Raw genomic sequence first — 50,478 nt, forward strand, 5'->3', positions numbered from 1 at the left:
GGCTGCCCCAGTAGCGGTTGCGGCTGATCGACCAGTCGCGGGCGCCCTCGAGCCACTTGCCGAACTGCCCGTGCTTGACGTTCTCGGGGACCCAGGTGATCTCCTCGTTGACCTCCAGCATGCGCTGCTTGATGTCGGTCACGCGCACGAACCAGCTGGAGACCGCCTTGTAGATCAGCGGGTTCCGGCAGCGCCAGCAGTGCGGGTAGGAGTGCTCGTAGCTCGCCTCGCGCAGCAGGCGGCCCTCTTGCTTGAGCAGGCGGATCAGCGGGCGGTTGGCGTCCATCCAGAGCTCGCCGGCCACGTCGGTGACCGCCTTGATGAAGCGGCCCCCGTCGTCGACGGAGACGATGACGGGCATGCCGGCTTCGGCGGTGATGCGGTGGTCGTCCTCGCCGTACGCGGGCGCCTGGTGCACGATGCCGGTGCCGTCGCTGGTCGAGACGTAGTCGTCGACGAGCACGCGCCAGTAACGCTCGGTGCCCCACACCTCGGCGTCGGCGAAGTAGTCGAAGAGCCGCGCGTATTCGACCTCGGCAAGCTCCGCGCCGAGCACGGTGCGCTCGACGGCCGCGTTCACGGCCTCGGCGGATTCGTAGCCGAGATCCTTCGCGTGGTTGCCGACGAGGTCGACCGCCAGCAGGTAGCGGGCCTCGCCCGCCGCTCCGCCGTCGGCGCCGCCCGCCGGGCCCGCGGGCACGACGGCGTAGGAGATCTCGGGTCCGACCGCGAGGGCCGCGTTGGTGGGCAGGGTCCAGGGCGTCGTCGTCCATGCGAGCGCGCGCACGCCGTCGAGACCGAGCTCGGCCGCGCGGTCTCCCGTGAAGGGGAAGGTCACGGTCACCGAGGGGTCCTGGCGCATCTGGTAGACGTCGTCGTCCATGCGCAGCTCGTGGTTCGAGAGCGGGGTCTCGTCGCGCCAGCAGTAGGGCAGGATCCGGGATCCCTCGTAGGCGAGGCCCTTCTCGTGCAGCTGCTTGAACGCCCAGAGCACGCTCTCCATGTAGCCGAGGTCGAGGGTCTTGTACCCGTGCTCGAAGTCGACCCAGCGCGCCTGGCGGGTGACGTAGTCCTCCCACTCGCGGGTGTACTGCAGCACGGCGTCGCGGGCCTTCGCGTTGAACGCGGCGATGCCCATCTCCTCGATCTCGCGCTTCTCCGTGATGCCGAGCTGCTTCATCGCCTCGAGCTCGGCGGGCAGGCCGTGGGTGTCCCAGCCGAAGCGGCGCTCCACCTTCTTGCCGCGCATCGTCTGGAAGCGCGGGAAGACGTCCTTGGCGTAGCCGGTGAGCAGGTGGCCGTAGTGCGGCAGACCGTTGGCGAAGGGCGGGCCGTCGTTGAAGACCCACTCGGCCTCGCCCTCGCGGCGCCGGATCGACTCGCGGAAGGTGTCGTCGGCCTTCCAGAAGGCGAGCACGCGCTGCTCGACCTCGGGAAGTCGCGGGGACGGCGATACTTCGGCTGCTGCACCGTTCGGCTGCTGCGCGGCGTCGCCGGTCGACTGCTTCGGATACGTCATGTTCGGGGCCCTCGTGCGTGTCCGTGCGCGTACGGCTGCTGTCGCCTACGTGCACTGTTCCGACGCCGGGACGAGCGCTGCGCTTCGCAGCTCCCGCGGTACCACCCCGCTTGCCGACCCGCGCTGCGAGCAGCGAGGTTCGGCCTCTTCGTTCGGCTGTGACGGGCCGTTCCCGTTCGGTTCTAGTGGACCGCGCGCGCCGAAGCACTCACGAGCGTTCTTCCGAAGGCTCCCCGGTGATGGCCGGATCGACGCCTGTGCGTTCGATTCTACCGGATCGCGATGAGCCGGGATAGCATCGCAGCATCCAGGTCGATGCCGATTCCCAGGAGGCCGCCAGTGTCCGCACCCGCCGATCAGCCCAACGTCGTCGAACAGCCCGAGCAGCACCTCGCGGTCGTCCGGGATCGCGTCGCGTTCGCGGACGTCCCCGCGCTCTACGATCGCGCGTATCCGGCGATCTTCGGCGCGCTCGGCGCGGCGGGCATCGCCCCGAGCGCACCCCCGATGGGGGTCGTGCACGGCTCCCCCGACGGCACCCTCGATCTCTCGGTCGCGGTGCCGGTCGCGGAGCCCTTCACCGGCGACGGCGAGGTCACCGCCGAGACCATCTCGGCCGGGCGGGTCGCGACGCTGCTGGTGCGCGGCGATTACTCGCAGATCGGTCCGGCGTATCAGCGCCTGTTCGAGTGGACCGCAGCCCAGGGCCTCGAAGCGACCGGCCTCGCGTGGGAGCAGTACCTGACGGAGCCGCAACCGGGCGGGGACCCGGCCGAGAACGAGACCCTCGTCGCGATCCAGCTCGCCGACTGAGGCAGGCGAGGACGGCTACCGCGCGGGATCCGAGCAACGGGATTCGAGCGTAATCCAGACCTGCCCATCGATCGTCGAGCGGTCGTTGACCGACACTCGGTCCAGCAGCGGCTGTCCGGGATTCTGCAGGAAGCGCTCGGACCGGATCCCATCGACGACGGAGTACCCGATTCCCCGGAACTGGCGCAGCACCCGCTCGGCCCCCCAGCCGTCCTCGTCACCGGCGACCGAGAACCGGACGGACTCCCGCGCACCCTCGGGCGCGGTCCCGACTGCCTCGCAGGTCGCGGTCTCGATCGGGTCCTCGCCGGACTTCGCTCCGACCGCCATGATCATCCGCTCCATCTCCGTGCGCGCCTCGCCGACCCCGGGCACCGGCGCTTCGACAGGTGCCGGACTCGACTCGCCAGACGCCACCGACTCTCGTTCAGGTGACGAGGCATCCAGGTTCGCGAGGGCTGTGCCCACGGCTTGCTGCGAGGTCGCCACCTGCATCGTTCCCAGGAATACCAACGTGCCGAGCAGTGCCGCGCCGCCGAGCACCGTCGTACTGAGCCAGATCCGGGACCGGCGCCAGGCCGCGATCACGCACAGCACGCTCGAGACCGCGACAAGGACGGCGGCCAGGATCGCTAGATCGACGGCGCTGCTGGCGTTCGCGGCGACGTACTCGACCCACTGTCGGGCGTCGGCACGACGCAGCCCGGAATTCGGCCCCTGGGAGGCAGCCAGCCCGCGGAAGATCTCCGACCACCAGATCGTCGTGCAGATCCACGCCACAGCGAGCAGATAGAGGGTGATCAGCAGACCGCGGACGAAGAAGCGCAATCGCCGCGCGAAAGCGTCCGCCTCGGGCTTGTCCACGAGCTCCGCGTCCGAAGCTGTATCGGCGTCCATGCGGTTCACCCCCAACTCGATCCCCTGAAACGATACGCGAATACGCTTGAAGGGGCATCAAATCCGCTCGACGCGGGATACTGGTGGGATGAACGCCTCCCCCAGCACCCCCGCTCGCGGTCGGCCGCGAGCCTCCAGCCGCGCCGTCCTCGAAGAGGCGGCGTCCGAGCTGTTCCTCGAGCAGGAATACGCTCGCACGAGCGTCGATCAGATCGCGCGCCGCGCCGGTGTGAGCCGAGGCACCTTCTTCAACTACTTCGCGAGCAAGGCCGACGTGTTCTGGGGCGACGTCGACGCGCAGCTCGATCGGCTGCCCGATCTGCTCGGCGCCTCCGATTCCGAGCCCGCCGTTGCCATCGAGGCCGCGCTCACCGAGATGGCCCGGAACTTCGGCCCCGACCGGGTGCCCTGGATCCTCAACCACTTCGAGGCGATCGGCTCGCCCGACGAGGTCCTCGCCGCGGCGACGCGCCGCGTCACCAGAGCCGCGGAGTCGCTGCGCGCCTTCGTCGCCGAACGCACGAACGCCCACCCGCAGGATCTCGGCGTCGCCCTGACCGTCAACACCGCGCTCGCCCTCGTGCTCTCCGCGGTGCAATCCTGGATCGCGGCGGGACCGAGCCGCGGGGGCCTCGACGGGCACCTCGCGCTCGTGGCGGCGATGCGGCGGGGCGGCGATGCCGATGCGACCGGATCGGTCCGCTAGAACCCTCCCTGGATCCAGGCGGTTCCGGCGGCCTGCGGGCGAGCCGGCCCGTTCATCGTGACCGCCGAATACCCGGCCTCCCACCCGGCCGGGGGCTCCGCGAGCAGCTCCCGCACGTCGCTCGCGGAGCGCTCCGGATCCCCGCTCCACGGGACGGACACGAACACCTGGTACTGGCGGTCCCCCGACTCGACGAGCCGCAGGCACACCCCGTAGCGCTCAGGCCGATCCCACGGCGGCCCGGAGAACTCGATCCGCATGCCGGACGCGGCGAGCCGCTCGTGATCGACCAGTTCCAGCACCCGACGCGCGGCAGTGTCCTCCCGACGTTCCCAGGAGCGATCCGTGCCGATGCGGGCGACCTCCGCGTCGTACTGCGCCGCGTCGAACACGAGCGGGCGGTCTATCGGGGCCTCGTGCTCCCAGTCCCAGCGCACCGCGTCGCCGTCGCGGACGATGACCGCGTCGGTCATGGCGCAGCCGTAGGTCCCGCAGATGCACCTCGCGACGGGCACGGAGCGCGCCTCGCGCGTCGCCACCAGACGGATCTCCGGGAGAAGCAGGTCGAACGGCCCCATTCCGAGCCCGGCTCCGCGCGCCGTGAGCTCGACCTCATCGACGCTGCCGGCGAGCACGCAGAAGATCCGGACCTGCAGCTCGCCCGCCACGGGGTCGAAGTCGTCATCCGCGCCGTCGCCCCGGCTCGCGTCGGCCACCTCGAACCGGACCCTGTCACGCATCATGCCGCAATGGTAGGCGGCGCGGCGGTTCCACCGCACCCCGATCATCGCGCTTCGATAGACTGGGGGCACACACCTTCAGGCACCAGCGCGGTCGCGTCGATCGCGCGCAGACACGGTGCCGCCCACATCGACCCCGACCTCGCGTCGAGACACGGAGCCACCGCATGAGCGCGATCCCCGACAAGCCGGCACTCGAAGGCCTCGAAGCCAAGTGGGGCACGAGCTGGGAAGCCGAGGGCACCTACCGCTTCCCGCGCGAGGGGGCCGAGCGCAGCGAGGTCTACAGCATCGACACGCCTCCGCCCACCGCGTCGGGGTCCCTGCACGTCGGGCACGTGTTCTCCTACACGCACACCGACACGGTGGCGCGCTTCCAGCGCATGCGCGGCAAGCGCGTCTTCTACCCGATGGGCTGGGACGACAACGGTCTGCCGACCGAGCGCCGCGTGCAGAACTACTACGGCGTGCGCTGCGATCCCTCGCTCCCCTACGTCGAGGACTTCGTCCCGCCGCACGAGGGCGGCGACGGCAAGAGCGTGAAGGCCGCCGACCAGCAGCCGATCTCGCGCCGCAACTTCATCGAGCTGTGCGAGCGCCTCACGGTCGAGGACGAGAAGCAGTTCGAGGATCTCTGGCGCACGCTCGGCCTCTCGGTCGACTGGACGCAGACCTACCGCACCATCGGCGCCGACTCGATCCGCGCATCGCAGCTCGCCTTCCTCGGCAACATCGAGCGCGGCGAGGCCTACCAGGCCCAGGCTCCCACGCTGTGGGACGTCACCTTCCGCACCGCGGTCGCGCAGGCCGAGCTCGAGGATCGCGAGCAGCCCAGCGCCTACCACACGCTCGCGTTCCACCGGACGGACGGCGCGGGCGACATCCTCATCGACACCACGCGCCCCGAGCTGCTCGCCGCCTGCGTCGCGCTCGTCGCGCACCCCGACGACGAGCGCTTCAAGCCGCTCTTCGGCACCACCGTGCGCACCCCGATCTTCGGCGTCGAGGTGCCGATCGTCGCGCACCACCTCGCCCAGCAGGACAAGGGCACCGGAATCGCCATGATCTGCACCTTCGGGGACGTGACCGACGTCGTCTGGTGGCGCGAGCTCAACCTGCCGAACCGCGCGATCCTCGGCTTCGACGGCCGCGTGCTCGCCGAGGCCCCCGAGGCGATCACCAGCGAGGCCGGGCTCGACGCCTACGCCCAGATCGCGGGTAAGACCGTGTTCAGCGCCAAGCAGACCATGGTCGAGCTGCTGCAGGCCTCCGGCGAGCTGCAGGGCGAGATCCGAAAGATCTCCCACCCCGTCAAGTTCTTCGAGAAGGGCGACAAGCCGCTCGAGATCGTCTCGACCCGCCAGTGGTACATCACGAACGGCGCGCGCGACGAGGACCTGCGCGAGCGCCTGCTCGCCCACGGTCGCGAGCTCGAGTGGCACCCCGACTTCATGCGGGTGCGCTACGAGAACTGGGTCGAGGGGCTGTCGGGCGACTGGCTGATCTCGCGCCAGCGCTTCTTCGGCGTGCCGATCCCGGTCTGGTACCCGCTCGACGCCGAGGGCAACCCGGTCTTCGACCAGCCGATCGTCGCGACGAAGGAGCAGCTGCCCGTCGACCCGTCGAGCGATGTGCCCCCGGGCTACGACGCCGCGCAGCGCGGCCAGGCCGGCGGATTCGTCGGCGAGGTCGACGTCATGGACACCTGGGCGACCTCCTCGCTCACCCCGCAGCTCGCCGGCGGCTGGGAGCGCGATCCCGAGCTCTTCGAACTCGTCTTCCCGTTCAGCCTGCGCCCGCAGGGCCAGGACATCATCCGCACCTGGCTCTTCTCGACGCTGCTGCGCTCCGAGCTCGAGTCGGGGCGGCTCCCCTGGCAGCACGCCGGCATCTCGGGCTGGATCCTGGATCCCGACCGCAAGAAGATGTCGAAGTCGAAGGGCAACGTCGTCACCCCGCTCGGCATGCTCGAGCAGCACGGTGCCGATGCGGTCCGCTACTGGGCGTCGTCCGCCAAGCTCGGCACCGACGCGGCCTTCGACCCGCAGAACCCGACCCAGATCAAGATCGGGCGCCGACTCGCGATCAAGCTGCTCAACGCCGCGAAGTTCACGCTCTCGTTCGACGCCTCCGGCGCCGGCACCGTGACCGAGGCCCTCGACCGCTCGATGCTCGCGTCGCTCGCGACCGTGATCGAGGACGCGACCCGCGCATTCGAGGCGTACGATCACGCTCGCGCGCTCGAGATCACCGAGTCGTTCTTCTGGACCTTCTGCGACGACTACCTCGAGCTCGTCAAGGAGCGCGCGCACGCCGGCAGCGGCCAGCCGCAGGCCTCCGCGGTCACCGCGCTGCGCCTGGCGCTCTCGGCGTTCATCCGCCTGCTGGCGCCGTTCCTCCCCTACGCGACCGAAGAGACCTGGTCCTGGTTCAACGAGGGATCGGTGCACGTCGCCGCGTGGCCGCAGGCCGCCGAAGCGTCGGAGCCCGCGGGCCCCGACGCCGATCCCGGCCTGCTCGGACTCGTCGGCTCGGCGCTCGTCGGTATCCGCGGTGCCAAGACGGCCGCGAAGGCCTCGCAGAAGACGCCGGTCGAGCTCGCGGTCGTGCAGACGCCCGCGGCCGACCGCGACCGCCTGCAGCTCGCCGCCGACGACCTCAGCAAGGTCGGGCGCATCGCCGAGCTCCGCATCGAAGCGGCCGAGGTCGACGCTCCGACCGTCGCCGAGATCCGCCTCGAGGCTCCGGCCGAGGCCTGAGCCGGGGCTTCCGGCAGAGGAGAAGACAGCATGCAGCTCGGGACGCGTTGGCGGGTGGGTCAGCCCCCGCACGCCAGCGTCCCGGGCGCCCTGCTGCCCCTGATCGCCGCGGCTGAGCGGCAGCACCCCGAAGCGTCCGCGTGGACGCTGACCTGGCTCGAGGGACGCCCCCGGTGCGCCCTCGACGACCTGCTGCTCGTCACCCTCGACGGCACCGAGTCGCTGCGCGCCTCCGCGGACGCGCCCGACGAGGACGATGACGATTGGTTGAGCTGAGCATCCCATGAAGCATTCGACTGTTCCCGCAACGCGCCGTCCGGTCGGCCCCCGCCGCGTGACCGCGGCGGTCGCGATAGCGCTGTGCCTGTCGGTCCCGCTCGCACTCACCGCGTGCGCACCCGAGCCCGGTGCGGGCGGGGGGGTCTCGCAGGACAAGCCCGGGAACAGCAGCACCAAGGGCGGTGGCGGGGACGCTTCGGGGTCGAGCTGGTCGAAGCCGAAGCACGAACCCGACATCGCCAAGCAGAAGACCCTGCCGAAGGGGTTCCCGACGGATGCGTTCGCCGTGCCGAAGAGCGCGACGATCGACGATGCGGGCGAGCGCGGCCCCGGTGTCTGGTTCGTCGTGCTGTCTGCGAAGGACCGCGCTGCGGCGGATGCGCTGTGGGCCGAGGTGATCTCGACGAATGGCTTCGCCGAGCAGGATGCGGCCGAGACGCCGGAGGGCGGCCGTTCAGCGACCCTGTCGAATACGCGGCTGACCGTGCAGGCTCTCACCCTGCCGGGCGACGGCGGGGCCGTGCTGCTCAGCTACGACCTCTCGACTCCGCCGCCGTCCGAATAGGAACCCGACCGCGGCAGCGGCTCAGGCCGTGCGCTCACCACTCGTCGCGGCGCGCAGCACTCGAGGTGCGGCTTCGCCCGTGACGGATTCCCGGGTGACGACGACCTTCGCGATCGACTCGTCCGAGGGTGCGTCGAACATGACCGGCCCGAGGACGCCCTCGAGGATCGCGCGCAGGCCGCGCGCGCCCGTCTTGCGCTCGACCGCGAGTTCGGAGATCGCCTCAAGCGCGGCGTCCTCGAATTCGAGGCCGACCCCGTCGAGCTCGAACATGCGCTGGTACTGCTTGACCAGGGCGTTCTTCGGCTCCGTCAGGATGCGCGTGAGCGCGGACACGTCGAGCGGATCGACGGTGGCGACGACCGGCAGTCGACCGATGAACTCGGGGATGAGGCCGAACTTGTGCAGGTCTTCGGGGAGCAGCTCGGCGAACAGCTCGGAGTCGTCGCGCTTGCTGGACAGCGGTGCGCCGAAGCCGATGCCGCCCTTGCCGACGCGGGACGCCACGATCTCTTCGAGGCCGGCGAAGGCGCCCGCCACGATGAACAGCACGTTCGTCGTGTCGATCTGGATGAATTCTTGATTCGGGTGCTTGCGGCCACCCTGCGGCGGCACCGATGCCACCGTGCCCTCGAGGATCTTGAGCAGCGCCTGCTGCACGCCCTCGCCCGAAACATCGCGCGTGATCGAGGGGTTCTCGGCCTTGCGCGCGATCTTGTCGATCTCGTCGATGTAGATGATGCCCGTCTCAGCGCGCTGCACGTCGAAGTCCGCCGCCTGGAGCAGCTTGAGGAGGATGTTCTCGACGTCCTCACCGACGTAGCCCGCCTCGGTCAGCGCGGTGGCATCGGCCACCGCGAACGGCACGCCGAGCTGGCGCGCGAGCGACTGCGCGAGATAGGTCTTGCCGCAGCCGGTGGGACCGACCATGAGGATATTGGACTTGGCGATCTCGACCTGCTCGGCGGCGGCCTCGGCGCTCGTGAGCTTCTGCGCCGCGCGCACCCGCTTGTAGTGGTTGTAGACCGCCACCGCGAGCGACTGCTTGGCGCGATCCTGACCGATCACGTACTGGTCGAGGAAGTCGGAGATCTCGCGCGGCTTGTGCAGCGTGAACTCGGGCGACTCGGGCGCGGCCGACTCGGCCATGCGTTCCTCGATGATCTCGTTGCAGAGACCGACGCACTCGTCGCAGATGTAGATCTGCGGACCCGCGATCAGCTGTTGGACCTGCTTCTGCGACTTCCCGCAGAAAGAGCACTTCAGCAGGTCGCTGCTCTCGCCGATCTTCGCCATGCGACGTCCCCTTTCGGATCGGTGTGGTTCGATGTTCTCGAGCCTAACCCGCACCACCGACATTGCCGCCGGCGGCACGCCGCGGCCCGACGCCGGTGGCGTCGGGCCGCGGGGACGGTCAGGATCCGAGCACTGCCTGCGGGTTCTTCCGGCTGGTGAGCACCTGGTCGACCAGACCGTACTCGAGCGCCTCGTCGGCGCTCAGGATCTTGTCGCGATCGATGTCCTGGTGCACCTGCTCGGGAGTGCGGTTCGAGTGCTTCGACAGCGTCTCCTCCAGCCACTCACGCATGCGCATGATCTCGCGCGCCTGGATCTCGATGTCCGAAGCCTGGCCGTGACCGCCCTGGCCCGACGAGGGCTGGTGGATCAGCACACGGGCGTTCGGCAGCGCGAGGCGCTTGCCGGGCGTGCCGCCCGCGAGCAGGACCGCCGCTGCCGAGGCCGCCTGGCCGAGGCACACCGTCTGCACGTGGGGGCGGATGTACTGCATCGTGTCGTAGATCGCCGTCATCGCGGTGAACGAGCCACCGGGAGAGTTGATGTACATGGTGATGTCGCGCTCGGTGTCCTGGCTCTCGAGGACGAGGAGCTGCGCCATCACGTCGTCGGCCGACGCGTCGTCGACCTGCACGCCGAGGAAGATGATGCGATCCTCGAACAGCTTGGCGTAGGGGTCCTGGCGCTTGTAGCCGTAGGCCGTGCGCTCCTCGAAGGAGGGCAGCACGTAGCGGGACTCGGGCATGAGCAGACCGGAACCGCCGGCCTGCGGCAGAGAAGGCATCTGCGGGGTGTTCATTGAAGTTCTCTCCTGGTTCCGCTGGCTACTTGCTGGTTCCGCCGCCGCCGACCACGTCGGAGGCCGAATCGCGGATGAAGTCGACGAAGCCGTACTCGAGCGCCTCGTCGGCGGTGAACCAGCGGTCACGGTCGCCGTCGGCGTTGATCTGCTCGACCGTCTTGCCGGTCTGGGAGGCGGTGATCTCGGCCAGGCGGTTCTTCATCGAGGTGATGAGCTGCGCCTGGGTCTGGATGTCGCTCGCCGTGCCGCCGAAGCCGCCGTGCGGCTGGTGCAGGAGCACGCGGGCGTTCGGCGTGATGTAGCGCTTGCCCTTGGTACCGGCGGTCAGCAGGAACTGGCCCATCGACGCCGCCATGCCGATGCCGACGGTGACGATGTCGTTCGGCACGAAGCTCATCGTGTCGTAGATCGCCATGCCCGCGGTGATCGAACCGCCGGGCGAGTTGATGTAGAGGTAGATGTCGGCCTCGGGGTCCTCGGCCGCGAGCAGCAGGATCTTCGCGCAGATCTCGTTCGCGTTGTCGTCGCGGACCTCGGATCCCAGCCAGATGATCCGATCCTTGAGCAGGCGCTCGAACACGCTGTTCGGCGTCGTCTGTTCTGCCATGCGTGGCTCCATTCGATCTCGGTGTGATTCGAGGCTACCGACTCACGGGCCCCTCGACGCCCATGTTCGCCCTGGGCACACAGGCGGAAACGCAGAGGATCCCCGGTCCGCAGACCGGGGATCCTCTGAGCGTGCAGTGCGTCGCCTTACTCGGCGGCGGCCTCCGCAGCGGCCTTCTTCGCGGCGCGGGTCGCAGCGGCCTTCTTGGCGGCTGCCGAACGAGCGGCCTTCTTGGCCTCCTCGTCGTCATCGCCCGCAGCCTCGGCGGCCTTCTTGGCCGGAGCCTTCTTGGCCGGAGCCTTCTTGGCGGCCGGCTTCTTCTCCTCGGCGGGGGCCTCGGCCTCGTCGGCCGACTCCTCGCCGTTGTCGACCGCGGTGAACTCGGCCAGATCGACGGCCTTGCCGTCCTGGTCGACGACCTCGGCCTTGGCGAGGGCGATCGCGAGCGCCTTGTTGCGGGTCACCTCGGCGACGATGATGCCCATCTGGCCGCCCTGGCTGAGCGCCTGGATGAACTGGCCGGGCTCCATGCCGTACTGCTGAGCCGACTGGAAGATGTACTGCGAGAGCTCGGCCTCGGTCGGGGTGACCTCCTCCGCCTCGACGATCGCGTCGAGCAGGAGCTGCAGCTGGAGCTGCTTCTCCGAGGACTCGCGGACCTCTGCGCGGTGCTCGTCGTCCTCGAGGCGTCCTTCGCCCTCGAGGTGACGGTGCACCTCGTCCTCGACGAGCTCCTCCGAGATCGGGATCCCGGCCTGCTCGATGAGGGTCTCGGTGAAGAGGTCGCGTGCCTGGCGGCCCTGCGCGAACACGGCGGCCTGGGCGACCTGCTCGGCGAGGCTCTCGCGGAGCTCCGCGACGGTGTCGAACTCGCTTGCGAGCTGCGCGAAGTCGTCGTCCGCCTCGGCGAGCTTGCGCTCCTTGACGGCGGTGACGGTCACGGCGACCTCGGCATCCTGGCCCTCGTACTCGCCGCCGAGCAGCTGCGAGGTGAAGGTGGTGGCCTCACCGGCGGTGAGGGTGTCGATCGCCTCGTCGAGCCCGACGAGCATGTTGCCCGCGCCGACCTCGTAGGAGACGCCCTGGGCCTGGTCGACCTCGGTGCCGTCGATGGTGGCGGTCAGGTCGATCTCGACGAAGTCGCCCTTCGAAGCGGCGCGCTCGACGGTCTCGAGGGTGCCGAAGCGCTCGCGGAGCTTGTCCAGCTCGGCGTCGACCGCGTCGTCGCCGACCTCGGCGTTGTCGACGGTCAGCTTGAGGCCGTCGTACTTGGGGACGGTGAAATCGGGGCGGACCTCGACCTCGAACGCGAGCACGACCTCGCTCTTCGGGTCCTTCAGGTCGATCCACTGCTCGACGTCGGCGGTCGGGCGGCCCATGGGGCGCACATCGGACTCGGCGACGGCGGCCTGGTAGAACTCGTCGAGCGACGAGTTGACGGCCTGCTCGACGACGGCCTCGCGGCCGACGCGCTGGTCGATGATCGGCGCGGGGACCTTGCCCTTGCGGAAGCCGGGGATCGACACCTGCTCCGAGATGGTCTTGTAGGCGCCCTTGAGGTGCGGCTCGAGCTCGTCCATGGTGAGCGCGACCGTCAGCTTGACTCGGGTCGGCGTGAGCTTCTCAGCGTTCGTCTTCGGCAATTTGGCCTCTCAGTGATCGGATTCGTACGCAGCTAGCGGCGTGGTCGGACTCTGTGCAGGTCCGAGTCGGGGCGACAGGATTCGAACCTGCGACCTCCCGCTCCCAAAGCGGGCGCTCTAGCCAAGCTGAGCTACGCCCCGAAACCCGCGGGTTCCGGGTGACCGCGGCCCAGTTCTCGCGCACGCGAGAGCGTGCGCGAGTACGGCTGTGCGGACAACCGCAGGCAAGTCTAGCCGAAAACGCGTGCGGGATCGCCCGAAACGGCACCGAAACGACGAGAGCCCCGCTTTAGCGGGGCTCTCGTGCGGCCCGGGCCGACCGGACGGAACAGAGGGGATGACGGGAATCGAACCCGCGTAATCAGTTTGGAAGACTGAGGCTCTACCATTGAGCTACATCCCCGTGGTCGGGGCGTTCACCGCGACCGGGGCGTGCCGAAGCACTCGACCGATACTAGTGCACTCCCGGCGCCGATCGGAAACCGTGGCGTGTCATTCGGCTCGCGCAGCCGGATTCCCGGGCGCGGCGAGCGGCGCATCGACCGCCGCTCGGTGCGCCGCCGTGTGCCCGATGTAGATCTCCGCGTTGCGCCGCACGCTCTCGCGCTCGGCGGCAGTGAGCTCGCGGACGACCCGCGCCGGCACCCCCGCGACGAGGGAGTTCGGCGGGATGATCCGGCCCTGCGGCACGAGCGCACCGGCCGCCACCAGGGATCCCTCCCCCACGACCGCTCCGCTCAGCACGGTCGCGTTCATGCCGATGAGGCAGCCGTCCTCCACGGTCGCGGCGTGCACGACCGCGTTGTGCCCCACCGAGACGCGATCCCCGATCACCGCACCGTGCGCGGCCTCGGTGTGCACCGCCACGCCGTCCTGGAAGTTGCTGTCGCGTCCGACCGAGATCGAGTTGGAGTCGCCGCGGAGCACCGCGTTGTACCAGACGCTGCTGCCGGGCCCGAGGGCGACGGCGCCGACGACGACCGCACCCGGCGCGATCCACGCGGAATCATGGATCCGCGGTGCACGCTCGGGATCCAGGGCGATGACGGTTCCGGTTCGCTCGACGCTGCTCACGGGTGCTCCCTCTCTGCGCGGGTCGGCGGCGACGGCGCGATTCGATCCTACGGGCGCGCGGCGGGTATCGCGTTCGAAGAAACCGGGCGCCGACGGTGGCCGGTCGCAGATACGACGAAACCCCCACCCGGTGCGGGTGGGGGTTTCTCTTGCTCCCCCGGCTGGGCTCGAACCAGCGACATCCTGATTAACAGTCAAGCGCTCTGCCAACTGAGCTACAGGGGATCATTGCCGAAGCAACCCCTCTAGCTTACCCAGCGTCTCGCGCGCAGTGCAAATCCAGGCCATCTCCGCGTGCCGCCCGGGCGCGCCCGCGCTATTCGTCGGCGATCTCGTCGTAGGCGGTCGCCCGCAGCGCCTGCGCGAGCTGCTGCACGTAGACGTGATCGGCCTGCCGGAAGATCGCGTTGATGTCGTCGTGGCCGACCACGCGCCCCTGCTGCATGACGAGCACGTCCTGCACGAGCGCCTCCAGCATGCCGATGTCGTGACTGATCAGCACGAGGGTCGCGCTGCTGCGCTCGCGGTACCAGCGGAGCAGATCCACGATCCGCGGCCGGCTGTTCGCGTCGACGCCGAGCGTCGGCTCGTCGGCGACGAGCACGGGCGGGTTCAGCATGAGCGACCGCATCACCGCAACGCGCTGCCGCTGCCCCTTCGAGAGCTCGTACGGGTACTCCTGCAGCTTGCTCAGCGGCAGGCCGACGATGTCCATCATCTCGGCGATTACGGCGCCGAGCTCGTCCCGGTCGAAGTCCTTGGTGCGCTCGACGATCGGCCCGAAGAGAATGTCTCCGACGTTCAGCTCGGGCGGCAGGGTGGCGCCCGCGTCCTGCGCGAGATGCCCCACGTAGGCGGTCAGCCGCGCGGCACCGCGTCGGTTGAGCCGCCGCATCGAGGTGCCGAGGACGTGGGCGTCGCCGCCCGTCGCCCGGATCCGCGCCGACTTGTCCCCCGTGTCCTTCGCCCGCCCCGCGAGGAAGCGCGCGAGCGTGGACTTGCCCGATCCGCTCTCGCCGAGCAGCGCGAGCACCTCGCCGCGCCGCACGTCGAAGCTGACCCCCTCGACCGCGTGGAACGAGCGGCCTCCGCCGTGAGCGGGATAGCTGAGCGAGAGATCGGAGACGTGGATCGCCGGATCCGCGTCGAGGTCGACGCCTGCCACGCAGGACTCCTTCCACCGGTGGATGTCGGTACTCGCAGCAGCCTACGGCACGGTCGCGCCGCGCCGGTTCATTCCACGCGGAGACTGCGCCGAGCCGCCTCGAGCGCGACGAGCTGCTCCTGGATCCGGCGGGATCCGGCGTCGGCCGAATCGCCGATGCGCTGCATGCGGGCGACCAGCTCGCCCTTGAGGTTCAGCAGGTCGCGATCCAGCAGCGACACCACCACGTCCTTCGCGTACGCGGCCAGCTGCTCGGCCTTGCGCTGCGGCATCGGCGCGAGCGCGAGCTCCCGCGCGAGATCGCGCAGGGCCTCCGGCGTCTGCTCGAGCACCTCGGCGAGCCAGCGGTCGGTGCCGAGCGCGGGCAGCGCGGCGGCGATCGCATCGCGGACACCGCGCAGTCGCGGTTCGTCCACCTGCGCGGTGACCGCCTGCGACAGCAGGTCGATGCCGACGGCCTCGCCCTGCTGCAGCATCGCCATGAGCGCGTCGCGCTCGAGCCACACGCCGGGCGCGTTCGGCAGGCTCGCCAAGGAGATGCGGGGCGCCGCCGGCTCGGCCGGGGCGCCGAAGCGGTCGTTCGGATCCTGGCCCGCGCGCGGCGGCTCCTCGCGGTCGTTCCCGCGGGACTGCGGTCGGGACTCGGCCGCGCGCACCGCGCGCTGCACCTCGCCGAGGTCGGAGCCGAGCATGCGCGCCAGCTCGCGCGCGTAGCCCGGTCGCATCGCGGGATCCTTGATCTCGGCCACGATCGGGGCCGCGGCCCGGAGCGCCGACACCCGCCCCTCGACGCTGTTGAGGTCGAAGCGGGAGACCGCCTGCCGCAGCGCGAACTCGAACAGCGGGGTCTTCCGGTCGAACAGCGAGACCACGGCCTCGTCGCCGCGGTGCAGCCGCAGGTCGCAGGGATCGAGTCCGTCGGGCGCGACCGCGACGTAGGTCTGCGCGGTGAAGCGCTTCTCCTCGCTGAAGGCGCGCAGCGCGGCCTTCTGCCCGGCCTCGTCAGGGTCGAAGGTGAAGATCACCTCGGCCGCCGCGTCGTCGCCCATGACCCGGCGCAGCACCGAGATGTGCTCCCGCCCGAAGGCGGTGCCGCAGGTCGCGACCGCGGTCTCGATCCCGGCCAGGTGGCACGCCATCACGTCGGTGTACCCCTCGACGACGACCGCGCGGTGCCCGCGCGAGATCGCGCGCTTCGCGAGGTCGAGGCCGTAGAGCACCTGCGACTTGCGGTACACGGGGGTCTCGGGGGTGTTGAGGTACTTCGGGCCGTTGTCGTCCTCGTAGAGCTTGCGGGCGCCGAAGCCGATCACCTGGCCGCTCGTGTCGCGGATCGGCCAGATGACGCGGCCGCGGAAGCGGTCGTAGACGCCGCGCTGCCCCTCGGAGACGAGGCCGGCCTGCGAGAGCTCCGCCGGGGTGTAGCCCTGCGCCTTCAGGTGGTCGGTCAGTCCGTCCCATCCGCGCGGCGCGTAGCCGACGCCGAACCGGGTCGCGGACTCGGCATCGAACCCGCGTCCGTCGAGGAAGTCGCGGCCGGCCTTGCCCTCCTCGCTCGCCAGCTGCTCGACGAAGTACGCCGCGGCGGCCTGGTTGGCGGCGAGCAGACGGGCCCGGTTCGGGCCCTCCTCACGACGGCCGCTGCCCTCCTCGTAGGTGAGCGCGTAGTGGATCCGTGCGGCCAGGCGCTCGACCGACTCGGTGAAGGTGAGGTGATCCATGCGCTGCAGGAACGTGATGGCGTCGCCCGATTCGCCGCAGCCGAAGCAGTGGTAGTAGCCGAGCGCCGGACGCACGTGGAAGCTGGGACTGCGCTCGTCGTGGAACGGGCAGAGCCCCTTCATCGAGTCGATGCCGCCGTTCTTGAGCGCGACGTAGTCGCCGACGAGGTCGGCCAGGTTCGTGCGGCGCTTCACCTCTTCGATGTCGCTCGCGCGGATCCGGCCTGCCATAGCTGCCCAGTCTAGTCGTCGTCGGTCGGGCTAGACGAGCGGCGCCGTGCAGAGCCGCTCGTACCAGGCGATCGCCGACTGGTCGGTGAGCGACGCCACCTGATCCACGATCGCGCGCCGCGCCGCGGACTCGTCGTCGGCGGCCCGGAAATCGGCGGCGTATGCGGGCTCCAGTTCGTGCGCGCCCGACTCCCAGAGCGTGTGCAGCAGCTCGGTGAGCAGCGCCCGCTGGCGCCGATACGTCGGCTGGCGGCGCCCGCTCTGCATCACGTACGCGGCGACCACGCCCTTGAGCACGGCGATCTCGGCGCTCACCTCGCGCGGCACGACCATGCGCGCGCCGTAACGGGCGAGCGAGCGGCCGTCGGCCTCGTCGATCGTGTCGCGGATCGCGGCGCGCGCGAACCGGCCGATCATGTCGCTCGTGAAGTTCTTCAGCCGGGCCTGGTCCCTGCGGGATCCGTCCCAGCTGCGCAACCAGTTGCCGCTCTCGGCCATCCGGTCGAACGCCGCGCCGAGCTCGTCCGTCGAGAAGTCGCCGCCGGCCCACTCCGAGACGGTCCGGATCAGCGCGTCGTGGCCCGAGCGGGCCGTGAGGAACTGCGGATCGATGTGCTCCGACACGATCGCGTCCTCGAAGTCGTGGACCGAATAGGCGACGTCGTCGGAGAAGTCCATGATCTGGGCCTCGACGCACTTGCGCCGCTCGGGCGCACCGCTCCTGAGCCAGTCGAAGACCGGCGCGTCGTCGGCGAAGTACCCGAACTTGGCGCTGCCCGGCGCGGCCTCCCGCAGCGACCAGGGGTACTTGCAACTGGCATCGAGCGTGGCGCGCGTGAGGTTCAGGCCCGCGCTCGACCCGTCGGGTGCGAAGCGCTTCGGTTCGAGGCGGGTGAGGATCCGCAGCGTCTGCGCGTTGCCCTCGAAGCCGCCGAAACCGCGCATCCACTCGTTCAGCGCGAGCTCCCCGTTGTGCCCGAAGGGCGGGTGACCGAGGTCGTGCGCCAGGCACGCGGTGTCGACCACGTCCTGCGAGACGCCGAGCGAGACCGCGAGCTCGCGGCCGATCTGAGCGACCTCGAGCGAGTGCGTCAGACGGTTGCGGGCGAAGTCGACGCCGGCCGTCGGGCTGAGCACCTGGGTCTTCGCGGCGAGGCGCCGCCAACCGCTCGAGTGCAGCACCCGGGCGCGGTCGCGTGCGAAATCGCTGCGCCCGCCGCTGTGCTGCTCGGGGACGAAGCGCTCCTCATCGAACTCGGAGTACCCGTTCGCCCGCTCACCCACCGGAATCGTCCCGCTCGGCCTCGGCCAGCTCGGCGAAGTCGATGCCGTCGCTCGTTCGGCTCTCGAGCCAGCGGTCCGGCAGCACGACGCGCTTGGGGCTGCCGGCCCGGCCGCGCTGGCCCTCCGCGCCCTCGCCGGGGTACGGCATGGAGCCGTCCATCGTGGCGAAGATCTCGTCCATCTGCTCGAGCGACTCGACCGCCGCGAGCGAGCGGCGGGTGTCGCCGCCGACACCGTAGCCCTTGAAGTACCAGGCGACGTGCTTGCGGATGTCGCGGCAGGCGCGATCCTCCTCGCCGTCGAAGAACTCGACGAGCAGCTCGGTGTGCCGGCGCATGGCCTGCATGACGAAGCCGAGCGGCGGCTTCGCGATCGCCGCCTCCGCAGCCTCGCGTGAGATCTCGCCCTGCTCAGCGCGGAACGCCGCCGCCAGGTCACCGAACAGCCAGGGGCGCCCGAGGCAGCCGCGACCGACGACGACGCCGTCGCAGCCGGTCTCGCGCACCATGCGGATCGCGTCCTCGGCGGACCAGATGTCGCCGTTGCCGAGCACGGGAACGCTCGTGATCGTCTGCTTCAGCTCGGCGATGGCCGACCAGTCGGCGTGCCCCGAGTAGAACTCGTTGGCCGTGCGTCCGTGCAGGGCGATCGCCGCGACGCCCGCGTCCTCGGCGGTGCGCGCGGCGTCGAGGAACGTCAGGTGGTCGGCGTCGATGCCCTTGCGCATCTTCACCGTGAGCGGGATGTCGCCGGCGGCCTTCACAGCGCCCTCGACGATCGCCTTGAACAGGTCCTGCTTCCACGGCAGAGCGGACCCGCCGCCCTTGCGGGTCACCTTGGGCACCGGGCAGCCGAAGTTCAGGTCGATGTGATCGGCGCGGTCCTCGGCGACGAGGAACTTCACGGCCTCGGAGACCGTCTTCGGATCCACGCCGTAGAGCTGGATCGAGCGCGGCGTCTCGCTCTCGTGGTGCTTGATTAGGCGCATCGAGGCCGGGGTGCGTTCGACGAGCGCCCGGCTCGTGATCATCTCGCTCACGTAGAGCCCCGCGCCGTACTCGCGGCAGAGTCGACGGAACGCGGTGTTGGTGATCCCGGCCATGGGTGCGAGCACCACCGGGACGTCGAGCGCGATCGGACCGATGCGCAGCCGCTGATCGGTTGCGAGAGAGGAGGAAGTCATATCGCCTCCATTCTCTCACGACCCGCCCGGCCGAGCGGCTAGGCCGGTTTCGGGGCGTCCACCGCCCCGCCGAAGCGGCGATCCCGGTCGTGGTAGATCCCGATCGCCCGCCAGAGCTCGGACCGGTCGAAGTCGGGCCACAGGGTGTCGAGGAACACCATCTCGGCGTACGCGGACTGCCAGAGCATGAAGTTGCTGGTGCGCTGCTCCCCCGACGAGCGCAGGAACAGGTCGACGTCCGGCAGCTCGGGCACGTAGAGGTAGCGCCCGATGGTGCGCTCGCTGATCCCGTGGGGCGAGAGCCGCCCGGTGGCGACGTCCTCGCCGATGCGGCGCATGGCGTCCACGAGCTCGTTGCGCCCGCCGTAGTTGACGCACATCGTGAGCGTCAGCCCGGTGTTGTGCGCGGTGACCCGTTCGGCGGTCTTCAGCTCGCTGAGCACGGACCCCCAGAGCCGCGGCCGGCGCCCGGCCCAGCGCATGCGCACGTTCCAGGAGTGCAGCTGCTCGCGCCGACGCCGCAGCACGTCGCGGTTGAACCCCATGAGGAACCGGACCTCGTCGGGCGAACGCCGCCAGTTCTCGGTGGAGAACGCGTAGACGCTCAGGTGCTTGACCCCGGCCTGGATCGCGCCGGCCACCACGTCGAGCAGCGCCTGCTCGCCCATGCGGTGCCCCTCGACGCGGGGCAGGCCGCGCTGGTTGGCCCAGCGCCCGTTGCCGTCCATGACGATCGCGACGTGCTCGGGCACAGGTCCCGCGAACCGGGGCGGTTGCTCGCCGGTCCAATCGACCGGCACGATCTCGTCGGGCACTCGCGGCATAGCGTTCAGTGTATCGAGCGTTCAGGCGACGGGATGCGCCGCGGAGCCGCGCAGCGAGCGCAGACCGCGCTCCAGGTGCCACTGCGTGTACGCGGCGACGATTCCGGCGGCCTGCCCGCGCTCGCGCTCGGTCGACGCGGTCGCCGTGTCCCAGTCCCCCGCGAGCAGCGCGGCGAGCAGACGGATGGATCCCGGATCGAGCCGCGGCGCGCCTGGCACGCGGCAGTCCTCGCAGACCACGCCGCCCAGCTGCACGACGACGAGGGTGTGCGGGCCCGCGGCACCGCAGCGCACGCACTCCTCGAAGCCCGGCGACCAGCCGGCGATCGCCATGGCGCGCAGCAGGTAGCCGTCGCGCACGAGCTCGGTGGGCACCTTGCCCTGCGCGAGCGTGCGCAGCGCGCCGACGAGCAGCCGGTACTGCTGCGGCGCGGGGCCGCCCTCGCTCAGGCGCTCGGCCGTCTCGACCATGACGCTGCCCGCGCGGTACCGCTCGTAGTCGCTGCTGATCGGCGGCCCGTACGAGCCGAGCGTCTCGGCCTGGGTGATCGTGTCGAGGGTGCGGCCCTCGTAGCACTGCAGATCGGCGACCATGAACGGCTCGAGCCGCGCCCCGAACTTCGACGAGGTGCGCCGGACCCCCTTCGCCACGGCGCGCAGCAGGCCGCGCTCGCGCGTGAGCAGCGTCACGATGCGATCGGCTTCGCCGAGCTTGTGCGTGCGCAGCACGACGCCGACTTCGCGGTACAGGGGCATGTCTCAAGTATCCCGGATCCTTATGCGCGATCGGCGAGAATAGAGGCGTGCTCGACCAGACCTTCCACACCCCGCTCGCCGCAGACCTCGTCGCGGTCGGCGTCGGCAGCCTGCAGGGCGCCCTGTTCGCCGCGGGTTTCAAGCGGATCGACCTGCTCGGCGTCGCGATCATCGGCATCGCGTCGGGCATCGGCGGCGGTTTCCTCCGCGACATCCTGCTCGGCGTGACGCCGGCGGCGTTCTCGATCAACTGGTACCTGATCGTCGCGACCGGCGCCGCGTTCATCGGCATGCTGCTGCCGCGCCTCTTCGAGCGCGTCGATCCGGTCATCACCGTGCTCGACGCGCTCAGCATCGGCATGTTCGGCGCGATCGGCACGACCAAGGCGCTGTCGCTCGACATGCCCGTGGTGCCTGCCCTCTTCATCGGCACCGTGTCGGCGGTCGGCGGCGGCGTGCTGCGCGACCTCATGCTCAACATCCCCATCGCGCTCATGCACGTGGGATCCCTCTACGCGGTCGCGAGCCTCGTCGGCGTCGGCGTGCTGGTCGTGCTGCTCGCGTTCGGGGTTCCCGTCGTCATCGCGGGGATCGCCTGCGTCGCAGTGACCGCCGTGCTGCGCCTGCTCGCCGTCCGGTTCGGCTGGAGCCTGCCCGAGCAACGCGCGCTCAGCCGACTGCGGCTGCGGCGCCAGCGCGAGGTCGAGCAGACCATCGAGGCGCTCAAGACGGGCACGATCCCGCTGCCCGAGATCCCGCCGAACCCGGACGATCTGCGGGGTCCCAGCGCGCGCTGAGCCGGGGTAGGCTGACGCGCAGGACGGCGCGACGGAGCGCCCGCCGAGAACGGAGCTGCGATGCGCCCTCATCCCCTCGACTCCCTGTCCGCCGAAGAGATCACCGCGACCTCCGAGCTGCTCGCCCGCGAGCGCGGGATCGACGCGGGCTGGCGCTACGCCTCGATCGCGCTCCGCGAACCGCCCAAGACCGAGGTGCGCGCCTGGCGCGAGGGCGACCCGATCGGGCGCCGATCCTTCGCCGTGCTCTGGAACAAGGCGAGCAACGAGGTCTTCGAGGCGATCGTCGACCTCGGCGCCGGCGTCGTCGAGAGCTGGGAGCATCGCCCGGGCGTGACCCCGAACTTCACCGTCGACGAGTACCACGACTGCGACGTCGCCCTGCGCGCTCACCCCGAGGTGCGCGCGGCGCTCGAGGCGCGCGGCATCGATCCCGAGCTCGTCCTCTTCGACCTCTGGACCTACGGGCACGAGGTCATGCCACCGCAGTGGCGGGATCGCCGGCTCGGCTGGGTCGACATCTGGAAGCGCGCGGCGACCGGCGGCAACCCCTACGCGCACCCCGTGAGCGGGCTCAAGGTGATCGTCGATGTGAACAGCATGGAAGTGCTGCAGATCGACGAGGCGCACGACCGGGGATTCCCCGAGGTCGACGCCGAGTACACGCCCGAGCTGCGCGACGAGCCCGAGCGCACCGATCTGAAGCCGCTCGACATCGTGCAGCCCGAGGGCGTGTCCTTCGCCCTCGACGGATCCCTGCTGCGCTGGCAGGACTGGGAGTTCCGCATCGGCTTCAACTACCGCGAGGGTCCCGTGCTGTACCAGGTGCGGTTCAAGGACGGCGACGAGTACCGCGACATCGCCTACCGCATGTCGCTCGCCGAGATGATCGTGCCGTACCGCGACTCGAGCTTCGACCACTACCGCCGCACCGCGTTCGACATCGGCGAGTGGGGCCTCGGCTACATGTGCACCTCGCTCGAGCTCGGATGCGATTGCCTCGGCGAGATCACCTATCTCGACGGCGTCCTGCCCGACACCGCGGGCCGCCCCCGGGTCACGAAGAACGCGATCTGCCTGCACGAGGAGGACGACGCCGTGCTGTGGAAGCACGTCGACCCCGACGCCGGTACCGAGGTGCGCCGCATGCGCCGCTTCGTGGTCTCGGTGCACGCGACGGTCGCCAACTACGAGTATCTCGTCTACTGGCGGTTCTATCCGGACGGCAACATCGAGTGCGAGATCCGGGCGACCGGGATCATGGTCTCGACGCCCATGGAGGACGAGGCCGCGACGTTCCCCACTGGCACCGTGATCGACCGTCGCAGCTACGCGCCCTACCACCAGCACTTCCTGGTCGCGCGCCTCGACCTCGACATCGACGGCGAGGACAACACGGTCGTCGAGTCCGACTCGATGGCCGCGCCCATCGGCGACGCGAATCCGCTCGGGCTCGACCTGCACACGCGCGGCACGGTCATCGCGTCGGAGGCCGAGGCCGGCCGCGACTACCGGTGGGAGACGCAGCGCTCCTGGAAGGTGCAGAATCCGAACCGCCTCAACGCCTGGGGTGCGCCGACCGCGTACAAGCTTGTGCCGTCGGCGTCATTCCCGGCGATGTTCGACGAATCGTCTCCGATCCTGCGCCGCAACCCGGTGATCGGCAGCACCCTCTGGGTGACGCGGCAGCACGACCTCGAGATGTGGCCCGCCGGCGACTACCCGACCCAGTCGCACGACGACCTCGGCAACGGCATGAGCGCGTGGATCGCCGACGACGAGAACCTCGTCGACACCGACGTGGTGCTCTGGTACGTCTTCGGGATCCACCACATCACCCGCGCCGAGGACTGGCCGATCATGCCCGTCGACAAGGTCGCCTTCACGCTCAAGCCGTTCGGGTTCTTCGACCGGAACCCGTCGCTCGACGCGCCGCGGTCACCGTCGAAGCACGGCGGCGGGAGCTGCTGCGCGGGCGGGGAATGCCACTGCGAGCACTGAGATCCCGGCGGGATCAGCCGCCGCGCGGGCCGCGGCGGCGCCCCTGCCGGGACTCGGCCTCGCGCCAGGCGCGCTGCGCCGGCGTCTCGGCGGATCCCGCGCCGGGCTGGCTCTCGGCGCGGCTCGCCGATCCTCCCCGCCCGAGGTGCCAGGCGTGCGTGATCGCGAGCGCCAGCGCATCGGCGGCGTCGGCCGGTTTCGGCGGCGCCTGCAGGCGCAGCAGCCGGGTGACCATCGTGGTGACCTGCGCCTTGTCGGCGCTGCCGTAACCCGTCACCTGGGCTTTGACCTCGTTCGGCGTGTAGAGGGCGAGCGGGATCCCCCGCTGCTCGGCCAGGTACATGACGACGCCGCTGATCTGCGCGACGCCCATGACGCTCGCGACGTTGTCCTGCGCGAACACGCGCTCGAGGGCGATCGCGTCGGGACGCTCCCCGTCGAGCAGCCGCTCCAGGCTGGAGCCGAGCTTGTGCAGGCGGGCGGGCAACGGGTCGCCCGCGGCGCTCGTCAGCACCTCGACGTGCTCGAACTCGACCCGGCGGTTGCCGCCGGCGGTCACGATGCCCACGCCGCACCGGGTCAGGCCCGGGTCGATCCCGATGATCCGCATCGCCTCTTCACCTCACGATCGGGCGGTGCGCGGCGGACTCCCGTTCGCCGCGCACCGCCGAATCATCAGTCGTCCGCTTCGAGCTCGGCCTGGACCTCGGGGGTCAGGTCGAAGTTCGAGAAGACGTTCTGCACGTCGTCGCTGTCCTCGAGCGCGTCGATCAGACGGAACACCTTGCGCGCGGTGTCGGCATCGATCTCGACCTTGAGGTTCGGCACGAACTCGGCGTCGGCCGAGTCGTAGTCGATGCCGGCGTCGACCAGCGCGGTGCGGGCGCCCACCAGGTCGGAGGGATCCGTCAGCACTTCGAAGGACTCGCCGTTGGGGGTCGGGTTGACCTCCTCGGCACCGGCCTCGAGCACAGCGGTCAGCACGTCGTCCTCGGTGGTACCCTCGGCGGGGACCACGATGACGCCCCGGCGCGCGAAGTTGTACGCGACGCTGCCGGGATCGGCGAGGGTGCCGCCGTTGCGGCTGAGCGCGGTGCGCACCTCGGCCGCGGCGCGGTTCTTGTTGTCGGTGAGGCACTCGATCATGAGGGCGACGCCGTTGGGGCCGTAGCCTTCGTACATGATCGTCGTGTACTCGACGGCATCGCCATCGAGACCGGCGCCGCGCTTGATCGCGCGATCGATGTTGTCACCGGGGACCGAGTTCTTCTTCGCCTTCTGGACGGCGTCGACGAGGGTCGGGTTGCCCGAGAGGTCGGCGCCGCCGATGCGCGCGGCGACCTCGATGTTCTTGATGTACTTGGCGAAGGCCTTCGCGCGCCGCGAATCGATGATGGCCTTCTTGTGCTTGGTGGTCGCCCACTTGGAGTGTCCGGACACGGGAGCTCCTTCTGTTCTTGGAAGTTGTACGGGTCGAGTGCTGGGTTCCGCCGTCGCGGGGCGACGGCCTACGCCTGTGGTCCAGGGTCCACGGGCCAGGCCGCGGCGACTCGCTCGCGCACGTCGCCGAGCAGCTGCGGCATGGCCTTCGTCTTCGCGATGATCGGGAAGAAGTTGGCGTCGGACGCCCAGCGCGGCACGATGTGCTGGTGCAGGTGCGCGGCCACACCAGCGCCCGCGATCGCGCCCTGGTTCATGCCGATGTTGAACCCGTCGCAGCCCATGACCTCGCGCGCGACGCGCATGGCGGTCTGCGTCAGCTCGCCGATCTCGGCGACCTCCTCGACCGTCGTCTCGTCGTAGCCCGACACGTGGCGGTAGGGGCAGACCAGCATGTGACCCGTGTTGTAGGGGAACAGGTTGAGCAGCACGTAGGCGGAGCGCCCGCGCGCCACGATCAGCGCGTCCTCGTCGCTGCGGGCGGGGGCCGCGCAGAACGGGCAGTCGGTGTGATCGGGCTGACGGTGGTCGGCCACGTAGACCATGCGGTGCGGGACCCAGAGCCGCTGCAGCTCGTCGGGATCGCCGACCGCAGCGGTCGAGCTCAGGTCCTCTACTCGGTCCACGCCGTCGACACCTGCTCGTGGCTCCGGATCGCGCCGACGATCCGCTGGATCGCCTCGTCGACGGGCACGCCGTTCATCTGCGTGCCGTCGCGGAAGCGGAAGCTCACGGCGCCGGCCGCACGATCCTCTTCGCCCGCGATGAGCTGGAAGGGCACCTTCTCCTTGGTGTGGGTGCGGATCTTCTTCGGCATGCGGTCGTCGCTGTGGTCGACCTCGGCGCGCACGCCCTCCTCGCGGAGTCGGGCGACGATGCCGTCGAGGTACTCGCCGTACTGCTCGGCGACCGGGATGCCCACGACCTGCATCGGCGCGAGCCACACCGGGAACGCGCCGGCGTAGTGCTCGAGCAGGATCGCGAAGAAGCGCTCGACCGAGCCGAGCAACGCACGGTGGATCATGACCGGCTGCTTGCGGGTGCCGTCAGCCGCCGTGTATTCGAGTTCGAACAGCTCGGGCTGGTTGAAGTCGAGCTGCACGGTGGACAGCTGCCAGGTGCGGCCGATCGCATCGCGCGCCTGCACGGAGATCTTGGGGCCATAGAACGCGGCTCCGCCCGGGTCGGCGACGAGCTCGAGGCCCGACTCCTCGCCCACCTGGCGCAGGGTCTCGGTGGCGATCTCCCACTGCTCGTCGGAGCCCACCGACTTCTCGGGGTCGCGGGTCGAGAGCTCGAGGTAGAAGTCGTTGAGACCGTATGCGCGCAGCGTCTGGAAGACGAACTCCAGCTGACGCTTGATCTCGTCCTTCACCTGCTCTTCGGTGACGTAGATGTGCGCGTCGTCCTGCGTGAGGCCGCGCACTCGGGTCAGGCCCGAGAGCGTGCCGCTCTTCTCGTAGCGGTAGACGGTGCCGAACTCGGCGAGCCGCAGCGGCAGCTCGCGGTAGCTGCGGGCGCGCGAGCGGAAGATCAGGTTATGGAACGGGCAGTTCATGGGCTTCAGGTAGTAATCCTGACCCTGCTTGACCACGTGCCCGTCGTCGTCGACCACCTCGTCGAGGTGCATCGCCGGGAACATGCCGTCCTTGTACCAGTTGAGGTGCTGGCTGGTCTCGAACAGCGTGCCCTTGGTGATGTGCGGGCTGTTGACGACCTCGTAGCCGTTCTTCAGCAGCTCCGAGCGCATGAAGTTCTCGATCTCGTGCCGGATGATCCCGCCCTTGGGGTGGAACACGGCGAGACCCGATCCGATCTCGTCGGGGAAGCTGAAGAGGTCGAGCTCGACGCCGAGCTTGCGGTGGTCGCGCTTCGCGGCCTCCTCGAGCCGGGTCTGGTACGCGCGCAGCTCGTCCTTGGTCGGCCAGGCGGTGCCGTAGATGCGCTGCAGCATCGGGTTCTTCTCGCTGCCGCGCCAGTAGGCGCCGGCCGAACGCATGAGAGCCCAGCCGTTGCCGAGCATGCGAGTGTTCGGCACGTGCGGGCCGCGGCAGAGATCCTTCCAGCAGAGCTCGCCGGTCTTGGGATCGACGTTGTCGTAGATGGTGAGTTCGGCGCCGCCGACCTCCACGCTCTCGTTGTCGTCGCCGGTGGATCCGCCCTTGAGGCCGATGAGCTCGAGCTTGTATGGCTCGTTCGCGAGCTCGGCCCGCGCCTCGTCCTCGGTGACGACGCGGCGCACGAAGCGCTGCCCCTGCTTGACGATCTTCTGCATCTCGGACGAGATCGCCTTCAGATCTTCGGGGGTGAACGGCGTCTTCGGATCGAAGTCGTAGTAGAACCCGTCGGTGATGGGCGGGCCGATGCCCAGCGTGGTCTCGGGGTTGATGCGCTGCACGGCCTGCGCGAGCACGTGCGCGGCGGAGTGGCGGAGGATGTTCAGTCCGTCGGTGCTCTCGACGGTGATCGGCTCCACGGTGTCCGTCTCGGTGACCTCGGTCGCGAGGTCGCGGAGCTCGCCGTTGACGCGCATGGCGACGATCGAACGGTCGGTGAACAGGGAGAAGCCATCTGCCACTGGGGCACACTCCTTCGCAAGCGGGTGCGGATCGGGAACGAACGGCGGCGCCGTTCACCCCACGATCCTACTGGGTCCGCCGCTGGGCGCAGACGATCGCGGCCTCAGTCCCGCGCGCGCCGGGATCCTGCGGCCGGCGCCTCGGCCCGGCGCGATTCCTCCTCCGCGGCCCGCTCCAATGCGGCGTCGGCGCGCTTCCGCCCCGCCTTCATCCAGACGATGCTGCCGACGAACGGCACGAGCGCGATGAACGCGATCCAGAAGAACAGCTTGATGATGGAGATCACGGCGGTGCACTGGCCGAGCGAGCGGATCGCGAACAGCGCGACGATGAAGTGCACGATGACGACCGTCCACCAGACCAGCTCGAAGACGAAGTCGGGATCCATGCCCTCCAGGCTACGGCACCCGTCACCGCGCTCCGGCTTCCACGCGACGCATTGCTACGCTTCGTAACCACATGTTATGCTTCGTAACATGAATGAATCTCTCATCGAAGTCGAGCGACCCGACGGGCGCATCGCCGTCGAGGTCAGCGGGCGCGGCCCGTTGGTGCTGTGCGTTCCCGGGATGGGCGAGAATCGCGCGTCGTTCCGCCACCTCGTCCCACTGCTCGCGGACGCCGGGTACCGCGTCGCCGTCATGGACCTGCGCGGGCACGGCGACAGCTCCGCCGAGTTCTCGAGCTACGACGATCCCGCCACCGCGGGCGATCTGCTCGCGGTGGTCGACGCGCTCGATTCCGGCCCGGCGACCATCATCGGCAACTCCATGGGGGCCGCGGCCGCGGTCATCGCCGCCGCGGATCGCCCCGAGTCGATCGCGAGGCTGGTCCTCATCGGCCCGTTCGTGCGCGACCACGGCCCGGCCGGCCTGCGCACGCTTATGCGCCTGATGCTGCTGCGCCCCTGGGGTCCGGCGGTGTGGCGCGGGTACGCGAGCTCGCTGTTCGGAGGGATCCGCCCCGATGATCACGAAGAGCAGTTCGGTCGCACCATGGCGCTGCTCCGACGACCGGGGCGCTGGCGCGCCTTCCAGTCCACCGTGCGCGAGGTCACCCACGCTCCGGCGGAGGCGGCGCTCCCCCGCGTCCACGCGCCCGCACTCGTGATCATGGGCTCGCGGGACCGGGACTTCCCCGATCCCGAGGCCGAAGCGCGGTGGATCGCCGACGCCCTCCAGGGCGAGCACCGCATGATCTCGGGAGCCGGGCACTACCCGATGGCCGAGCAGGCGGACGCCGTCTTCGCCGAGCTGCGCGGCTTCCTGAGCGAGGAGGCCTCGCATGGCTGAGCGCCTCAACCGTGGCGCCGTCGTCGCCCGTGCCTCGGAGCTCGTCGACGAGATCGGGCTCGATTCGCTCACGATCACCAAGCTCGGGCGCGCCCTCGGCATCGCCCCTCCCGGCGTCTACCGCCACGTCGCGGACCTCGACGATCTGCGCAGCGCCATCGCGCAGCTGGCGGCGCACGACCTCGCCGTCGTGCTCACCGCGGCCGGGTCCGGTCGCTCCGGCTCGGCCGCCCTGCACGGGATCGCCGACGGGTTGCGCCGCTGGGCCGAGCAGCACCCCGGGCGCCACGCCGCACTGCAGATCGCGCCCGAACCGGATGATGCGGACGGGCAGGCGGCTGCGGAGCGGCTGGTCCGCGCGATCGCCGACGCCCTGCGCGAGTACGAGCTGGCGGGCGACGACCTGACCGACGCGATCCGATTCGTCCGCAGCACCGTGCACGGCTTCGTCGCGCTGGAGCTCGGCGGCGGGTTCAAGCAGGCCCGCGATCTCGACGCCACCTTCGATCGCATCGTGGGCGCGCTCGACGGCGCGCTGCGCTCGTGGGGCGGCCGCTGATCCCGGCCCTCGCCGAGCGCTGCGCTCAGCCGTAGATCATGCAGGTCTCGGTCCCGTGCGCGACGACGCGCCCCCGCTCGTCGGTGATCGTCCCCTCCGCGAACGCGGTGGAGCGGCCGAGGTGGACCACGGTGCCGGTCGCGCGGAGCACGCTGCCGTCGGTGGGGACGGTTCTGAGGAAGTTGATCTTCATCTCCAGCGTTCCGTAGCGGACTCCGGCGCCGAGCCGGGAATGCACGGCGCACGCCATCGCGGAATCGAGGACCGTCGCGTAGATGCCGCCGTGCAGGGATCCGAGCGGGTTCGCGTACTCGGGGCGTGCGGCGATCACGAACGTCGCCCGGCCCTCCTCGACGGCCTCGAGCTCCATGCCGAGGAACCGGCCGATGCTGGGACCGTGCTCCGGTGAATCGCGGACCGCGCGCAGCACCTCCAGGCCGGTCATGGTCGCGGGATCGGGCGGGGTCGATCCCGCGTCGGTGCGGTGCGTCATCCTGAGCCTGCTCTCTGCGTCGAGGGTCCCGATCCGGCCACCCTATCCGCACCCCGCGGCCCACCCGCTTCGCGCCCACCGTTCGAATCGGCCAGACTGGAGAACGCCCGACCGCGCAGCAGAGGATCGTCGCGCGGATCCCGTTCCCTCCCCGAAGGAAGTCGCATGCGTCTCCGTCTCGCCGCCCTGCCCCCGATCGCGGCCCTGCTCGTCGGACTCGCCGCCTGCAGCGCAGCCCCCGACGAATCGACGTCCGCCGCCTCGCAGCCGGCCGCACCGACCACCGCATCCGCCTGCGCCTACACAAGCGACGGTTCGGCCGCGAAGCCGGTGACCCCGCCGCCCGCGGAACCGAAGACGGCGAAGGCCGCGACGCTGAAGACCTCCGCAGGGGAACTGACCATCGCGCTCGACGGCGAGCAGGCACCCTGCACGGTGAGCAGCTTCGTCTCGCTGATCTCGCAGCAGTACTTCGACCAGACCGCCTGCCACCGGCTCACCACGAGCGGCATCTACGTGCTCCAGTGCGGCGACCCGACCGGTACCGGACGCGGCGGCCCCGGCTACACCTTCGCCGACGAGACCGCACCCGGCATGAGCTACCCCGCGGGAACCGTCGCCATGGCGAACGCCGGACCCGACACCAACGGTTCGCAGTTCTTCCTCGTGTACGACGACAGCACGAGCCTCCCGCCGAACTACACCGTGTTCGGGCACCTCGACAACGCGAGCCTCGCAGCGGTCCGCGCGGTCGCGAAGCAGGGCGTCGAGGGCGGCGGCCCCGACGGAGCTCCCGCGCAGAAGGTCACGATCCTGTCGGCGTCCACGACCGGCGAGTAACGGGCGCCGAGCCGATGACCAGCCCAACGCTTCCGACGCGCCTCTTCGAGGCGCTCGCGCGCGGCGAGCAGGATCCGATCGTCCGTGATCTCGCCTCGGCGCTGGGTGAAGAACCGGTCGAGACGCTGGAACGTTCGATCGGTGTTCCCCCGATCCGCTCGAAGCACCTGCGATTCGCCTCGGGCGGCGAGCTCGTGTTCCACGACGGTGCGCTCGCCGCAGTGCTCCTCCATCTCGTGCCGACTCCGATCGCGCCCCGGGGCCTCCGCCTGCAGGATTGGTTCCCCGGCCTCGACAACGATTCCGATCTCGACCGATTCAAGGCGGTCATCGGCCCGAACTGGCGGTTCGCGAGCGGCGGTTCCCGATACTTCCCCGTCGCCGACGGCTTCGTTCGACTCACCGTGCGCTCCGGGCTCCTCGCCGGCGTGGTGGTATCCGCGGAGGACCCGAAGCTGATCTGCCGCCCCGAGGACGACACCTGCGAGACCTGCGCGGATCTCCCGGTGCTCCGGCCCAACGGCTCCCTCGACGTCACGGCCACAATCGAGGTGCTCCGTACCGCGGTCGCCGACCGGAGACTCAGGGAGGACTCCTCCCGGATCACGCTCGCGGACCTGGCGCTGCTGCACGATTCGGGGCTCGGTGCCCCCGCGGAGAGCCAGGTCTCCTGCCGGAGCTGCGAGCGTGCGCTCTGCCTGGGCCTGCGGCGAGATGCGGAGCCATTCCTCGTGTACCTGCCGTTCGACGTCGCGTGGCGGCGCCCGGCCCCGGACATCCCGCCCGTCGCGCTGTGGGGAGATGCAGCGCGGATCGCCGCGGAACGCGAGGCGATGCGCTATGTCGACCACGAACCGGGACGCTGGTTCCTCGTCGCCCGGCACGGCGAGACCTTCCTCGACGTCCGCACGAGCGCCGGATCGGTCAGCGACACCTCGGTACTCATCCGGCTCAACGCGAACGAACTCGCCGCGTACGCGTCGGGCGGGCACGAGGCCCTCTCGGAGCTCGCCGAGCGCATCGATCGGAGCGCTCCGACCTCGGAAGGGTCGCCCTACCGGATCAGGGACCTGTACCGCGGACCGGAAGCTCGCGAGCTCCGCAACGCCGTCTCTGCCGCGATCGTCGATCGCACGTGGATCGCGGAGCAGCGCCGGGCGCGCTGAGACGCTCGAACGGTGCGCTCAGGCCTCCGCTTCGATATCGGCCCCGTCGATAGGCCACACCCAGCTCGCGTCAGCGGCCTCCTGCTCGCGGAGCATGCTGCGCGCTCGGGATATCTCGCGCTTGGTGGTCGGCGCCAAGACCGACTGCGGGAACCACTTCCCGGGCAGGGCGTGCAGCGCGAGCGTCTCGATCGCGCCTCCGGGATCGATCGAGCGGATCACCAGTACGACGAGCCCGCCGATCCGCCACCACGGCGGTCTCACTGCGGCCGGCAGCAGGGGCCCTGCCTCACGGAGCCTGAGCCCGTACCCCGCGTCGAGGTCGAGCTGCGGCTCGGCGTGGAAGAAATCGCCGCCGTACCGGTGGACGCAGTACCTGCGCAGCCGGTCGGCGTCATCGGCCAGCGTTCCCGGATCGCCGGGCGTCCCCTCGTCCACCGGAGCTCCCGCGAGCGGGAAGATGGCGTATCGTCCACGATCGATCACCGTGAAGCCGAGATCCGCCCAGTTCGGAGTCCGCCACTCGGGTTCTCCCTCGAGCGACCGCAGGATCGCCGTCGCCGCCGAGGCGCGCAGCACCGACCGGGGCTCCGTGCCCTCCTCCTGACTCATCGCCGTGCCGCCTCATCCGGCGTTCTGTGCCGGCCGGAGCCGAACGAATCCGTTGGCTTCCTCGACGAGGACGTCGCCGGGCGCATTCGCGACGAGCTCCGGCACCCAGCGCTCGTGGCGGTAGAGCACGACCGTCACGCCGTTCCGTGCGAGGTCGAGCGCGGTGCCCGCGAGTCCGGCGTGGGTCTCGTTCCCACCGCTGAGCTTCAGCCCCGCGAGACGCGTCATTTCGCGCAGGAAGGAACCATCCGCACCGTCGAGCGCCAGATACAGCTGCTCGATCGGCGTCCGCGTCAGCACAGTCAGGTCGGCCCCGCGCGTACTTCCGATGAGTTCCAGGTGCGCCAGCCGGGGAAGGCCTACGATCGCGTCGATGCTGGCTAGGCCCGCGTCTTCGAGCGCGTGCACCCGGAGCCGTTCGAGGCCTCGGCACTCCGCGAGCGGCGAGAGATCGGCGGGCTTCGCGAGGATCACGTCGAGTGCGAGCAGCCCGTCGACAGCACCGATGCCCTCGAGATCGGCGCAGACGTCGAGGCGCAGACCCCTCGCGGCGGGACCGAACATCGTCGCGGCGAACCCACGGCGGTCGAAGCGCCCCCAGGCCCGGTGCAGCTCCGCGAGGTCCGCGTCCGAGTACTCGGCCGTCGCGTATTGCCCGAGGACATCGAACGCCTCGGGCGAGGCGATGGATCCGAGTGCGCGCAGCGCGCTTCGCCGCGCCGCCGCACGCTGCCCAGGGTACGGGGCGAACATCTTCGCGTCGACGTCGGGGTGCGCGGCGATCCACTTCGCGACCTCCGACACCTTCGCCGGGAGCTGCGGGACTCCCGCTGCAGCGTCCACCGGCACCGGAGCGGGTGCGGCGTCCGCCGCGGCGAGCAGCTTGGCGTGCTTCGCCGCGGCGCGTCGGATGCTCGCGATCTTTTGCGCCTGATTGGAGACCGTGTCGGCCGGCACACGGCCGAGCACCGAGACGTCTGCCCGTGCCGCCAGCGCGATCAGCGCCCAGGTCTCACGGATGTCCATCTGCGCGGCGGTCTCCGCGAAGTCCTCGTCGAACCAGCGCAGTGCAGCCTGCTCAAGCGACGGGTCGCTCGGCCGCTTCGCGATGCCCGCGATCGCATTGGGCAGGTTCGAATACGCGGCGAACTTCGCGAGCAGCTGCTCGGCGGCCGAAGCCCCCAGTGCTTCGACGAGCGCTTTCGGTGGGGGTGCGGTGTCGGGCATGCGGTTCTCCGGTCCGGGGTGACGGCTGCATCCGCTGCCGGCGACCGTCCGCGACGACGCTCGCGCGATCATCCTATGCGAGCCGGGTCGGGGCCCCGCGGCACGTTCGGGCACGATGCGTCTCCGATCTCGGAGAGCCCGTTCGCGCGCTACGCGTCGGCTGCCGCGCGCGGCGGGTTGTGCACGAACTCGATCCGGATGCCGTTGTCGTCCTCGACGAACGAGGCGTAGTAGCGGTCGGAGAAGCGCGAGAAGATCTTCGGGTCCCGCACGGGGCTCCAGCCGGCGTCGAGCGCGATCCGGTGCAGCCGCTCGACCTCCGCCCGCGAATCGACCGCGAACGCGAGGTGCTGCCACCCTACCCGCCCGTACCGATGGGGCTCCCCGCCCGCCTCGGGTGCGCGGTACAGGATCAGCTCGGTCTCGCCCTCGCGCGACCAGGCCATGCCGCCCTCCATCTCGCTGCCGTCGGACACGCAGCCCAGCGCGGTGAGCACCGGATCCCACTGCGCGAAGGCGCGGTCCAGGTCGGCGACGGTGAGCCCGAGGTGATCGAAAAGCGGCATGGGAGCAGTCTGGCAGGCATTCGCTCTTGCGCGCCGGACATCTCCCCCATATGCTTCACTTGTCCGGACAACCGGATAACCTGCGAACAGGAGCGATGATGCGATTCGAACTCGACGCCACTCGGGGCGCGATCCCCCTGTACATGCAGTTGGCGAACGCACTCGAGGCGCACATCGTCGACAACCGGCTCGAAGCAGGCACGCAGTTGCCGAGCGAACCGACCTTGGCCGCCGAGAACAACCTCTCGCGGGCGACGATCCTCAAGGCATTCGAGCTCCTCGTCGATCGGGGCCTCGTGTCGCGTCGGCGCGGCAAGGGAACCTTCGTCCGGTCGCGGCCGATGGAGCGCTCCCTCCCCGAGCTCACGAGCTTCAGCCAGCACATCGACAGCCTCGGCCTCGCACCGGGGAACGTGCTCCTCGACTACGCCGAGTACGCCCCGCTCGCGACGGGTCGCCCGGATTCGCCGTTTCCCGACACTATCGGCATCGTCGCCCTCGAGCGGTTGCGCACCGTGGGCGGCGAGGCGGTCGGTCTCCAGAAACTCATCGTCCCTGACTTCATCGCCGCGCGCGTCGGTCTCGACGAACCGACGGCCGGACGGCCGGATTTCTCCTTCTACGATGCCCTGCGGAACGCAGGCATCGTACTCGCGGGCGGAGAGGAGACCCTGCGGGCGATCAACGCCGACAAGGCCGAGGCCTCCAATCTCGAGGTCCCGACCGGTACCGCGCTCATCGAGGTCGACCGCCTGTCCCGCGACACCTCGGGTCAGCTGATCGAGAACGTCCGCGCCCGCTATCTCGGCACCCACTACCTCTACCGCGTCACTCTCAACAACCAATCCAACGGAGGATCTCATGAATCGAACTCGGGCTCTGCTGCTCGTACCGGCGGTGGCTTCGCTCCTCGCGATCACGGCCTGCTCGTCGAGCGCGGCTGACACGGGCAAGTCCGAGAGCACGACAGGCGGGGGCAAAGTCGCCCTCGTCGTCGCGCAGGGCGGCCTTGGCGACCAGTCCTACAACGACCTCGCCAACACCGGATTCAAGCGGGTACTCAAGCAGACCGGCCTGCAGGGCAACACCATCGAGTCCGACGACGTCGTCGGGCAGGGCGAGCAGTTGCTCCGCCGCGCCGGCCAGTCCGGCATCAACCTCGTCGTCGATCTGGAGTACTCGCACAACGAGATCATCGGCAAGGTCGCCAAGGACTTCCCCCAGAGCGACTGGGTGATCTTCAATGCCGAGGCCAAGGGCGACAACGTCGCATCTGTTCTGTTCCAGGAGCAGGAGGGGTCCTACCTGGCCGGCGCGCTCGCGGCCATGCAGACCACCAATACGGCCGACCCGAACATCAACAAGGAGAAGGTCATCGGCGTCATCGGCGGCACCTCGGGCGTCGGGATCGACAAGTTCATCGTCGGATACATCCAGGGCGCGCGCGATGTCGATCCGAGCGTCAAGGTGCTGACCGCCTACTCGAACGACTTCGCGGACCCCGCGAAGGGCCAGCAGCTCGCGCAGACCATGTTCGAGCAGGGTGCCGACATCGTCTACTCAGTCGCCGGCGGTACCGGGGCCGGTGTGATCCAAGCCGCGCAGGAGGCGAAGCACTACGCCATCGGCGTCGACGACGACCAGGATGGCGTCGCGCCGGGATTCGTGCTGACGAGCGTGCTCAAGCGCACCGACCTCGCAGTCGAGAGCGTCGTCGGCGATTACGCCAAGGGCGACTTCCCCGGAGGCAAGACCATCACGTTCGGCCTCAAAGAGAACGCGGTCGGCCTCACCGATTTCACGCACACGAAGAAGGAGATCCCGCAGGCGACGCTCGACAAGCTCGACGCGCTCAAGAAGGGCATCGTCGACGGCGAGATCAAAGTCTGGAACGTCGTGAGCCAGGGATACCCGGACTTCTACGCGGGCAAGTGACCGGAGCCGGCAGGAGAGCACTGGAACCATGGAGAACCCCACTCCCGCGGCGGGCGACGAGGCCCGACCGCCCAGGATCGAGGCACGACGGATCGCACGATCATTCGGGCCGGTCCGGGCCAATCGCGATGTCTCGCTCAGCGTCGACCGAGGCTCGGTCCTCGCGGTCATCGGCGAGAACGGAGCGGGCAAGAGCACACTCATGAAGATGCTCTACGGCCTGGACCGTCCGGATTCCGGCGAGATCCTCGTCGATGGCGAAGCCGTGTCCCTCGCGAGCCCCAGGGACGCGATCAAGCGCGGGATCGGGCTCGTGCAGCAGGAACTCGCGATCGTGCCGGAACTCACCCTGCTCGAGAACTTCGTCCTCGGGAACGAGCCGATTCTCGCCGGCCGGATCGACTGGCGCCGTGCGCGGAGCGAGGCGGAGCGGCTCGCGGCCTCGGTGGGAACCGAGATCGATTGGGCCTCGCCGGCCGCGCACACGCCGATCGCCGTGCAGCAGCAGGTCGAGATCCTTCGTCTGATCGGCCGCGGTACCGACCTGCTCATTCTCGACGAGCCGACCGCGGTGCTCGCTCCGGCGCAGGCGATCCAATTGCTCGATCTGCTGCGTCGGCTTGCCGAAGGCGGCAAGACCGTCATCTTCATCAGCCACAAGCTCGCGGAGGTCCTGCGCGTCGCCGACGAGATCACCGTGCTCCGTTCCGGGGTCACAGAACCGGTGATCCGGCGGGAGGACGCCACCGTGGAGTCGCTGGCCCGCATGATCATGGGCGGTGATCCGGTTCCCGGCGACTCCGCTCGCGCCGGGAAGCCCGGCGACGTCGTGCTCCGGTGCGAGGGGCTGGCCGCCCGCGACGACTCCGGGGTCGAGCGGCTCTCAGGGATCGATCTCGAGGTGCGCTCCGGTGAGATCCTCGGAGTTGCGGCGGTCTCGGGCAACGGCCAGGACGAGCTCGCGGAGACGCTCATCGGGCTCCGCCGCCCGGATCGCGGCAGCGTGTCGCTCCGCGGATCGCGACTCGCCCGTTCCTCGGTACGCGCCAGGCGGCGGGCCGGCTTCGGCTACGTCAGCGGCGATCGCAAACAGGAGGGCCTCGCGCTCGAACTGTCCATCTCTGCGAACGCGGTCGCCGGACCGGGCCTCTCGCGCCTCTCGCGGTTCGGGTGGCTCGTACCTTCCCGGGTTCGCCGAGCCGTCGCGGATGTGCTCGACGCGGGTGCCGTGCGCTTCGGCTCGGAGCGTGATCCCATCGCTTCGCTCTCCGGCGGCAACCAGCAGCGCGTGGTGATCGCGAGGGAGCTGCGGGATCGGCCCGCGGTCCTCGTCGCGAGCCAGCCCACCCGCGGTGTCGATATCCGCGGCATCGGGTTCATCCACCGACAGCTGCGCCAGGCTCGCGATGCGGGTAGCGCCGTGCTGCTGTTCAGCGAGGAGCTCGATGAGATCCAGGCGCTCGCCGACCGGGTCGTGGTACTGCACCAGGGCCGGATCGTCGGCGAACTGGGCCGCGATGCCGACCGGGTCGCGCTCGGCAAGCTCATGCTCGGAACGACCGCGGAGGAACGATGACCGTTCAGCAGGCTCCCGACACGGGTGCCAATACCAGCTACGTGCCCGTCCCGGTCCGGCGCCGCGGGATTCCCTGGGTGGCCATCGGCCGCGCAGCCTGGCGGATCGCCGTCCCGGTTCTCATCGCACTGGCGGTCGGTGCCATCGCCCTGCTGATCGGCGGACAGCGCCCCCTCGAGATATACGGGATGCTCGTGCAGGAGGCGTTCGGTGACGGCGCTCGACTCAACGCGACCCTGACGGCGGCCACTCCCCTGCTCTTCACCGGGCTCGCCGCGGCCGTAGCATTCCGCGCCGGCGTCTTCAACGTCGGCGTCGAGGGCAGTTTCGCCTTCGCCGGGCTGGCCGCAGCCGTGGTCGGTACGCGGGTCGGCGGCCTGCCCCCGTCCGTCGCGATCCTGGCATGCTTCGTAGCCGGTGTGCTCGCCGGCATGCTCGTCGCCGTCGTCCCCGCGGTGCTCCGCACCTGGCTCAAAGTGGACGAGGTCGTCTCGACCCTCATGTTCAACTTCATCGTCACCGGTGTGACGTCCTGGCTCGTCCAATCGTTCTTCCTCGCCCCCGGGCAGGCGAACTCCGCGACGGCGTACATCGCAGCATCGGCCGAACTTCCGGCGCTCGCTCCTCCCGGTCAGCTCAGCGTCGGTTTCCTGGTCGCGCTCCTGCTCATCGCCTTCTACGCCGCCTGGGTGCGCCGCAGCCAGCTCGGCTTCGAGTTCGACGCCGTCGGCAGGACGCCCCGCTTCTCGCTCGCGCAGGGCCTTCGCGTGCGCACCGTCCTCATGACGGCGATGCTCGCGTCCGGCGCGATCGGCGGCCTCGGCGGCGCGGTGCACGCGCTCGGCGTGGTGCACCGCTACTCGGTCGGATTCTCGGCGAGCTTCGGCTTCACCGGAATCGCCATCGCGCTGCTCGCCCGGTTCAATCCGATCGGCATCGTCGTCGGCTCCGTGGCCTTCGGCGCGCTCGCGGCGGCGGGTGCGACCGTCCAACTGTTCGTGAACATCCCCATCCAGCTCATCGACATCCTGCAGGGCACGGTCATGATGCTCGCGGTCGCGCAGTTCGCCGTCCCGCGTCTGCGCCGCAGGGCCGCTACCCGGAAGGCCGAGGCTCGCACATGATCGACAGCATCATCAGTTCCACTCTGCTCCTCGCCGTTCCCCTCGTGCTCGCAGCCCTCGGCGGTGCGATCCACCGTCGCGCGGGCGTGGTGAACATCGGCCTCGAGGGGCAGATGCTCGCCGGTGCCTTCATCGGCGTGCTGGCGAGCGCGGCGTCCGGGAGCTGGCTGCTCGGTGTGCTCGCCGGTGCCGGCGCCGGCGCACTGACCGGACTCATCATGAGTCTCGTGATCACACGGCTCGCGGCGAACGAGATCATCGTCGGCCTCGGGTTCAACATCGTGGTGCTCGGCATCGTCGGTTTCGCACTGCGCGCGGTGTTCGGAGTGTCCGGCACGCTGCGTTTCCCTGACCAGCCCAGGATCCCGAGGATCGTCATCCCGGGCCTCAGCGAGGTTCCCGTCCTCGGCGCGATCCTGAGCGGCAAGGACGTGCTGTTCTGGCTCTCGGTGGCGCTCATCCCGCTGCTGGCATGGGCTTTCGCGAACACGCGTTGGGGCATCCGCACCCGAGCGACCGGCGTCGGCGCCCCGGCAGCGGAGTCCCTCGGAGTCCGAACGCTCGGCCTCCGCGATGCTGCCGGCACGCTCGCGGGCCTGCTCGCCGGTCTCGGCGGTGTCGCGCTCGCTCTCGGAGTCAGCGGCCTGTTCAACGAGAACATGATCGCGGGACGCGGCTTCGTCGCGCTCGCAGCCTTCTACTTCGGCCGGGCCCGCCCGCTGCCCACTGCGCTCGCCTGCCTGCTGTTCTCGTTCTTCGATGCGCTGCAGGTACGCCTGCAGACCGGTGGCGGCCTCTCGGCCGATCTCATCCAGACGCTCCCCTACATCGCCGTCGTCGCGGTGCTCGCCTGGACCGGATACACCGGTCTCCGCCGCAGCACCCGCGTCGCCGCCTAGCCAGGAAAGACCGCATGACTGTTTCCCAGCCCCGCACGGCCCTCTTGCTCGTCGATGTGATCAATTCCTTCTACGAGCCGGGCCAGCCCAACTACTACCCCGGAGTGGAGCGCACCCTCCCGGCGCTCGCTCGGCTCCGCGACACCGCCCGCGAACGCGACGCACTGCTCGTGCACGCCGTCGAACGCCACTACCGGGGGCTCGAGGACTTCGAATTCGCAAAACTGCCGAGGCACCACCAGCGCGGGGATCACGACGCCGCGTTCTTCCCGGGATTCGAGCCGGTCGACCGCGCACGGGAGATCGTCGTGCCGAAGCGCCGCTACTCCGGTTTCTACGCGACCGACCTCGACCTCGTCCTGCGCGAGCAGGGCATCACCCGGGTCGTCGTCGCCGGGGTCAAGACGAACGTCTGCATCCGCGCGACCGTGCAGGACGCCTTCGCCGGAGGCTTCGACGTCGTCGTGCCCCGCGAGGCGACGAACTCGAATCGCCCGCACCTCGCCGAAGCGAGCCTCGAGGACATCGAGCGCTACTTCGGCACCGTGGTGCCCACCGCCGACGCCGAGGCGATGCTGTGAGCGCGGCCCGCCCGCTCCTCGTGGTCAGCGGCTACGCGAGCATCGACTACGCCCTGCAACTGGCCCCGTTCGAGGGCTTCGATGCCACCACCATCGTGCGCGCTCGGGCAGAGGAATGGCCCCGCTACGGCGGAGTGGCGCACGTCACCCGCGCCGCGAGTCTCGCGGACGCCGGAGTCGACGTCGCTGCGCTGTCCTGGGTGGGCTCGGACGCCGAAGGACACCGCTGGATCGACGCCGTCGCATCATCCGGCGCCGACACGGTCGGCGTCGCCGTCTCCGCCGGACGCAGCCCGAGTTCGCACCTGCTGTACCCGGAGGGGGCTGGCACCATCTGCCTGTTCGATCCGGGCGATGCCGGCACCGACCGTCTCACCGACGCGCAGCGGACCCTGCTCGGCGCCGCCGACGTCGCGGTCGTGACCATCGGGCCCGAGTGCGCGACGCGCGAACTGCTCGCCGCCGTCCGCCCCGATTGCCGTCTCTTCTGGATCCTCAAGCAGGACCCGTCCTCGCTCACCGATGCGTTGCTCTCCGAGTTGAGCGCTCGAGCCTGGGCGATCACGCTCAGCGACGGCGAACGCGGTGCGCTCGACCGGATCCTGCCCCTCGCAGCCCCGGGAACCCTCGTCGTGGTCACGCGCGGCTCCCGGGGCTCCGAGCTGCTCCGGATCTCCGCCGACCGATCCCTCGAGTCGCTCGGCGAGGTCCCGTCCTCACCGGTGAGCGGCGTCGACACCACCGGAGCCGGCGACACCTTCTCCGGGACGCTCGCGGCGCTGCTCGCAGGAGAGACCGGCACCGCCCCGTCACCCCAACGGGTGCTCGCCGATCTCGAGCGGGCGAGCCTCGCCACTGCCCGCATGCTCGCCGAACGTCGCAGCGCCCCAGAACCACGCAACACCCCCGAGAAGAAGAGGACCCGATGAGCCCGACCGAAGAAGCCTGGTACCTGCACTGCACCCCCGAGCAGGTCGGTGCTGACGCGATCATCGTCGGTGACCGCGGTCGCGTACTGCTCGCCACCGAGCTCCTCGACGACGCGGAACTCCTGAACGAGGATCGCGGCCTGACCACCGCGACCGGCAGCTACCGCGGGCGTCGCATCACCGTGAGCGCCTTCGGCATGGGCGCGCCGATCGCCGCGGTCGTGGTGGAGGAGCTCGCTCAGATCGGTGTGCGCCGCGTGCTGCGGCTCGGCACGGTGATGACCGCCGGCCCCACCGAACTCGGCGAGCTCGTCGTGGCCCACGGCGCGATCCGCGGAGAGGGCACCTCGCCCGCATACCTCCCAATCGAGTATCCGGCGGTCCCGGACCTCGAACTGACGGTCAAGGCGGAAGCCGCAGCACGCGCCACCGGACGACCGGTGCGCAGCGGCATCTACGCGACCGCGGACGGGTTCTACACCGACCTCATGCGTCGCGGCGACCCCGATGGCCAGGCCGAGCTCTCCGCCGCGCGCGCTGCGCAGCACGTGGTCGGCACCGACATGGAGACCAGCGCCGTGCTCATCGTGGCACGCGCGCGCGGCATCGCAGCAGCATCGCTCTGCCTCGCGAGCGTCGACGGCAGGGACTTCTCCAAGCTCGACACCGAACCGCGCCGCGCGGCCGAGCTCGATCTGCTCCGCGCAGGTCTCGAAGCGCTCGCCGCCGTCTGACACCCCAACGATTTCGCAGAAGAGACAGCAGAGAAGGAAAGAAGCAGAGACATGAGCATCGCAACGGGATACTTCGATGACGTGATCGCCAAGCTGGCGCGGGTCCGTGACACCCAGGAGGACGCCATCCGACGCGCGGCCGAGATCTGCGCCGACACGATCGCCGCGGACGGCCTGGTCTTCACCTTCGGTACCGGCCACGGCGGCTTCGCCGCGCTCGAGATGTTCCCGCGCACGGGCGGCGTCACGGGCTTCCGCCCGATCGTCGAAAGCTCCATCGCGCTCATGCATCACGTGCTGGGCGACCAGGGCACCGCCCAGTACCGGTTCCTGCACACTCGGGAAGGCTACGGCAACGCGATCCTCAGGTCGCATCAGATCAAGGAGGGCGACGCCCTGATCCTGTTCTCGCACTCCGGGATCAACGCCGTCATCCTCGACATGGCCGTCGAATTCCGGGAGCGCGGACTCAAGGTGATCGCCGTCACCTCGGTGCCCCATTCCTCCCAGGTCGAGAGCCGGCATTCCTCGGGTCAGCGGCTCTACGAGATCGCGGACGTCGTGATCGACACCGGCATTCCGCTGGAGGACGCCTCGCAGTTCATCGACGGCCTGGAGTTCCCCGTGGGTCCGACATCGACCTCGATCGCGGTCGCCGTCGGCCACGCGATCAACGCCTCGACCTCCGCCGCGCTCGTCGCACGCGGGTACGAGCCGATGATCATGGTCAATACGAACTCGAACCGCACGACACTCGCGCACCAGCAGAACGACCGCAACTACGCGGAACTCTGGCGACGGCTCCGGTCCCGCGAGTTCTCGGCGCCGGAGGTCCGCTGATGGCCGCGGTCGAACGCGGACTCTGCATCGGCGGCTCCTGGGTCCCGGCCGCGGACGGCGCGGTCGTCGAAGTCAGGGATCCGGCGACGGGCGAGCTCATCGGCACGAGCGCCCTCGCCGGCGCCGCCGACGTCGACCGCGCCGTCGAAGCGGCGACCGCCGGCTTCGCCCGCTGGTCGGCGCTCGGAGCCGACGCGCGCTGCACGATCATGCTCCGCGCCGCCGCGCTCCTCGACGAACGAATCGACGCGATCGCGGAACTGCTCACCAGAGAGCAGGGCAAGCCCCGGGCCGACAGCGTCAAGGAGATCGCCTTCGGCGCCCAGGTCATCCGCTACTACGCCGAAGAGGGCCGCCGCGTGAGCGGCTCGATCCGACCCTCGGCCCGATCCGACGTCCGTTCCCTCGTCACCTGGGAACCGCTGGGCGTCGTCGCCGCCATCGTGCCCTGGAACTATCCCGTCGACCTCTACGCGTGGAAGGTCGGACCGGCGCTCGCTGCGGGCAACTCGGTCATCGTCAAACCCCCGGTCGAGACACCGTTGGCCGTCGGAGAGTTCGTCCGCTGCTTCATCGACGCGGGCCTTCCCGAGGGCGTCCTCTCCGATCTGCCGGGCGCGTTCGAGGCCGGTTCCCGACTGTCCGAGCATCCCGGCATCGCCGCGATCACCGCGACCGCATCGACGGCGACCGGACAGGCCATCATGCGTTCGGCGGCCGCAACGATGAAACGGGTCACCCTCGAGCTGGGCGGGCACTCCCCGTTCATCGTGCTCGATGACGCGGATGTCGCCGAGGCCGCGGCCGCGGCCGCCCGCCGCTCCTTCTCGAACGCGGGCCAGATCTGCATCGCCGTCAATCGGATCCTGGTGGCGGATCGGATCGCCGACGAGTTCACCGACGCGGTCGTGTCGGAAGCACGCGCGATCCGGCTCGGCCACGGCATCGCGCCCGGGGTGACCGGTGGGCCGACCACGACCGACGCGGTCGTCTCGAAGGCCCGCTCGCACATCGACGAGGCCATCGCCGGCGGGGCGGAACTGCGATCCGGCGGCCGGACCGCCGCGGTCGATGCCGGACTCGATCCCGCGCGGTTCTTCGAGCCGACGGTGCTGGACCGGGTTCCGGTCGACGCGCTGGTGATGCGCGAGGAGACGTTCGGCCCGGTCGTCGCGGTGCACCGCTTCGGCGAGCAGGAGCGGGTCGCCGATATCGCGAACCGAGGCGACTACGGGCTCGCCGCCTATGTCTTCGGCGACGATCTCGATCGTGCCTGGCGCGTCGCCGAGCAGTTGCACGCTGGCGGCGTCGGCGTCAACGTCAACGACGTGTCTGAGCTCCAGGCGCCGTTCGGCGGCTGGAAGATGTCGGGCTTCGGTCGGGAGCTCGGGGTCGAGGGACTCCACGGGATGATGCAGCAGCGGCACATCAGGCTCAGAAGACGGGCGTGATCCGGAACGGCTGCGCCTCGAATGCGAAGGGTGCTCGTCGCATACCGGAGCCGGCGGGCAGCGCCTCGCGAGAGACCGGCGGTCTCACTCGCGAGCCGTACGTCCAGCACTTCGATCCGGTCCGACCGCCCGCTGCAACCGGGCGGCGAGCCGGTCGAGCGCGGCGATGAGACCGTCCCCCTCGATCACCTCGAAGTCGACGCCGATCTGCGTCACCCACAGGGCGAGGTGGTCCGGGTCGCCGGATCCGAGCTCGACGCGGCACGAGGTCGCATCGACGGCTTCGATCCGGACCGGAACGACGATCTTGGCAGCGACGACGTCCGCGGGAGCGTGCACGAGGATCCGGGCGCGGTGCGCCCATCCCGTGTGGAGCACGCGATCCACGACGAAGTCGACCTCGTCGCGCTCGGGGATCGCGCGGGGCCGGAACCGCTTCCCGGTCGGAGTGCGGGGGCGCATCCGGTCGACGCGGAACACGCGCCAGTCGTCGCGGTCGAGATCCCACGCGAGGAGGTACCAGAGCGACCCCCACCCGACCAGGCGCTGCGGCTCCACGTGGCGGGATTCCTCCGCGCCCTTCGGTTTGACGTAGCCGAAGCGCAATCGCTCGTGCCCGTGGATCGCTGCGGCGATGCCGCTGACGACGGTGAGGTCGAGCGCCGGCCCGGCGCCGGGGACCACGGCGGCCGCTCGGCGCACCGCTTCGACGCGATGCCGGAGGCGGGACGGCATCACCTCCTCGAGCTTCGCGAGAACCGCGATCGAGGTCTCCTCGACGCCGAGGCGGCCGCCCGCGGCTGCGCTGAGGCCCACCGCAACAGCGACGGCTTCGTCATCGTTGAGCAGCAGCGGAGGCATCGTCGCGCCGGCGCTCAGCCGATACCCGCCCGCGACTCCCGGGCGCGCATCCACCGGGTATCCGAGGGAGCGCAGCTTGCCGATGTCGGCGCGCACCGTGCGGGTGCTCACCCCCAGGCGTTCGGCGAGGGCGCCGCTCGTCCAGTCGCGACGCTGCTGGAGCAGCACCAGCAACTCGAGCAATCGCGCCGACGTTCCCAACATGCTTCCGAGTATTTCAGGGATCGCGGAACAGAACCTTCCGCATTGCCCGAGAGAGTGGAGGCATGAACGCACACACCACCATCACCCCGTTCCGCATCGACATCCCGCAGAACGCCCTCGACGATCTCGAGGCACGGCTCGCACGCACGCGATGGGCGGCCACCCCGCCCGGACGCGCCGATCGCGCCGACTTCAGTCGCGGCATCCCGCAGCCCTATCTCCGCGAACTCGTCGAGCACTGGCGCGACGGTTTCGACTGGCGGGCCCAGGAGGCCGCGCTCAACGCCTTCCCGCAGCTGCTGACCGAGATCGACGGACAGACCTTCCACGCCGTGCACGTCACGTCGTCGAACCCGGATGCGACGCCGCTGCTGCTGTGCCATGGCTGGCCCGGATCGTTCGTCGAGTACCGGCACCTGATCCCGCTGCTGACCGAGGACTTCCACGTCGTCGTCCCGTCTCCGCCAGGCTTCGGGTTCTCGACCCCGCTGTCGTCGACCGGCTGGGAGGTCGGCCGCACCGCGGAAGCGTACGGCGAGATCATGACCCGCCTCGGCTATGACCGCTTCGTCGCCCACGGCAGCGACCTCGGCTCGGGCATCGTCTCCCAGCTCGCCTCCGCGCATCCCGAGCGCGTGATCGCCACCCACCTCGCGTGCGAGCAGCGCCTGCTCGGCCTGGTCGGGGTGATCTTCCCGATGCCCGACGGGCTCACGCCCGAGGAGCAGTCCGAGCTGACCCCGCTGAGCGCGGAGGCCGCATCCGAACGCGGATATCTCGAGATGCAGAACCACAAGCCCGACACCATCGGCGCCGCCCTCGCGGACTCGCCCGTGGGCCAGCTCGCCTGGATCGCGGAGAAGTTCAAAACCCGCGGCGATCGTCACCCCACGCCGAGCGACTCGGTCGACCGCGACGACCTGCTCGCGAACGTGAGCCTCTACTGGTTCACCAACAGCGGGGAATCGAGCGCGCAGTTCTATTACGAGGCGGCGCACTCCGGAATGCCGCCCGCGATGGGCGCACCGGTCCCCGCGGGATGGGTCGTGTTCGACGCGCACCCGCTCGTGCGCCGGGTCATGGATCCGCTGCAGATGATCGGTCACTGGACGGAGTTCGCCGAGGGCGGCCACTTCCCCGCTCTGGAAGAGCCCGAACTGCTCGCACGCGACATCCGCGATTTCGTGCGCAGCATCGCCTGACCCGCTCGCCGAGGTGCCCCGTGCTCGGGTTTTCGGTCATCGAAACCGCAGCACGGGGCGCCTCGTTGCGTACCGGCGCGCGGGATCGGGCGCCGGGCTACTCCACCGCGCGACAGCTGTGCCGGACGGGTTGGCCGCGCGGATGATCCGTCGCGAGGCAGACGGTGCCGTCGATGATCCGGCCCGCGGCGGTCGCGCGCGCGTCGACCTTGTCGTCCGTGCCCCGGTTGCGGGCGGACACGCGGATCACGGGGGCGTCGCCGTGCCGCTGCACGGTCAGCGTGGCCTGGGTGACGCCGTGCGGCATCGTGGCGCGGACGCGACGATCCACCGCGTTCAGTGTTTCAGGTGAGACGCTTCCCAGCGCGAAGACTCCATCGCCTGCCGGTACGTCGTCGCTGCCCAGGGCGCCGACGAGCCGGAGCGCCCCGCCCCGCCATTCCCACGACGCTCCGAACGGATGGCTCGTGGTCGGTCCGGTGGTGACGGAGATCGTCAGGTCGGGGGTCTTCGTGTCGGACGCCGCGGCCTCGACGTGCTCGATCGCGACGGCGAACACGTCGCTGTTCCCGGTCTCGGAGACGACCGCGCGGACGATCGCCGAGTACTCCTCCGCGCTGAGCGCGTCGCCGTACTCGATCGCGTAGCCGCCCTTCACCTCGTTCGAGATCCGGACGAGCCCGATCACGCCGGCGACGAGCACGATGAGCACGAGAACACCGATGATCACCCCGCGGAGATGCCGGCGGATCCACGAGGGGCGAGCGGCGTCTTTCTCCGGGCCGTCTGCGCTCATGGCACCAGTATGGTGCAGTCCGGCGATGCCGCGGTTGGAGACGACCACAGCTCTCATCACCGCGCGGCGGGCTGCACGGGGAAACACGAAAACCCCCGGCTCTCACCGGGGGTTTTCCTCTGTGCGCGATACTGGGATCGAACCAGTGACCTCTTCCGTGTCAGGGCGCCTGGGCCGCAGTTTCCCTTGATTTTCCGAGGCCTACGAGGCGCTCAAAGGCCATGGAATCCGCTGGCGGGGTGATTTTGAGGTGACCAGCGCGGGAGCCTGCTCACCAGTCCAGATTGAGCAATGCACTGTGCGTCAATCGATTCTCGGGGTGCGCTCCGCCCCCTCCAATCTCAATGATGCGCGGGGCCCGGCGCGAAGAGTCGTTTCCGTTCGCGCCGATGTCAGAGGTGATCCGCACTCTTTAGGCGGCAGCTCGACACATCGCTTCGGCTGTCGGAGGAAGGAGCCGACTTATGCGCGCAGGAGCACGACCACGTAGCGTGACTTCGGTACTTGTAGAGGAGGATGCCGACAACGTCACGGTGACCTGGCGCTCGGTGAACCTGTCGAGGGGCCGGGACGTGGAGCACTTCGGCTACGGACTGCACTACTTTGACCCGACTGGCAATGGCGGCAAGAGATTGGCGTCCGATTCGGCCAGTCTGCGCCCGCCCGAGTCTTCGACTATACAAGCGCCATGCAAGCGAACCATGGGGCAAACGAGATTGCCGCTACGGACGGCGCCGTTCGTCGTCCGGTACGACGACGCGAGCCTCGGGATAGCTGAGGTCAGAACGATTGCCGCCCACGCCCACGTCAGCGGTAACGATGTGCAGGATGATCCTGCTGAGTTGACTCGTACAAGCATGAAAAGGAGGGCAACGGGACTGCGCTCGGTGTGGGGTACTCGCGCCGGCCGAGGGGAATGGGCGCCCCGATACAACGATCAGCGCGTCGTTCTGACTGTGTTTTCAACAGTCTTGAGTGGACACAGGGCGTCACAAAAAGTTCTGTTGCCAGCGTTCATCGTCAGGATGCTGCCACGATTCCGCCCGCAATGGCGGACTGCACCTATCGTCAGCCACGATGGACGACTATGCCATCAATCTCACTCATACGAGAAGCGGGTCGCTCACTGCTTTGCCTTTTGGGTCGTGGCTTCTGCAGCAGGGCGACCCACGCCGGGTTTGCGTCCTTTGCCCTTCACCGTCGACCCCGGCAGCGACACGCATCAGGACCAGCAAGATCTGTGGCTACTGCGGCGACACTGTTCACTCCACACGAGTTTGCAGTTCAAGAGTCAGGTTCGGCAAGCGGCGCGGAAGTCGCGGCTCGCGGCAGCACCCTGGGAGATGGAGGGTTAAGCATCTAGGAAGTGACCAGCTCAGCAGGATCGTGACTTGTTCAATAGGCGCCGTTCAAGGAAGCTCTATCCCCTCACACGGAGAACCAGGCATACGCTGCCCAGATCTACTCGCCCGAACGGAGAGAATGTTGTCTCGATCTGCGGGTAGTTCAACGTTCATCGGATGACCGTCTGGACACATCCGAGTTCCCGTGCACTAGCTGCGGCATGTGGGTGTTCCTGAGTCCGGAAGCTTGGCCGCTTCATTTGCGATAATGGCACCATGAAGTTCAAGCGCCGCAACCTCGAAGCTCTCGCTAACCTCATCGTGGGCAACGAAGGCCGTGACGACGCTGACAATGAGGACGAGGCCAAGTACTTCCCTTACAGGTCCAGCATGTACATCACCGAGTTCTTCCAGGAGCTGGATACGGAGTACCAGCATGACGGTTCAACTCGCCACCGCTGGGTGGCAGATGTATTGGAACAGATGCTGGCTGAACCGCACGACGGACCCAACCGCCCGCCAGAGATCTTCTGCCGTCTCATCGACCAACTGATGAGCCCGGCCGATCGGCTCAACGAAGGGTCCGACCGTCCCCGGGCGCTCGCGCAACTCAATGAGATACTTGGCCGCGAAGGTTTCGAGGCGTTCTATGGCGAGGACAACCGCTGCTACCTCCGTCATGTCGGCACCCAGGCCGTGACCATCCTTGCCGCCAACCCCCACCGCCCCTTCAGCAAGGCTGAGCTGGAGCGGCGGCAGCTCCTGACGGCGTACCTCGACCAGTGCAGCGAGGATGACCTCATCGAGGAGGTGCTCCTCCCGCTGTTCAGGCAACTTGGCTACCACCGCATCACCGCCGCCGGGCACAAGGACAAGGCCCTGGAGTACGGCAAGGACATTTGGATGCGCTACACCTTGCCAACACAGCACATTCTCTACTTCGGAATCCAGGCGAAGAAGGGAAAGCTCGATGCCTCGGGGGTAACCAAGGCAGGCAATGCCAACATGGCTGAGATCCACAACCAGGCGCTCATGATGTTGGCACACGAGATCTTTGACCCCGAGACCAACCGTCGCGTCCTGGTCGATCATGCCTTCATCGTGGCGGGTGGTGACATCACCAAGGCAGCGCGCAACTGGCTCGGCAACGCGCTCGACGCCCAGAAGCGCAGCCAGATCATGTTCATGGATCGCGATGACATCTTGAACCTCTACGTCGTCGCAAACCTACCGCTGCCAGAAGGTGCGTTGCCGCCAACGCCAACCAGTCCGTGGTCAACGAACGCCGAGACTCCGTTCTGAACCACTAAAGACAGCATTCGCCATCGGAATCGGTGCGACGAAGGCAAGTTGACCTGCGCCGCCAGTCTCGGCCGGCTAGCAGAATCGAGAAAGGAGTGCGGTGAATAGTCACGTTCGAAAGGCAGGTGAGTTCTTGCGAGAAACCGCGCAGGAGTCCGCACGGCAGATATTCAACGATCAATGTTCGGGATCGACCTGCCGAGCGATCCCGCCGCCTGGGGCACCTTCGCCTGGCTTGTCCTGCTCGGGATCGCGACCATGTCGC

Annotated in this window: 48 protein-coding genes and 3 tRNA genes (1 of these 51 only partly in view); 23 read left to right on the forward strand and 28 right to left on the reverse strand. The window is 69.5% G+C overall.

Features of this window, described 5'->3' with window-relative positions:
• On the reverse strand, window positions 1-1,519 hold the beginning of the coding sequence (gene ileS / locus XM48_RS15350; protein WP_046456709.1) for an isoleucine--tRNA ligase. Its footprint begins 1,862 nt before the window's first position; only the first 1,519 of its 3,381 coding nucleotides appear in the window; it begins with the start codon at window positions 1,517-1,519; its stop codon lies off the left edge, out of view.
• 339 nt (window positions 1,520-1,858) lie between these two features.
• Here ileS and XM48_RS15355 point away from each other — a divergent pair, with 339 nt between their 5' ends.
• A complete protein-coding gene (locus XM48_RS15355; protein ID WP_046456710.1) occupies window positions 1,859-2,332 on the forward strand; it encodes a GyrI-like domain-containing protein in 474 nt (157 codons plus the stop codon).
• A 15-nt stretch (window positions 2,333-2,347) separates the two neighbouring features.
• Here the strand turns inward: XM48_RS15355 and XM48_RS15360 are convergent, their stop codons facing one another.
• Entirely contained in the window at window positions 2,348-3,229 is an 882-nt protein-coding gene (locus XM48_RS15360) for a hypothetical protein (protein ID WP_156175090.1), read from the reverse strand.
• Between the two features lie 88 nt (window positions 3,230-3,317).
• On the opposite strand from XM48_RS15360, the gene XM48_RS17615 reads away from it, so the two are divergent.
• Window positions 3,318-3,935 (forward strand): TetR family transcriptional regulator, encoded by a 618-nt coding sequence (locus XM48_RS17615; RefSeq protein ID WP_046456712.1) that lies wholly within the window; start codon window positions 3,318-3,320, stop codon window positions 3,933-3,935.
• Here XM48_RS17615 and XM48_RS15370 read toward each other — a convergent pair.
• Complete coding sequence (locus tag XM48_RS15370) at window positions 3,932-4,678, reverse strand: hypothetical protein (RefSeq protein ID WP_156175091.1); 747 nt, start codon at window positions 4,676-4,678, stop codon at window positions 3,932-3,934. The two genes, XM48_RS17615 and XM48_RS15370, sit on opposite strands and share 4 nt — an antisense overlap.
• Window positions 4,679-4,842: 164 nt before the next feature.
• On the opposite strand from XM48_RS15370, the gene valS reads away from it, so the two are divergent.
• Genes valS through XM48_RS15385 form a run of 3 tightly spaced genes read left to right on the forward strand, consistent with a single transcriptional unit; the run spans window position 4,843 to window position 8,278 of the window.
• On the forward strand, window positions 4,843-7,434 hold the full coding sequence (valS, locus tag XM48_RS15375; protein WP_046456713.1) for a valine--tRNA ligase: 2,592 nt from the start codon (window positions 4,843-4,845) through the stop codon (window positions 7,432-7,434).
• A 30-nt stretch (window positions 7,435-7,464) separates the two neighbouring features.
• Window positions 7,465-7,710: a hypothetical protein gene (locus XM48_RS15380; RefSeq protein WP_046456714.1), complete on the forward strand. Its 246-nt coding sequence runs from the start codon at window positions 7,465-7,467 to the stop codon at window positions 7,708-7,710.
• Between the two features lie 7 nt (window positions 7,711-7,717).
• Window positions 7,718-8,278 (forward strand): hypothetical protein, encoded by a 561-nt coding sequence (locus tag XM48_RS15385; protein WP_046456715.1) that lies wholly within the window; start codon window positions 7,718-7,720, stop codon window positions 8,276-8,278.
• A gap of 21 nt (window positions 8,279-8,299) precedes the next feature.
• On the opposite strand, the gene clpX is transcribed toward XM48_RS15385, so the two are convergent.
• The 14 genes from clpX to recO all read right to left on the reverse strand — a co-directional run bounded on the left by clpX (window position 8,300) and on the right by recO (window position 20,864).
• Window positions 8,300-9,574 carry an ATP-dependent Clp protease ATP-binding subunit ClpX gene (gene clpX / locus XM48_RS15390; RefSeq protein ID WP_046456716.1) on the reverse strand — a complete coding sequence of 425 codons (1,275 nt, stop codon included), beginning with the start codon at window positions 9,572-9,574 and terminating at the stop codon, window positions 8,300-8,302.
• A gap of 118 nt (window positions 9,575-9,692) precedes the next feature.
• Window positions 9,693-10,373: an ATP-dependent Clp protease proteolytic subunit gene (locus tag XM48_RS15395; protein ID WP_046456717.1), complete on the reverse strand. Its 681-nt coding sequence runs from the start codon at window positions 10,371-10,373 to the stop codon at window positions 9,693-9,695.
• A gap of 25 nt (window positions 10,374-10,398) precedes the next feature.
• Window positions 10,399-10,995 carry an ATP-dependent Clp protease proteolytic subunit gene (locus tag XM48_RS15400; RefSeq protein WP_255350876.1) on the reverse strand — a complete coding sequence of 199 codons (597 nt, stop codon included), beginning with the start codon at window positions 10,993-10,995 and terminating at the stop codon, window positions 10,399-10,401.
• 134 nt (window positions 10,996-11,129) lie between these two features.
• Window positions 11,130-12,626: a trigger factor gene (gene tig, locus XM48_RS15405; RefSeq protein WP_046456719.1), complete on the reverse strand. Its 1,497-nt coding sequence runs from the start codon at window positions 12,624-12,626 to the stop codon at window positions 11,130-11,132.
• Between the two features lie 66 nt (window positions 12,627-12,692).
• Window positions 12,693-12,767: transfer RNA gene (locus tag XM48_RS15410), tRNA-Pro, on the reverse strand.
• A gap of 191 nt (window positions 12,768-12,958) precedes the next feature.
• Window positions 12,959-13,029, reverse strand: a tRNA-Gly gene (locus XM48_RS15415).
• A gap of 89 nt (window positions 13,030-13,118) precedes the next feature.
• Complete coding sequence (locus tag XM48_RS18355) at window positions 13,119-13,700, reverse strand: gamma carbonic anhydrase family protein (protein ID WP_046456720.1); 582 nt, start codon at window positions 13,698-13,700, stop codon at window positions 13,119-13,121.
• 152 nt (window positions 13,701-13,852) lie between these two features.
• Window positions 13,853-13,925, reverse strand: a tRNA-Asn gene (locus XM48_RS15425).
• 91 nt (window positions 13,926-14,016) lie between these two features.
• Window positions 14,017-14,865 (reverse strand): ATP-binding cassette domain-containing protein, encoded by an 849-nt coding sequence (locus tag XM48_RS15430; RefSeq protein WP_046456721.1) that lies wholly within the window; start codon window positions 14,863-14,865, stop codon window positions 14,017-14,019.
• 68 nt (window positions 14,866-14,933) lie between these two features.
• Window positions 14,934-16,817, reverse strand: coding sequence for a DNA primase (dnaG, locus tag XM48_RS15435; RefSeq protein WP_046456722.1), 1,884 nt, complete (start codon window positions 16,815-16,817; stop codon window positions 14,934-14,936).
• A gap of 30 nt (window positions 16,818-16,847) precedes the next feature.
• Window positions 16,848-18,101 (reverse strand): deoxyguanosinetriphosphate triphosphohydrolase, encoded by a 1,254-nt coding sequence (locus XM48_RS15440; RefSeq protein ID WP_231580919.1) that lies wholly within the window; start codon window positions 18,099-18,101, stop codon window positions 16,848-16,850.
• Window positions 18,094-19,284 (reverse strand): tRNA dihydrouridine synthase DusB, encoded by a 1,191-nt coding sequence (gene dusB / locus XM48_RS15445; RefSeq protein ID WP_046456723.1) that lies wholly within the window; start codon window positions 19,282-19,284, stop codon window positions 18,094-18,096. The genes XM48_RS15440 and dusB overlap by 8 nt, the downstream gene beginning before the upstream one ends.
• Before the next feature lie 38 nt (window positions 19,285-19,322).
• Entirely contained in the window at window positions 19,323-20,108 is a 786-nt protein-coding gene (locus XM48_RS15450) for an isoprenyl transferase (RefSeq protein WP_046456724.1), read from the reverse strand.
• 21 nt (window positions 20,109-20,129) lie between these two features.
• Window positions 20,130-20,864 (reverse strand): DNA repair protein RecO, encoded by a 735-nt coding sequence (recO, locus tag XM48_RS15455; RefSeq protein ID WP_046456725.1) that lies wholly within the window; start codon window positions 20,862-20,864, stop codon window positions 20,130-20,132.
• Window positions 20,865-20,911: 47 nt separating this feature from the next.
• Here recO and XM48_RS15460 point away from each other — a divergent pair, with 47 nt between their 5' ends.
• Window positions 20,912-21,661, forward strand: coding sequence for a trimeric intracellular cation channel family protein (locus XM48_RS15460; RefSeq protein WP_046456726.1), 750 nt, complete (start codon window positions 20,912-20,914; stop codon window positions 21,659-21,661).
• Window positions 21,662-21,721: 60 nt separating this feature from the next.
• Window positions 21,722-23,662, forward strand: a complete 1,941-nt coding sequence (locus tag XM48_RS15465) for a primary-amine oxidase (protein WP_046456727.1) — start codon at window positions 21,722-21,724, stop codon at window positions 23,660-23,662.
• A gap of 13 nt (window positions 23,663-23,675) precedes the next feature.
• Here XM48_RS15465 and ruvC read toward each other — a convergent pair whose 3' ends face one another.
• From ruvC to XM48_RS15490, 5 genes are all read right to left on the reverse strand, one after another.
• Window positions 23,676-24,272 (reverse strand): crossover junction endodeoxyribonuclease RuvC, encoded by a 597-nt coding sequence (gene ruvC, locus XM48_RS15470; protein WP_046456728.1) that lies wholly within the window; start codon window positions 24,270-24,272, stop codon window positions 23,676-23,678.
• A gap of 65 nt (window positions 24,273-24,337) precedes the next feature.
• On the reverse strand, window positions 24,338-25,102 hold the full coding sequence (locus XM48_RS15475; protein ID WP_046456729.1) for a YebC/PmpR family DNA-binding transcriptional regulator: 765 nt from the start codon (window positions 25,100-25,102) through the stop codon (window positions 24,338-24,340).
• A gap of 68 nt (window positions 25,103-25,170) precedes the next feature.
• Complete coding sequence (locus XM48_RS15480) at window positions 25,171-25,728, reverse strand: HIT domain-containing protein (RefSeq protein ID WP_046456730.1); 558 nt, start codon at window positions 25,726-25,728, stop codon at window positions 25,171-25,173.
• Window positions 25,716-27,680, reverse strand: a complete 1,965-nt coding sequence (gene thrS, locus XM48_RS15485; RefSeq protein ID WP_046456731.1) for a threonine--tRNA ligase — start codon at window positions 27,678-27,680, stop codon at window positions 25,716-25,718. The genes XM48_RS15480 and thrS overlap by 13 nt, the downstream gene beginning before the upstream one ends.
• Window positions 27,681-27,784: 104 nt before the next feature.
• Window positions 27,785-28,069 carry a hypothetical protein gene (locus XM48_RS15490; protein WP_046456732.1) on the reverse strand — a complete coding sequence of 95 codons (285 nt, stop codon included), beginning with the start codon at window positions 28,067-28,069 and terminating at the stop codon, window positions 27,785-27,787.
• 88 nt (window positions 28,070-28,157) lie between these two features.
• Here XM48_RS15490 and XM48_RS15495 point away from each other — a divergent pair, with 88 nt between their 5' ends.
• Both XM48_RS15495 and XM48_RS15500 read left to right on the forward strand, forming a co-directional pair.
• Window positions 28,158-28,973, forward strand: a complete 816-nt coding sequence (locus XM48_RS15495; protein WP_046456733.1) for an alpha/beta fold hydrolase — start codon at window positions 28,158-28,160, stop codon at window positions 28,971-28,973.
• Window positions 28,966-29,532 (forward strand): TetR/AcrR family transcriptional regulator, encoded by a 567-nt coding sequence (locus XM48_RS15500; protein WP_046456734.1) that lies wholly within the window; start codon window positions 28,966-28,968, stop codon window positions 29,530-29,532. The genes XM48_RS15495 and XM48_RS15500 overlap by 8 nt, the downstream gene beginning before the upstream one ends.
• A gap of 25 nt (window positions 29,533-29,557) precedes the next feature.
• Here XM48_RS15500 and XM48_RS15505 read toward each other — a convergent pair whose 3' ends face one another.
• Window positions 29,558-30,025, reverse strand: coding sequence for a PaaI family thioesterase (locus XM48_RS15505; RefSeq protein ID WP_046456735.1), 468 nt, complete (start codon window positions 30,023-30,025; stop codon window positions 29,558-29,560).
• Window positions 30,026-30,190: 165 nt separating this feature from the next.
• On the opposite strand from XM48_RS15505, the gene XM48_RS15510 reads away from it, so the two are divergent.
• Entirely contained in the window at window positions 30,191-30,865 is a 675-nt protein-coding gene (locus XM48_RS15510; protein ID WP_046456736.1) for a peptidylprolyl isomerase, read from the forward strand.
• 14 nt (window positions 30,866-30,879) lie between these two features.
• A complete protein-coding gene (locus XM48_RS15515) occupies window positions 30,880-32,031 on the forward strand; it encodes a hypothetical protein (RefSeq protein WP_046456737.1) in 1,152 nt (383 codons plus the stop codon).
• An 18-nt stretch (window positions 32,032-32,049) separates the two neighbouring features.
• On the opposite strand, the gene XM48_RS15520 is transcribed toward XM48_RS15515, so the two are convergent.
• The 3 genes from XM48_RS15520 to XM48_RS15530 form a co-directional block, all read right to left on the reverse strand.
• Window positions 32,050-32,643, reverse strand: a complete 594-nt coding sequence (locus tag XM48_RS15520) for a hypothetical protein (protein ID WP_046456738.1) — start codon at window positions 32,641-32,643, stop codon at window positions 32,050-32,052.
• A 12-nt stretch (window positions 32,644-32,655) separates the two neighbouring features.
• On the reverse strand, window positions 32,656-33,870 hold the full coding sequence (locus XM48_RS15525) for a hypothetical protein (RefSeq protein WP_046456739.1): 1,215 nt from the start codon (window positions 33,868-33,870) through the stop codon (window positions 32,656-32,658).
• 149 nt (window positions 33,871-34,019) lie between these two features.
• Window positions 34,020-34,436, reverse strand: a complete 417-nt coding sequence (locus XM48_RS15530) for a VOC family protein (protein ID WP_046456740.1) — start codon at window positions 34,434-34,436, stop codon at window positions 34,020-34,022.
• Window positions 34,437-34,534: 98 nt separating this feature from the next.
• Here XM48_RS15530 and XM48_RS15535 point away from each other — a divergent pair, with 98 nt between their 5' ends.
• Genes XM48_RS15535 through XM48_RS15575 form a run of 10 tightly spaced genes read left to right on the forward strand, consistent with a single transcriptional unit; the run spans window position 34,535 to window position 44,505 of the window.
• The gene (locus XM48_RS15535; RefSeq protein ID WP_197074231.1) at window positions 34,535-35,380 is read left to right on the forward strand and encodes a GntR family transcriptional regulator; all 846 of its coding nucleotides are present in this window, start codon (window positions 34,535-34,537) and stop codon (window positions 35,378-35,380) included.
• Entirely contained in the window at window positions 35,298-36,371 is a 1,074-nt protein-coding gene (locus tag XM48_RS15540) for a BMP family protein (RefSeq protein ID WP_046456741.1), read from the forward strand. Before XM48_RS15535 ends, XM48_RS15540 begins: the two co-directional genes overlap by 83 nt.
• Window positions 36,372-36,399: 28 nt before the next feature.
• Window positions 36,400-37,947 carry an ABC transporter ATP-binding protein gene (locus XM48_RS15545; protein WP_046456742.1) on the forward strand — a complete coding sequence of 516 codons (1,548 nt, stop codon included), beginning with the start codon at window positions 36,400-36,402 and terminating at the stop codon, window positions 37,945-37,947.
• Complete coding sequence (locus tag XM48_RS15550; protein WP_052961561.1) at window positions 37,944-39,071, forward strand: ABC transporter permease; 1,128 nt, start codon at window positions 37,944-37,946, stop codon at window positions 39,069-39,071. Before XM48_RS15545 ends, XM48_RS15550 begins: the two co-directional genes overlap by 4 nt.
• Entirely contained in the window at window positions 39,068-39,970 is a 903-nt protein-coding gene (locus XM48_RS15555; RefSeq protein WP_046456743.1) for an ABC transporter permease, read from the forward strand. The genes XM48_RS15550 and XM48_RS15555 overlap by 4 nt, the downstream gene beginning before the upstream one ends.
• Before the next feature lie 14 nt (window positions 39,971-39,984).
• Window positions 39,985-40,551, forward strand: a complete 567-nt coding sequence (locus tag XM48_RS15560) for a cysteine hydrolase family protein (RefSeq protein ID WP_046456744.1) — start codon at window positions 39,985-39,987, stop codon at window positions 40,549-40,551.
• The gene (locus XM48_RS17160) at window positions 40,548-41,480 is read left to right on the forward strand and encodes a carbohydrate kinase family protein (protein ID WP_052961562.1); all 933 of its coding nucleotides are present in this window, start codon (window positions 40,548-40,550) and stop codon (window positions 41,478-41,480) included. The genes XM48_RS15560 and XM48_RS17160 overlap by 4 nt, the downstream gene beginning before the upstream one ends.
• Window positions 41,477-42,214: a nucleoside phosphorylase gene (locus XM48_RS15565; protein ID WP_046456777.1), complete on the forward strand. Its 738-nt coding sequence runs from the start codon at window positions 41,477-41,479 to the stop codon at window positions 42,212-42,214. The genes XM48_RS17160 and XM48_RS15565 overlap by 4 nt, the downstream gene beginning before the upstream one ends.
• 51 nt (window positions 42,215-42,265) lie before the next feature.
• Complete coding sequence (locus XM48_RS15570; RefSeq protein ID WP_046456745.1) at window positions 42,266-43,054, forward strand: sugar isomerase domain-containing protein; 789 nt, start codon at window positions 42,266-42,268, stop codon at window positions 43,052-43,054.
• Window positions 43,054-44,505 carry an aldehyde dehydrogenase gene (locus XM48_RS15575; RefSeq protein WP_046456746.1) on the forward strand — a complete coding sequence of 484 codons (1,452 nt, stop codon included), beginning with the start codon at window positions 43,054-43,056 and terminating at the stop codon, window positions 44,503-44,505. The genes XM48_RS15570 and XM48_RS15575 overlap by 1 nt, the downstream gene beginning before the upstream one ends.
• A gap of 84 nt (window positions 44,506-44,589) precedes the next feature.
• Here the strand turns inward: XM48_RS15575 and XM48_RS15580 are convergent, their stop codons facing one another.
• Window positions 44,590-45,570, reverse strand: coding sequence for a YafY family protein (locus XM48_RS15580; protein WP_046456747.1), 981 nt, complete (start codon window positions 45,568-45,570; stop codon window positions 44,590-44,592).
• 62 nt (window positions 45,571-45,632) lie between these two features.
• Between XM48_RS15580 and XM48_RS15585 the strand changes: the two genes are divergently transcribed.
• Window positions 45,633-46,772, forward strand: coding sequence for an epoxide hydrolase family protein (locus tag XM48_RS15585; RefSeq protein ID WP_046456748.1), 1,140 nt, complete (start codon window positions 45,633-45,635; stop codon window positions 46,770-46,772).
• A gap of 97 nt (window positions 46,773-46,869) precedes the next feature.
• On the opposite strand, the gene XM48_RS15590 is transcribed toward XM48_RS15585, so the two are convergent.
• Window positions 46,870-47,568 (reverse strand): hypothetical protein, encoded by a 699-nt coding sequence (locus tag XM48_RS15590; RefSeq protein ID WP_156175093.1) that lies wholly within the window; start codon window positions 47,566-47,568, stop codon window positions 46,870-46,872.
• 1,619 nt (window positions 47,569-49,187) lie between these two features.
• On the opposite strand from XM48_RS15590, the gene XM48_RS15595 reads away from it, so the two are divergent.
• The gene (locus XM48_RS15595) at window positions 49,188-50,213 is read left to right on the forward strand and encodes a hypothetical protein (protein ID WP_046456750.1); all 1,026 of its coding nucleotides are present in this window, start codon (window positions 49,188-49,190) and stop codon (window positions 50,211-50,213) included.
• Window positions 50,214-50,478 lie beyond the last annotated feature (265 nt).

Origin of the sequence: Leucobacter sp. Ag1 (assembly GCF_000980875.1) — a bacterium.
Classification (GTDB): Bacteria; Actinomycetota; Actinomycetes; order Actinomycetales; family Microbacteriaceae; genus Leucobacter; species Leucobacter iarius.

Bases quoted from the DNA above. Each gene is read 5' to 3' on its own strand.
- XM48_RS15360 (WP_156175090.1), bottom strand. From the start codon at position 3,229: ATGGACGCCGATACAGCTTCGGACGCGGAGCTCGTGGACAAGCCCGAG.
- XM48_RS17615 (WP_046456712.1), top strand. From the start codon at position 3,318: ATGAACGCCTCCCCCAGCACCCCCGCTCGCGGTCGGCCGCGAGCCTCC.
- XM48_RS15370 (WP_156175091.1), bottom strand. From the start codon at position 4,678: ATGATGCGTGACAGGGTCCGGTTCGAGGTGGCCGACGCGAGCCGGGGC.
- valS (WP_046456713.1), top strand. From the start codon at position 4,843: ATGAGCGCGATCCCCGACAAGCCGGCACTCGAAGGCCTCGAAGCCAAG.
- XM48_RS15380 (WP_046456714.1), top strand. From the start codon at position 7,465: ATGCAGCTCGGGACGCGTTGGCGGGTGGGTCAGCCCCCGCACGCCAGC.
- XM48_RS15385 (WP_046456715.1), top strand. From the start codon at position 7,718: ATGAAGCATTCGACTGTTCCCGCAACGCGCCGTCCGGTCGGCCCCCGC.
- clpX (WP_046456716.1), bottom strand. From the start codon at position 9,574: ATGGCGAAGATCGGCGAGAGCAGCGACCTGCTGAAGTGCTCTTTCTGC.
- XM48_RS15395 (WP_046456717.1), bottom strand. From the start codon at position 10,373: ATGAACACCCCGCAGATGCCTTCTCTGCCGCAGGCCGGCGGTTCCGGT.
- XM48_RS15400 (WP_255350876.1), bottom strand. From the start codon at position 10,995: ATGGAGCCACGCATGGCAGAACAGACGACGCCGAACAGCGTGTTCGAG.
- dnaG (WP_046456722.1), bottom strand. From the start codon at position 16,817: ATGGCAGGCCGGATCCGCGCGAGCGACATCGAAGAGGTGAAGCGCCGC.
- dusB (WP_046456723.1), bottom strand. From the start codon at position 19,284: ATGACTTCCTCCTCTCTCGCAACCGATCAGCGGCTGCGCATCGGTCCG.
- XM48_RS15450 (WP_046456724.1), bottom strand. From the start codon at position 20,108: ATGCCGCGAGTGCCCGACGAGATCGTGCCGGTCGATTGGACCGGCGAG.
- recO (WP_046456725.1), bottom strand. From the start codon at position 20,864: ATGCCCCTGTACCGCGAAGTCGGCGTCGTGCTGCGCACGCACAAGCTC.
- XM48_RS15465 (WP_046456727.1), top strand. From the start codon at position 21,722: ATGCGCCCTCATCCCCTCGACTCCCTGTCCGCCGAAGAGATCACCGCG.
- ruvC (WP_046456728.1), bottom strand. From the start codon at position 24,272: ATGCGGATCATCGGGATCGACCCGGGCCTGACCCGGTGCGGCGTGGGC.
- XM48_RS15490 (WP_046456732.1), bottom strand. From the start codon at position 28,069: ATGGATCCCGACTTCGTCTTCGAGCTGGTCTGGTGGACGGTCGTCATC.
- XM48_RS15495 (WP_046456733.1), top strand. From the start codon at position 28,158: ATGAATGAATCTCTCATCGAAGTCGAGCGACCCGACGGGCGCATCGCC.
- XM48_RS15500 (WP_046456734.1), top strand. From the start codon at position 28,966: ATGGCTGAGCGCCTCAACCGTGGCGCCGTCGTCGCCCGTGCCTCGGAG.
- XM48_RS15505 (WP_046456735.1), bottom strand. From the start codon at position 30,025: ATGACGCACCGCACCGACGCGGGATCGACCCCGCCCGATCCCGCGACC.
- XM48_RS15510 (WP_046456736.1), top strand. From the start codon at position 30,191: ATGCGTCTCCGTCTCGCCGCCCTGCCCCCGATCGCGGCCCTGCTCGTC.
- XM48_RS15515 (WP_046456737.1), top strand. From the start codon at position 30,880: ATGACCAGCCCAACGCTTCCGACGCGCCTCTTCGAGGCGCTCGCGCGC.
- XM48_RS15520 (WP_046456738.1), bottom strand. From the start codon at position 32,643: ATGAGTCAGGAGGAGGGCACGGAGCCCCGGTCGGTGCTGCGCGCCTCG.
- XM48_RS15525 (WP_046456739.1), bottom strand. From the start codon at position 33,870: ATGCCCGACACCGCACCCCCACCGAAAGCGCTCGTCGAAGCACTGGGG.
- XM48_RS15530 (WP_046456740.1), bottom strand. From the start codon at position 34,436: ATGCCGCTTTTCGATCACCTCGGGCTCACCGTCGCCGACCTGGACCGC.
- XM48_RS15535 (WP_197074231.1), top strand. From the start codon at position 34,535: ATGCGATTCGAACTCGACGCCACTCGGGGCGCGATCCCCCTGTACATG.
- XM48_RS15540 (WP_046456741.1), top strand. From the start codon at position 35,298: ATGAATCGAACTCGGGCTCTGCTGCTCGTACCGGCGGTGGCTTCGCTC.
- XM48_RS15545 (WP_046456742.1), top strand. From the start codon at position 36,400: ATGGAGAACCCCACTCCCGCGGCGGGCGACGAGGCCCGACCGCCCAGG.
- XM48_RS15550 (WP_052961561.1), top strand. From the start codon at position 37,944: ATGACCGTTCAGCAGGCTCCCGACACGGGTGCCAATACCAGCTACGTG.
- XM48_RS15555 (WP_046456743.1), top strand. From the start codon at position 39,068: ATGATCGACAGCATCATCAGTTCCACTCTGCTCCTCGCCGTTCCCCTC.
- XM48_RS15560 (WP_046456744.1), top strand. From the start codon at position 39,985: ATGACTGTTTCCCAGCCCCGCACGGCCCTCTTGCTCGTCGATGTGATC.
- XM48_RS15565 (WP_046456777.1), top strand. From the start codon at position 41,477: ATGAGCCCGACCGAAGAAGCCTGGTACCTGCACTGCACCCCCGAGCAG.
- XM48_RS15570 (WP_046456745.1), top strand. From the start codon at position 42,266: ATGAGCATCGCAACGGGATACTTCGATGACGTGATCGCCAAGCTGGCG.
- XM48_RS15575 (WP_046456746.1), top strand. From the start codon at position 43,054: ATGGCCGCGGTCGAACGCGGACTCTGCATCGGCGGCTCCTGGGTCCCG.
- XM48_RS15580 (WP_046456747.1), bottom strand. From the start codon at position 45,570: ATGTTGGGAACGTCGGCGCGATTGCTCGAGTTGCTGGTGCTGCTCCAG.
- XM48_RS15585 (WP_046456748.1), top strand. From the start codon at position 45,633: ATGAACGCACACACCACCATCACCCCGTTCCGCATCGACATCCCGCAG.
- XM48_RS15590 (WP_156175093.1), bottom strand. From the start codon at position 47,568: ATGAGCGCAGACGGCCCGGAGAAAGACGCCGCTCGCCCCTCGTGGATC.
- XM48_RS15595 (WP_046456750.1), top strand. From the start codon at position 49,188: ATGAAGTTCAAGCGCCGCAACCTCGAAGCTCTCGCTAACCTCATCGTG.